Genomic DNA, 43,920 nt, shown 5'->3' on the forward strand with positions numbered 1-43,920 from the left:
AATTGAGAGCCACCCTGTTGGTGCAGCGCTGCCTTTTTGACTTCGGATATCTCCCAAGAAACATGAACCGATGTAGAAGTATGCGGTGTGAGCAAAATACTGCTCTCTTCTTCTACATCTATCAAATCAAGAGCTGTTTCGGCCGCAATTGGCACATTGTCAACCGTAGTATCAGTTTTTCTTTGGGCATCTGATCCAGAAATAGTAGTCCAGCCTGCAATTCCTACGCCTGCTAAAGCCGCAGCACCTGCCAAATCTGTGGAGTCAGTTTCAGCAATACCTTTTTCAACAATAGGCTCTGCTTGAGATTCTTCCTCTGGCAAATTGACAGTGGGTTCAGCAGCGTCCGCTATCACATTGAATACATCTTCTTCTGATAATTCTGGCAAATCGAGCAGGAAGGATGTTTGTGCCGTTGATGGTTCTACATTGGCTGTCACTTCCTCAGATTCTGGTGAGGGCAATTCATCTACTGAGTCTGTATCTTCAGTTGAGGTAATACTCTCTAGCCAGTTCAATTCTGCCTGAAGTTGTTCATCTATTTGATCTTCATTAATTTCTGTGTCCCAATATCCAAAATCAGATGTTACTTCTGGCACATCTGGTAATTCTAGAAGTGGTGCTGTCTCTTCAGATAAAGGCAGTTCCACATCAGATACCTCTTCTGGAATATTAAGCAGATGAGGATATGAAGTATTTACTACAGCTGCTGGAGCTTCTATGTCCCATTCAATTTCATCAGAATCCCAGGTAATTTCCTCAGAATCAGACTCAGGATTGTTAATCTCAGTATAATTACCCTGGCTTCCTGTCTCATCGATTGCATCTGCTTCTGTTTCTTTGTTGTTAAAGGCAGACCAGCTAGCCGCCCCGAGACCAGTTGCTAGAGCCGCACCATTAGTTAAAGCTGCTGCTCCCAAGTTGTTATTTTCTGAGCCATTAACTACGCCTGATGTTGTGTCTTCAGAGGAATTAGAGGTGCCATTAGTTCCCTCTCGTACTAAATTTGATGTCCCTTGAGTAGCATTCTGGGTCAGGTCAGATTCTGTTTGAGCATAGATGTTGAAAGGAATGCGCTCAGGGCTTTCTTGCTCTTGCAAGTGCGGCACTGGCTGCTCCTCAAGCATAGCTTTGTTAATGGAGGGAGATGTGCTGGCGTTGAGGACTGCCATTTCTCCATCTTCTGTGCTGGGTGGACGAGGATCTGATTCTGGTAAGTTGTCTATTTTCTCAGTAGACAATGGGCGTTTTCCCAAAACCCACCATAGGAACGCTCCAGCTACAGGAGTAAATAACAAAGGTAGGAGCAACCAAAATGGTGTTTCTCTATTGATAATTGGACTGGGTTGTGCAGTAGCAGGAGCCACAAATGGCTGTTCGGCAAATGCAGAAGTAGTTGTACTAGGGGAAGCCGTAGCAGCAGGTGTCGTCTGGACACCAGAGGAAGCCGTGACAGGTTGTAATACGTTGGTTGCGATCGCCTCTGCTTCGGCAGTTCTACCTTGTTCTATAGCCTTCTGTCCTGGGGGCGCAAGGGTAAAGCCAAGAAAATCTACTGTGCTTAAACTCGGATTTTTTTTGTAAACGTAAACTAAAGGTTGCGAAAAAGGATATTTCTGATCATCTGGTAAGGCTTGATGTAATTGCAGAACTCGCACACCTTTCAATTTTGATACGTCATTAGCTAATACATAGCTGATGCCGTCTTTGCCCAGTTGTTTAATGATTTCTGCGGTATTATCCTCAGTTAGTTGGGTAGCATTGGGGCCTGTAGCAAATTCAGCAGTCTTGAAGGCTGGATAAGTCCGAAAAGTATTGCGAGTTTCACTCGTGTTAGGGTGATCGATTAACCGAATCTTCCCTGGAGGGCCTCCTACTTGTGACCAATTTGTAATTTGTCCCCGGAAAATCCGGGCGAATTGCTTACTAGTCAAGTTTCCTTTGAAAGGATTATCTGCACCAACCACGATCGCAATCTTCTCACGGCGTAAGCGAACTTGCTCTAGTCCTTGGGCTTTTTCTGCTGGCGTCAACCCACGCCCCATTGCTGCTATGTCGATTTTGCCATCCAGCAATTCTTTCAGTGCCGTATCAGTGCCGTTAGCAGCAACTTCAACTTTTGCGCCAGAAAACTGTTTTTCAAAATTTTCTTTCAGGCTTTGGTTGATTGCACCTAAGCTACTTGAACCATCAATCCCCACTGTCGCCCCATTCTGCACTGTTTGCGGCAGTGTAAAAGAGGGGGCTTCAGGTTTAGATTGTGCCAGAATAGGTTCTGACACCAGTAAACTTGCTGCCATAGGGGTGGTAGCTAAGGTAAGCCATAATACCAGTCTGACTATCGAAATATCTTTTTTTTCTTGTTGCCACATATGCCTCTTATTAAAGTAAAAAATAGAAAGCCTGCCAGCCTTAATCATTATCTTTTTATGGATTATGCAGGAGACGCGCTAATTATACATCCCTGTTATATTTCTTATCAGTTATTGTAAATATTTGTGTCACTATATACCTAGTCTGACTTTAACTCTTTTTACTTTGCTGGACAAAATTTACTTAACTAAATTTTGTGCTCGTATGTTATTTTGTATACATTAATTATGTATTACTGAATGATAGTCATGCTTGAAAAATTAGCTAAATAAATAATAAAGATAGTATATAGCGGTTCCCGCATGAGTAAGGTACAGAAAAAATAATTAATCACCAATGAACACACATACTTATAAAGACTTGGCATTGCCGTGTCCCTACGCAGTATCCATTGAAACGAGATATCGCTATAAATAGATTAAATATGTTGTTTGGTATCAAATTCAATAGTTATTAGTTAAGATAATTGGGCTTAAGTACCCTACTATATCAGCAAACAATTAACTGATAACTGTTTTAAACTACCCTACTATACGCTTGATAACTATTGACTGTTCACTAGTTTAAGCTTTACTTAACTTTAATTAAATAGTGTAATAATTATACAATTTAGGTCTTTTTAAGATGTTTAAATTGCCAGAGATGAGTCAACAGAATCTACACAAAAAAGCAGCTTTGGCAGATTCGGCTCGCCTAGTATTAGAAATCATCGCAGTCTTGGTATTAATCTGTCTCAAGGATTTGTTGTTTGATATCATGGCAAGAAATGATATTGACGCTCTACCTTTAGCAAGACAGTTCGCCGATCATAGCTGGGTTCCAGGAGATTGGTCTGTTAACCAACCACCTGTTTATCGAGTGTTGTTCCAAACTTTATTTGGCTGGATCATAGGAAAATTGGGTTTTCTGGCTAGTTCGATAATAGGACGGTTATTTTGCTACAGCTTGATAGCTTGGGGACTAGTACTCATAGGTCGAAAACTAGGATTGAATTTGTTATTGCTGATGTTGGCGGTTGCAATGTTCCTTTCAGGAAATCAAGGTGTTGCTGCTGAGGAAAGGATCATAGGAGCGCTAGAAACAAAAATATTTGCTTATGCTATGGTCTTGTTGGCCATAGGGTTCATGCTAAGGAAACGTTATCGCCTGACGGCTTTTCTGTTAGGGCTAGGAACTTCATTCCATGTTTTGGTAGGCGGTTATACAAGTCTGTTTGTACTAGGGTGGGTGATTTTAAGACGAAAAACCCGTTTTCCTAGTATGCGAGAATTGGGGTTTATTGTTCCGTTATACCTGATAACAAGTGTATTTGGTCTAAAAGCGATAATCGAAGAGTTGTCCAGTCCAACCCCTACAAGCCCCATATCGATTTCTTATATATATGTCTTTCTCAGGATGCCCCACCATTTGAACCCCTTATCATGGCCTGCACATTGGTGGATAACTCCTATATTTTTTCTTGTAATGCTTGTGAGCAGTGCTGGCGTCCTTTGGTTCAATCGTCCAACTAAAGAGCTATCTCAACAGTTTGAACAGTACGAAGCTCGTATAGGACTATTTGAGTTCACGCTGATCAGTCTAATCCCCTATGTACTAGGAGTAGTCATTGCTCCATTCGACTCTCAAGGAAGGTTGCTACAATATTACCTTTTCCGCGTAGGTGACGTAATGTTGCACCTCAACGCCTGCTTTTTGTTTGTCTGTGCTTTGGATCAAATCTTCACAATTAGAAAACAACAAAAAGTATTGTTATTTCTATGTAGTCTGGTGCTGAGTATAAGCATTGTCAAAGGATTCCATAACTTTCAGAAAGATTTTCAGTCCACACTTAATTTCCCTAACGAAGTGCAGGAGGTAGATCCGCAGTGGAAAGATATGGCTGCTTGGGTGCGAAAAAATACCCAAAAAAATGCCATATTCATATCTCCACCGGTTGAATTTGCTAACTTCATCTGGCTGACAGAGCGTCCAACCATTGCTAAATATAAGCTCATGGCTCAGACTAAAACTGGGACATTAGAATGGTTTTCACGTATGCGCGACTTGAGTGGTAACTTTAACGGGGTTGATCCATTAACTAAATTTAATGAAAAACTACTTACAGACGGCTACAATAATTTGACAACTGACCAGGCTAAGGCACTAATCATAAAATATCACGCTTCGTATTTAGTAACTCGCATTCAACATCAGCTAGATCTGCCAGTTGCTTACCGTAATAAATCTTATGTTCTTTATCAAAAACAGCAAGATTAGAGCTACTAAAAATTGATAATTTATACTATGAATTACTTTGATTGAGATAACAATGACAATCTGGTTTATCAATTAATGATTCCACCAAGGCATTCAGAGCAGTAGCAGCTAAAGCGCCACCTCCCAAAGTGCCTGCAACTGTAATAAAAGGTATTTGTTGTTGCATCAGTTGTCGCTTGGCTGCGGGAGCATGGCTAAAGCCAATAGGCATTCCAATTACTAATGCAGGCTGAATTTTCTGGTTGGCGCAGGTGTAACCTGTCGTAGACATCGCCTCACAAACTTCTACAAGTACTGAGGGAGCATAACCAACTACCAGGATACAACCCTTACTTACTTGCTGCAATTTTTCTCGCCATTCTCGATGTTGCCAAAAAGCAACTTCTGCCTCCGTGGCGGTGGTAATATGGGGATTATCAATCAAGGTTTCAATGTGGCATCCCAAGTGAAACAATCGAGTTTGATCTAAAGCAGCAGCAACCGTTTGGGTATCGACAACAATTTGACACCTTGAAGATAAAGCTTTTCGACTAGCTGCGATCGCACCTGGACTCAATTTAATAAAGGACACTAAACTCACATCGCCACAAGCTAAAACCAACTGAGAAATTAAGTGCTGCTCAATTTCCGAACGGTGAGATAAATCAGGTAGTAAGCGTTGTAGTGATTCTGAAAAAGCTTCCGAGTGCGTATGAATTTCTGCATCCAAACCACTCCAGAGATTTTCCAATCCCCCCAATCCAGCTTGAGTTTCGACATCAAGTAACTTGAGTTGCGCCAAAACTTCCGCCTGCATAATTTGACAATGGCGATCGCGCCCCAATAATCCTTCTAATGCTGATGCAGTTTGTCGCAGTTGAGAAATTTGTTGCATCACTGCCCGATATTGCTGCTGGAGTTGTCCCATCAAGTTAACAGTTGTGTCAACTTCTGGTTCCACCTCCAAAATATTGCGGATATGATTTAGCTGAAACCCTTGCTGCTTGAGTGCTACAATCCGTTGCAAGCGAAGGACATCTTTTTTGGTGTAGAGACGGTAATTGCTAGGCGATCGCACTGGTTGCGGTAACAGTCCCAATTGATGATAATGCCTTACCATGCGCGGAGTTAAACCGCCGCCTACTGCATCAGTGAGTTCTTTAATAGTTAAACAACCAGCGTTCATGATTTACTCCAATAATGGCAAAATTCTTTGTAATTCTTCACAAGCCGCCTGAAGAGATGGCGGTGCATTTTCATCTAAACTCCCTTGAGAACACTGGTTTGCTAATTGTTCAACACCGGGTTTACAAATTGCCTCACTTTTAGGGAATTTTGGATATTTGGATTTTTCTCCTTCTTCTTCAACAACTTCTCCTGTTTGTAAATAATGTATCCAAGTTTCAATATTTCTTTTGGGCACGAAGATTGCTATTTTCTCATCAGGGTGACGAAGTTCCTGTGAATTTTCTATCAGTGCATTATCTAATTCTTTCAGTGTTGCCTTTACTGTCGCAGTATCTGCATCAATCAACACTACTAGCATTCCTGAACGATAGTTTTTTCTCCGGTATTCTTTAACCTCTGCTGCATAATGCTTTATAACAAACTGCTCTCCTGCACCTTTACCTTTTGGAGAAGTCCTAATTGTGATGTTTTTTGGATTTATATTAAAGCCTCGCTTTTTCAAAAAATGATATGCAAAAACTTGCTGTTGTAGATCCTCACACAAAATTACTATCTGTACTCTATTCTGGGTCATACAGCCAGCCCCGTGCAATCAGTTCTGAAATTGGTAATCCTGAATTTTCAGCTTCTTGATTACTAATTGGTTTTACTCGTACAGGTGCATTACTTTGACGCTCAAACCAATAACCTATAGGTGAAGCTAAAAGATAATTAATTAATACAGGATGATGCGAAATTAGTAAGGCTTGTATTTTTCCGTCAATACAGAAATCATAAAGTTGAATTAGCCAAGGTTGAATTTCCGGCAGAGCTAAAAAACTTTCTGGCTCATCAATGCAAAGTGTATAATCTTCAGATTCAGTACAATAGAGAATGGTGTACAGGGCAATTACCACTTTTTGACCATCGGATAATTCACTAAAACGATAATCAATAATTTTTGTTCTATCTTTTTCTGTCGAAAATCTTAATTTTAGAGTTCTATAATTTTCACTGAACTGTTCAAATTTAAAACTTAAAAAACCATCTAATATATCTTTTAAAACGTTGATAAGTTCAGCAACTTTACCCTGATCTTGGGAAATGTAGCGATACCAAGAAACAAAATTTTCCATTCTCGAAGTTAGATGAATTTCTTCCTTTTCACTACCATCAAGCATAAGACTAGGAATAATTTGTACAATAATGAATCGCTGCATACGTTTTGTGAACCAGTCCAACTTTCTACTGTCACTATTTACCGTAAATAACCATAGGAAAGATCCTAATGGTGAAGGGAATGTAGCTTTTGCAACCTCTTCATAATCATCTCTAAAAAGTTTAACTTCGCCCCCCTCAGACTTCAGTAAAGCTTGGTTATTAAACCAGAGACGCTCATATTCAACATGACTTTTATCTTGATTATGTTTAATAGCAAATTCATATTTATAACTACCACCATTTCCAGCAATTTCTAGCTCAAAACGCTGAATTTGTAAAGTCTGCCAGCGAGTACAGTCAGCAGATTTAAAAATTCCTTCTACTTTTTCGTCACCACTTATAAAAATTTGAATTTTTCGTAAAACTTCAAAAACAGTTGATTTACCTGCTCCATTACCACCAAGAAACAGGTTAATCGAGTCAAAATTCATCTCGAAATTTACCAAGCCACGAAAGTTATCAATATATATTCGCTTTAGCATAGATATTTTCCTATTAGTGCAATTTTAAAGGTAACAGTTAAATCGTTCCATTTAGCCACATCCCGCTTTTGAAAAATGCTTCAAGAACACAGATAAAGATTTAACTTTGCGTACCTCTGCGCTTCCCTCAGTGCCCCTGGAGCGTTTCAAAATCATTATAAACCTTGACATTAACATTAATGTCAAGGTTTAGCCTAAGAGAGTCCCTGTTAATTCACCTCTCATGCTCTACCCCCAACGTTTGGGCCAATTCACCAGAGAACACGCAGATACCGTAGCAGCCCTTTTGTGTGGCTTACTGTTATTTCTCGGATGGTTTGCCTTACATCTCGGCGCTTTAGGATTAGCATTCCTGCTGCTACCTGCTGCTTATTTAATTGGTGGTTACGAAAGTGCGCGGGAAGGATTGACTACTCTCTTCAAAGAAAAAGAACTCGATGTAGATTTGCTGATGATTGTGGCGGCGATTGGTGCTGCTAGTCTCGGCTTATGGCGAAGAGAATATCATTTAATTATTGATGGGGCAATTTTGATTCTCATCTTTGCCATCAGTGGCGCACTAGAAGGCTATGCCATGCAGCGAACTGATCGCAGTATCAGGAGTTTGATGAGTTTGACACCAGATACAGCATGGGTTTTGCTTCAGGGAAAGGAAGAGGAAATTTCTATCACTCAGCTAAAAGTCGGTGATGAAATTGTTGTCAAACCCGGAGAGCTAATTCCTACTGATGGGATAATTTTATCTGGTTACAGCACCCTCAATCAAGCTGCAATTACAGGTGAGTCTTTACCTGTAGAGAAAACAGTGGGCGAAGAAGTATTTGCCGGCACCCTCAACGGCTATGGTGCATTGCAGATTAAGGTACACAAACCAGCCCAAAGTAGTTTGATTGTGCGTGTGATTCGCTTGGTAGAACAGGCAAAGACTCAAGCACCTCCTTCGCAAGAGTTTATCGAGCGCTTTGAGAAAGGATATGCCAAAGTCATTGTAGTAGCCGGGATATTACTGGCAATTTTGCCGCCATTTCTCTGGGGTTGGGATTGGGAAACGACGATTTATCGCGCTCTTACTTTCCTAGTGGTGGCTTCTCCCTGTGCGCTGATGGCTGCAATTATGCCCACGCTGCTTTCGGGAATCGCCAATGGTGCAAGACAAGGGATTTTGTTTAAAAATGGGGCGCAGTTGGAGAAAATTGGCAAAGTCCGGGCGATCGCATTTGATAAAACTGGTACTCTAACAACAGGACAGGTGCAGGTATTTCAGGTAATTTCAGTTAGTGAATACACCCAACAAGATGTATTAAAAGCCGCCGCTAGTGTGGAATCTTATTCAGAACATCCCATTGGTAAGGCAATTGTGCAGGCGGCTGGTGATTTGGATTCGGTTGGTGCAATCCAAGTGCAAGCCGTACCTGGACAAGGGATTGTGGGAATTGCTCAAGAACAACAGGTAATTGTGGGGAATGCCGTTTTTGTGCAAAAGTATGTAAAAAATTTACCTGAAAAATTGCAAGAAATAGCTCAATCTTTAGAGCAACAAGGTAAAACTGTGGTTTGGGTAGCGAAGAACCCCACCCCGTTCTTCGAGAGGGGAGGCGAGGTGATGGGTGTAATTGCGATCGCAGATGAAGTAAGATCGCAAGCAGCCGCAACCATTACCCGGTTAAAGAAACTGGGAGTTGAACAAATTGTCATGTTAACTGGGGATAATCAGGAAACTGCTCATAGTGTCGCCAAAGCAGTAGGAATTGATCGGGTATATGCTCAACTTTTACCAGAAGATAAGCTGGATATTATCCGCCGTCTACAGCAAGAATATCAAACAGTTGCAATGGTGGGTGATGGAATTAATGATGCACCAGCTCTAGCGCAAGCATCTGTAGGTATAGCGATGGGAGTATCTGGTAGTGATGTGGCATTGGAAACCGCAGATATAGTACTGATGGCAGACAGGTTAGAAAAAATTGCTGTAGCGATGCATTTGGGCAGGCGATCGCAAGCCATAGTAAAACAGAATATATTCGTAGCGTTGGGTTTCATTATGTTGCTTTTGGTGAGCAACTTTCTAGGAAATATTAACCTACCTATCGGCGTCATTGGGCATGAAGGCTCTACAGTGTTAGTTACCCTCAGTGGTCTAAGATTATTGAAATAAAGTACTTTTCTCTGTGTCCTCTGCGCCTCTGCGGTTGTTTTATTGGTCGAAAAATCTAAATAGTCCGTTAGTGTCCACCACAGTTGTCAAAGGGTCACCATTGCCAGTAGCAATAGTAGCGCGATTATCAAGGTCCTTTGAAGTTTTTGTCCTTGACGCAGTAACACCCCACACAAAAAAGGTGTCAGAGTCAAAGCCAAAAAACTCGAAATCGCAGAAATGTAGTTGGAAGTGACAGTGATTTGGGTAGGACTAATTTCTGGGAACCTGGCGATCGGTAGTGTTGCAATACTGATTAATCCTATTAAAAAGATAATAATGGCACAGACCGACGCAAAGATTGACTGCTTAATAAAGAAGTCAACAAACATACTTTAAAAAATTAGGCATTGGGCATAGGGCAAGTGGGCATAGGGCATGGGGCATTAGTTATTTTTTCTCCCCCTGCTTCCTCTGCCCCCCTACTCCCTCATCTCCCATCTTCAACTAAAGCTTCCGACTACCCACTTCTTCCGGTGCAGGGGTAATGGGAGCGCCATTAGTTAGGTTAAGAATACCGGAAACAACAATTTTGTCCCCAGCTTTTAATCCTTCGATAACTTGATAATTATTCCCCTCAATAACTCCCAATTTCACAGGTTTTTGTTGAGCTACGAGTTTAGGTGCTCCAGCTTTCTTTTCTGCTGGCGCTTCAGCTTGTTTTTCTGCTGGCGCTTCAGCTTTCTTTTCTGCTGGCGCTTCAGCTACAAACACAAAAGTCTCTCCACCCAGGCGAGATACTGCTGTAACTGGAATTAAAATTCCTGGACGTTGGTTCCAAATCACTTTGGTTTGGACTGACTGGCGATTGATCAGTTGACTTCTAGAATTACCAAAGTTGGCTTTTACCAAAACTGTTTGCGAATCTGAAGTGGCATTTGGAGAGATGAAATTCACCTTACCCCTTGCTGTGGGTTTGCCTTGGGCGTTGAGTATTTGCACTGGTAATCCCAAGCGCAGCTTTTTAGCATCTTCTTGTGGAACGTTAAAATTCAGTTCTAAAAAGTCGTTTCTAGTCAGTGTGGTGAGTTGATCTGCTTTTTCCACATAATCTCCTACCTTTGTTGGAATATCATCAACAATGCCAGTGAAAGGTGCAAGGACTTTTGTGTATTGTACTTGGACTTGGGCAGCTTGCACTTGGGCTGCTGCTTGACTTACTTGCGATCGCGCTTGGGCAATTTCTTCTGGGCGGGAACCATTTTCTAGTTGCCTTAAGTTTTGTTTCTGTTGTTCCAGGGCACCAGCTAGCTCATTGATACTAGAATTTCTGCTTTGGCGGAGTTGGTCTAGGCGTTTCTGAGCTACGACAAGGGCAGCTTCAGCACTTTGCTGTTCTTTGACATATCCTTCTAACGTATCTTGGGAAACAGCACCCTCTTTTCTCAATTGTGAGTATCGCTTGGCTCGTGACTGTGCTAGTTCTACATCAGATTTAGCTGACTGAATTTGAGCCTCAGCTTGAGCAATTTCTTCTGGTTGCGATCCCGATTGGGCGTCTCTAAATCGAGCTTGGGCTTGGGCTAACTGCGCTCTAGCTTGGGCAACTTCTTCTCGTCGCGTACCTGCTTGGAGTTCAGCAAGCTTTGCTTGGGCTTGTTCTAATCCGGCTTTTGCTTGTGATAATTGAGCTCGGACATCATCACTTTGCAAACTAATAATAACTTGCCCTTGTTGAACACGGTTGCCCTCTTGGATAAAAATCTGCGTTACTCGTCCTTCAACCTGTGGCTTGATGATTACCGAACGTGGAGCCTCTAAGAAGCCAATAAAGTCCGAACTATCCTGCACAGTTTCAGTTTGCACAGTTGCTAGCTTGACGGGAATTGCCATAGGTTGACCAGCAGCAGGCCCGCCCGGTGGTGCATTGCTAGCATTCCTAGTTTGCCACCAACGCCAACCAAAACCAACACCTGCGATTAATAGGACGATTCCCAACAGCAGGGGCCAACGCCGCTTTTGAGGTGGCTTAGGCGATCGCTCTGGCAATGGTTGCGACTCTTGACTAGAATCATTAACAGTAGGCTGTTCTGTTTCAATGGGTAGGGGAGAATCAGGGAACTCAGAATGGGACATATTTGGTTTCTCGTCTTGTGAATTTAGACTTGGGCAATCTACTCTTCGTTAAAAAAGCATTATTTGAATAGTTTTTTAACCCTTTTTTGATTTTGGTGACAAATGTATATTTGGATATTTGGGCGATCGCTCACGTTGTCTAGCACCTAAAATAAATGTTCTTTACCATGTTATGGTTATTTTGTAAATTACTTAACTCAAATCATTTTAAAAGTGTAATTTATAAAACTTTTTTTAGGTAGTAAAAACCCAGAACGTTAGCTGAAAGAGAAAACAGGATTCATCTTGTTGCAGAAGAATCAACTGAACCTCTTGCGTCCTGCAACGGCAAAGTGCTAATACCGCGCACAAATAAATTCACACAAGTTTCCACGTAGCATTCACGACTGTACTCTAGTGCGGTGGGGATATCGCTAAAACGCAGGATACCGTGAAGCAACATACCCGTGAAACTATCCACAGATGCTTTTAAATCTATATTTGAGGACACCGTGCCCTTCTCTTGATTCTTTTGCAAGTACACAACTAGCTGTTCGCGCAGCGATTTATCAGCCTCATATAAAATCAGACGAGCGGCTTGGGGATGTCGCTTCGCTTCCCCAATAAATGTCCGAATCAGGTCTTCATGCTCCTCTATCATCTGGTTGCAAAGCTTTGCATAATTCTTGAGGTCAATATATAGGTCTTGAGTCCAGTCGTCGTGATAGGCTAAAGCTTCTGCCTGTAAAGCGATCGCTTCGGTAATCACAGCAGCTAGTAGTTGCTCTTTGGTCTGGAAATGACGAAATAAAGTTACCTCATTGACCGCAGCAATACGAGCAATTTCTCGCGTTGTCGCTCCAGTTAAACCTGCTGTTGCAAACACCTGAGTTGCTGCTTTGATCAAGCGTGCATGAGTTTGTGCCGTCCTTGATGCTAAGTTTTTCATGAGCGTTTGCAAGTGCTTGCTTGCATTATAACCACATAAAAGATGAGATGAATATAAGTTACAGATGAGTTTATCGCTCTTAAGTAGTAGTGAATAGTGATCTTAGGGAAGAGAAAAGTATGGAGCAATGCCAACTCTTGGAGAGGCTTGTCTGCGACACGCTGCGCGTAGCTTGCTTCGATTTAGTACTACGGCTACGCCTACGCTGTTAATTCAGCTTTATTAAGCAAGGTTGCAAGTTTCATCGAGTTATCCTCATCAAGAACGACGTGCAATTTAACCAGTGTTTTCTAGATTCCTATTTTTGAGCAGTCTCAACTTCCTACATTTAGGTCACCCAATCGGTTGATTTTCAACTCACCCGAATGGGTGATTTAATTTTTCCTAATTACGGTTTTGTCTTCCCAGGCGCTTAATAATGTTCGCTAATTAAGAAAGCATCTCATTTTGGGAAAAAATCTTCAGTATCCAGCCATATCAACCATCTACAACTGATTTCTTGGAATTTAATTTCGGCAAGATACCTAGAGTTGACTTTCGGTTAGCAACAATATGAGAAAGTAGCCCTTCATATCGATTAAGTGCTTGCTCCAAGGAATAGTTTTCTTCGGCAAACTGTCTTCCTGCGTTACCTAGATTCGTCCCTAAAGTAGGATTAGTATATAAATCATGAACCGCAGCAGCCATTGCATCGGGTGATTCTGGCTCAACAATTATCCCACCACCACTAAGTTTGATTGCTTTTGCAGCAGTACCACTAGCAGGAACTGAACCCACAATTGGGCGACCACTCGCCAACAGTAGTGGTATTTTTGAAGGCATATTGAACGAAATCACATTGCGTTTTTGCACAATCAAGCCGACATCAGATGCTGCTAGCATTTCGGGTAGTTTTTCTCGCGGCTGCAACGGTAACAGCAAAACATTATCTGCTCCATTTAAAAGACAATATTTCTGCAACCTTTGCAATGCTATTGATTCGCCAACAATGACAAAGATAATCTCCTTAATATGACGCAAGCAAACTGCTGCTTCTATTACTGTTTCTAAACCTTGCGTTAGAGCAATGTTGCCCGAATAAAGTACTACAAATTTTCCATCAAGTTGATGGCTAGATATCCAGGTGTTGTTCTGTTTTGGTAAGGGGCAGATGAAATTTACATTCACCCAGTTGGGAATACAAACGATTTTATTAACAGGTACTCCCTTATTCACTAAATTCTCACGAAACCCATCGGCAATTACGCTAATAGTGTGTGCAGACCGATATGCAAATTTCTCTAAGGCTGTAAGAGTTCGGATCATCCACTTGTTTTTCAATAGACCGATACGTACCGCAGCTTCTGGTAGAATATCTTGCACGTTCAGAACTACTGGGCAGTCGTATAACCAGCCAAATATTGTTACTGGTAAAGTACCGAAAAGAGGTGGAACTGTTAAGATAATCACATTGGGGCGTCCACCTTTCAAGGCTTGGGGTAAGCTCGTGAAAACAAAGCTCAACTCTAATAATAGCCGATCTATAAGGTTAGGTTTAGACTTAATTCGCAAGTAACTTCGTTGAATGGTGACGCCATTTATTTGTTCAGTAACGTACCACTTACCCTGATACTCATCGTAAATTTCGCGCTGAGGATAGTTGGGCATTCCCGTAATCACCCGCACTTGGTGACCTCGCTTTACTAATCCTTCTGCTAATTCAGTCATTAACGGAGCAATACCAATCGGCTCTGGATGATAGTTATAGGAATAAATCAGAATGTGCATGAGCTATTTGTGAATTTTGTAAAGACAGTCGGATATAATCGGATTTATTCCTTAATAGTCAGTATATGCTGCTACTTTTATTATTTATTTCAATTTGTAAAATTGCTTCATTAACACTGCGTTAAACATTGTTGATGAACTTTTTAGTAGTTTTTAAAAAATAATTTTTATACTGCATAAAACACTTAAAAATTAAGATATTACCTTGTGTAAATACCTTAAGTTTTTAGAGGTCGTTTTAAAAATTCCGGAAGGTATAATTTTCTGATTCTGACTTGGATGAACTACTACGAAAACATCAGCTTTCAGTTATGTACTGAAATGCTTCACTGTGTTCAGGATGAGAATAAAATACCCTTTTAAAACATCCTCTTTAAGACATAGTTTTTAGTTTGTGGTTATTTATGACAATATTTGTCTTGGTTGTTTCTGAACTAATACCTAAATTTACAACTTGGGGGATTCTACCATCATATTCAAGGTCGTGCATATAACCCGCATTCCGCCCTTTAAACTGGCACATAGTGTTGATGATAATTAATCAGTTTTAATGATAGCCCTGCCACTTCACTGAACTAGTAGGGCTAGAATAGAGATTCAGTAAATTTGGCAAGCCTGACTAGAAAGCCTTAATTTCTAGTCAGGCTTGCTTTTTCTTCAAAGATGAACCTACACCCAAGGTAGCAAATGCCACTAAACTCAACATAGAAGCAGGTTCGGGGACTTTGGATACCTGAATAGAGCCAGAATTTTGAGCTAGTGTTATTGACGTTTGCTGTTTATCGACATCCTGATGTAAGAACAAAGAGTCGCCAACCGTTCCCTAGAAGAAGTATTCTCCAATTACACCCGTTCCTCCTGCTATATCAAGGGGGCCAAACAATGTCTGAGTGGAAGTATCAAAGTTGAAAGCGAAGAAATCAGATTGTGACACCCTACCACTAACGGTGTTATAAGTTCCCAAAGGATTATTAGATGGGTCTAAGAAGGAGACATTCAAGGATTGTAAAAAGTTAGTTGCTCCACTACCACTTTCTGAAATAATTGTAGGTGCTGTAGTTTCGTCGTAGCTAAATGAACCTATTGCTGAATAACCAGCATCACCTTGCCAGCTAAAGTTTAAATCAATAGCTTGGGCTGGATTGTTTGCAGCAGCGATGCCTGCGGCGGGCTACGCTTACGCAACACTAAAAGCAGCACTAGTTGCTGCGATCGCGGCAATTTTAATGAAAATGTTTTTCATTGGCTCAAGATTAACTTTTGACTTCCGCTTGGCGGTACTAATTACCTAAAAATCACGAGCGATCGCTTGAGAATAACTGATAAAGTTGAGCTACGCAAAGTTGAAAACAGTGTTATATGCCTGCGTTTCTATTAGAAGTTGGTACAGAAGAACTACCTGCAAGTTTTCTCAGTGATGCTTTAGTGCAATGGCAGGAGCGCATTCCCCAAAGCTTGGAAGCAAACAGCCTCAAGGGTGAAAGTGTCCAGGTGTACGGTACTCCCCGGCGTCTGGCGGTAGTGATTAAAGGTCTACCATCCCAGCAAGCAGACCGAGAAGAAGAAATTAAAGGGCCCCCCGCCCAAGCTGCCTTTAAAGATGGTCAGCCTACTGCTGCTGCTATCGGCTTTGCCAAAAAGCAAGGCGTGGAAATGGACGCGCTGTTTCTCCGCCCCACTGACAAAGGAGAATTTGTCTTTGTGCAAAAACGAATTCCGGGTCGTCCTGTGGCGGAAATTTTGACAGAACTTATTCCCCAGTGGATTTGGGGTTTAGAAGGTAAGCGGTTAATGCGTTGGGGAAATGGAGATGCGAGGTTTTCCCGACCAATTCGTTGGCTAGTGGCTTTGTTAGATGAGACGGTGCTACCTCTAGAATTAGTGAATGGTTCTAAAACGATTCAGAGCGATCGCATTTCTCAAGGTCATCGGGTCTTACATCCTGATCCTGTGACAATTGCCCAAGCTACTGATTATCTTACCGCCCTCAAGTCTGCTTATGTGACCGTTGACCCAGAAGAACGGGCAAATATTATCAAAGAGCAAGTAATAACAGTAGCAGAAAATTTAGGCGGGTATACGGTAATTTACCCCGATTTGTTAGAGGAAGTAACCAATCTTGTAGAATATCCTTCCGCAGTTGTCGGTAAATTTGAACCAGAATTTTTGGAATTACCAACTGAGGTAATTACTGAAGTTATGGTTACTCATCAGCGTTATTTTCCTGTATTCAAACCAGATAGTTCTCAGCAAGAATTATTGCCCAACTTCATCACTATTTCTAACGCTGATCCCAAAAAATCAGATATTGTTGCCGTCGGGAATGAAAGGGTAATTCGTGCCAGATTAGCTGATGGGAGATTTTTCTACGAAGCTGATTTAACTAAGCCTTTAGAAAACTTTTTACCACAGTTAGAAAAAGTAACTTTTCAAGAAGAATTGGGTTCGGTGCGTGCCAAGGTAGATAGAATAGTTAAGATTGCCGAGCAAATAAGCACCCAATTAGAATTAGCGGAAAATCAAAGCCAAAAAATCCAACGTGCTGCTTTATTATGTAAAGCAGATTTGGTTACTCAAATGGTGTATGAATTCCCAGAATTGCAAGGCATTATGGGAGAAAAATATGCCTTAGCCAGTGGTGAAGATGGAGAAGTAGCAAAGGCAATTTATCAACATTATTTGCCAACGGGAGCCGGTGATAATTTTCCCGAAACCCTCACAGGTCAAATTGTCGGTTTGGCAGATAGATTAGATACTTTAGTAAGTATCTTTGGTTTAGGTTTAATTCCCTCCGGTTCCTCTGATCCCTTCGCTTTGCGCCGTGCGGCTAATGCTGTAGTTAAAATTACTTGGTTTTATAATTTGCCGATAAATTTAGATGATTTATTAGCGCAAATATCCACAGACTTTGCAGCGAAATATCATAAGGATCAGGCATCATTAACCGCAGCGTTACAAGAGTTTTTCTTACAACGCATCCGCACCTTACTACAAGAAGAAAAGATTGATTACGACTTGGTAAATGCAGTTTTGGGAGAAAATGACCCAGAATACACAGAACGGGGGTTAAAAGATTTGTTGGATGTACGCGATCGCGCCTTATACTTACAACAAATCCGCAACGACAGTACCTTAGATAACATCTACGAAACCGTTAACCGTTCCACACGATTAGCCGCTCAAGGTGATTTGGATACAAAACAGTTAGAACCAACAACTGTAGTTCGTCAAGAATTATTCCAAAAGCCTTCTGAGACAGCTTTGTATAATGCCTTAATCGAATCAGTGCCGCTTTCTTCAGCAGCACAGCAGACACGAAATTATCAACTGTTAGTAGCAGCACTAGGAAAAATTGCTCCGACAGTTAGTAACTTCTTTGATGGCCCAGATAGCGTATTAGTTATGGACTCCGATCCAGAAGTCAAACGTAATCGATTGCACTTACTTGGATTAGTTCGCAATCATGCTCGTGTTTTAGCTGACTTTGGTGCGATCGTCAAAAATCTGTAGCGTAAGTCAACAAAAAGTTGTGTAATTTTTGCTAATAGACGCTACTATAGGGAGTGCTTAACCAGGGACACTCTGCTGCAATCTATGTCCAGAGCTACTGTAATTGGATTGGGAAAGTCCGGTGTTGCTGCGGCGAGATTGTTGAAACGGGAAGGTTGGGAGGTCGAGCTAAGTGATAGCAACACCTCCGAAACCCTCCTACAACAACAACAAGAACTCGCTGCCGAGCAAATAACTGTGAAACTAGGCCAATCCCTAGAATTGAATGGTGTTAATTTACCCCAATTAATAGTCGTTAGTCCTGGCGTACCTTGGGATATTCCCGTATTAATCAAGGCACGCCAATTAGGTATTGAAACCATTGGGGAAATGGAACTCGCTTGGCGAAATTTGCGATCGCTACCCTGGGTAGGAATTACTGGTACTAACGGCAAAACTACTACTACAGCTTTGATTGCTGCCATTTTTCAAGCAGCAGGCTTAAATGCACCCGCCTGCGGTAATATTGGCTACGCCGCTTGTGATGTTGCCCTATCTTGGAAGGGGAGAAGGGCAGGGAGCAGGGAGCTCTTAGCTGGGGGAACATTTGATAATTCCTCACTTTTAACTCCTCACTCTTCACTCCTAACTCCTAAGTCCTCACTCGATTGGGTGATTGCGGAAATTAGCAGCTATCAAGTAGAGTCTTCGAGTTCTCTTGCACCACGTATCGGTGTTTGGACGACTTTTACACCGGATCATCTTAGTCGCCATAAGACTTTAGAGAACTATTACAATATCAAAGCCAAGCTGTTGCGTCAGTCCGAATTGCAAGTGTTCAATGGCGATGATGGCTACTTGAGACAGCAAGGTTTAAGTGCTTGGCCTGATGCCTATTGGACAAGTGCCAAAGGAAAAGATTTCCTGATTAGCGAAAAAGGCTTTTACATCGAGGACGACTGGGTTATGGAAAAATTGACTGCAACCTCTGTACCAGAACCGATTGTGAAAGTATCTACTTTGCGGATGGTGGGAGAACATAACCAGCAAAATCTCTTGATGGCAGTAGCAACGGCACGATTAGCGGGAATTAATCGTGATGCGATCGCACTTGCAATTCGGGAATTCCCCGGTGTTGCTCATCGTTTGGAGCATATCTGCACTTGGGAAGGTATTGATTTCATTAACGACAGTAAAGCTACTAACTATGATGCTGCCGAAGTTGGTTTGGCATCCATTAACAGTCCAGCGATTTTAATTGCTGGTGGAGAAGCTAAAGTAGGTGATGATACTGGCTGGCTAGCACAAATTCAAACCAAAGCTGCTGCTGTGTTATTGATTGGCTCTGCTGCACCCACATTTGCCCAACGCCTCCAAGAGGTGGGGTATTATTCTTACCATATTGTGGAAACTATGGAAAGGGCAGTTCCTAGAGCGGCGGAATTAGCTAAGGAGTATGAAGCGCCTGTGGTGTTGCTATCTCCGGCTTGTGCGAGTTTCGACCAGTACCCGAATTTTGAGGTGCGGGGCGATCGTTTCCGTCAGTTGTGCCTTGCTTGGGTGGAAGCAGAGAAGGTTCAATACAATTCGATTCTTTCATCTCCTCTGCCTAATTAATTCGGTGTTGCTGATTAAATGTATGAATCTAAGTGTAGAGACGTTGTAATGCAACGTTTTTACAAAAGTTTTGAAATCACGCAAAATCATTTTCATAACTCAATTAAGAAACGCCATTAATTCACTGTGTGACTTGCAGCTACACGGTGAATTCATTATGTAAAATTATTAACAATTTTGGTATTTTATAGCAAATAACTGTATTATACACAGCTGATAATAATACTGTGCAGCCAGGAGAGATTTATGAAATTCAAAATGGTCACAGCTTGGCAATATGCAAAGAAAAATTTTGTTTTCCCAAGAAATATTATATTTTTTGGGTTGGTACTTTTGCTAATTTTAGGTTTTAGTACGATTGTAAACTTCACACCATTGGCTCAACCTGCCACAGCTCAAGTAGGCCCATTCTCAACCACTATTCCACGTTATGCCGTAACTGCCGAATTTGGTAGAGATAGAGCAGGTAGCGATTACACATCTTTTCCGACTTCAGCATTTGCTTCAGATTGCCAAAAGTTTTGTATTGATGATAGCAGGTGTAGTGCTTATACCTATGTTCGACCAGGAGTACAAGGTACTAATGCTGTTTGTTATTTAAAATCTGTAGCACCACCATTAACACCAAATAGCTGCTGTGTATCCGGTGTGAAATTGTAAGCTAAAAGTGCGGTGCGATCGCATCATTACATAGACTTCATATTCTAGAAGGATTGTTTAGAGCTAATTTAGTGGTTTCCTATAATTATGTTTTGCTGTAGTTTGCAACTTCAACCTCATGAGCGATGCTTGTAGGTTTAGGAATAGGTAAACCATCTTCTAGCATTCCTTCTAGATGAAATTCAATAGCTTCTGCAATCATCTGCTTGACTTCTTCTAAGGTTGCACCCACAGCTACACAACCGGGTAAATCAGAGATATAAGCGCCGTAACTAGTTTCTCCCTTTTCAATCACAACTGTATAACGCATTAGTCTTTCTCCAATTGAGCTTGTCTCCAGATATTTTTAAGAGTACCAATTGGCACATCTACATTTGGTTAACCAGACACTGTTACAGTACTGGATTTATCTGGATGTTTGAACTGTCAATGACTACCTTTAGTTCTGGCAAGATACCAACCATCAGCTTTTAGTCGTTTCATAACTTCGCGTACTTTCATGCTAACGCTTATCTGTATAGGTGAAATTTATATACAAATAGAGTGTCTTATTGAGAAAGAAAAGTAAACGACATTGTGTCGTAATTTGTGTCTGTGATTTTGTCGTGAGTTTCAGCATTGCTAAGTAGAGGGACAAAACATTTCTCATAAATCGAGTGGCTCAAAATGAAATGCTAAAGTTAATAATCAAGCTTTTCCAGAGCTACATTCTCTCTCTCCCAGATAAAATTTATATATGAACGCTACACAAGAAAAACTAAAAATTCAGCTTGAGCAGGCAATAGTTGCGGCTTTTGGGGCTGATTTTGCTGGAATAGATCCAATTTTGGTTTCTGCTAGCAATCCTAAATTTGGTGATTATCAGGCGAATGTGGCTTTATCCCTGAGTAAAAAGTTAGCAAAGCAACCAAGAGCGATCGCAGGTGCGATCGCCCTGAAACTAGATGTATCCGAAATCTGCGAACCGCCAGAAATCGCTGGCCCAGGATTTATCAATCTGAAACTGAAAACGGCCTACCTGGAAGCACAACTGAACGAGATTCAAGCTGATCCCCGATTGGGAGTTCCAGCCGCGAAAACACCCAAGCGGGAAATTGTAGATTTTTCCAGTCCGAATATTGCTAAAGAAATGCACGTCGGACACTTGCGTTCTACAATTATTGGTGATTCCATCGCCCGGATTTTAGAATTTCAAGGACACGATGTTTTGCGGTTAAATCATGTGGGTGATTGGGGTACGCAATTTGGCATGTTAATTGCCTATCTGCGGGAAGTTTACCCAGACGCACTTACCACCGCTAATGCTTTAGATATTGGTGATTTAGTCTCTTTTTACCGCAAAGCCAAACAACGCTTTGATACAGATGCAGCTTTTCAAGAAACAGCACGGCAAGAAGTCGTAAGATTACAAGCAGGTGCAGAGGATACACTTCACGCTTGGAAACTGCTGTGCGAACAATCACGCCAGGAGTTTCAAGTAATTTATGAGTTGCTGGATATCAAGTTAACTGAACGGGGCGAATCTTTCTACAACCCATTACTACCAAAAGTTGTGGAAGATTTAGATAAATCTGGATTACTGGTAGAAAACCAGGGCGCAAAATGCGTTTTTCTGGAAGGGTTTACAAATAGAGAAGGTGAACCTTTACCCTTAATTGTGCAGAAATCAGATGGTGGCTATAACTACGCCACAACAGATTTAGCATCCCTCCGCTACCGGATTCAGCAGGATCAAGCAAAGCGGATAATTTATGTAACAGATGCTGGACAAGGAAACCACTTTGCCCAATTTTTCCAAGTAGCACGCAAAGCTGGATGGATTCCCGATGATGTGGAATTAGTGCATGTGCCCTTTGGGTTGGTGTTAGGAGAAGATGGGAAGAAATTCAAAACTCGTTCTGGGGATACTGTGCGGTTACGGGATTTATTAGATGAAGCGATCGCTCGTGCCCATGCTGACCTAAAAACTAGGTTACAAGAAGAAGAACGCCAAGAAACTGAAGAATTTATTAATGAAGTTGCTAGAGTAGTTGGGATCAGTGCAGTTAAATATGCAGACTTAAGCCAAAACCGCACCAGTAACTACATTTTCAGCTATGACAAAATGCTGGATTTCAAAGGTAATACTGCGCCATATATGCTGTATGCTTATGCGCGGATTCAGGGAATTAGCCGCAAGGGTGATATTAACTTTAAAGAGTTGGGAAACAATGCTGTTTTGTTGGAGCATGAAACAGAATTAGCTCTAGCAAAATATTTACTTCAATTGGATGAAGTTATTAGTAGTGTAGAGCAAGATTTGCTGCCCAATCGTTTATGTGAGTATTTGTATGAACTGAGTAAAAAGTTTAATCAGTTTTATGACCGTAATCAGGGAGTTCAGGTTTTGGAGGCTGAGGAACCGCAGCGAACATCTCGCTTAATTCTGTGTGATTTGACTGCTAGAACTCTGAAGTTGGGATTAGAGTTGTTGGGAATTCAGGTATTGGAGAGGATGTAATTTTTGTAACGCAAAAATACGCTGAGGTAGCGCATAGGCGCTTCGCCTTTCCGCAGGGTAGGTACGCTGAGTAAGAGTTAAGCTGATTTTTTCTTTGCGTACTTTGCGGTTTTTTAATCATAATTGCTGGACTTGGAGGCGATCGCAAATGGTACGGACACCATCTAAAAACACAACTTTAGCAGAGTTTCTAATGCTACCAGAAACGAAGCCCGCTAGTGAATACATCGATGGTCAAATTATTCAAAAACCTATGCCACAGGGAAAGCACAGTATAATTCAAGGTGAAATGGTTAGCACTGTCAACTTAACGGTCAAGCCCAAGCGAATTGCTCGTGCTTTTCCAGAATTGCGATGTACTTTTGGTGGAAGGTCAATAGTGCCAGATGTTTCTGTGTTTACTTGGCAAAGAATTCCTCGTGATGAAAATGGCCAAGTTGCTAACGTCTTCAAAGCATCTCCCGATTGGACTGTCGAGATTCTATCACCTGACCAAAGACAAATGAAAGTTACAAAAAATATTCTGCATTACCTGAATTATGAAACACAAATGGGTTGGCTGATTGACCCAGAAGAACAAACGGTATTTGTATACATCCGCAATCAACAACCAGTTATGTTGGATGAACTAGAAGCTTTACTCCCTGTCCCAGATTTTGCAAGTGAGTTGAGGCTGACAGTAGGAGATTTATTTGGTTGGCTGTTGGAATAAACCAAATCCTGACGAATTGAATAAGGAAATACACCAAGTGCAACAGGTTTTATGGGTAGGAATCGGTTGTAAACGGGGAACCTCATGGCAGTTGATTGATCAAGCAATTGAGCAAATATTTCGAGAAAATCAACTTTTTCAAAGTGCGATCGCAGGGATTGCTACCATTGATACTAAAGCCTCAGAAGTTGGTTTAGTAGAACTTTGTAACCTACGCAATTTGCCTCTAAAAACTTTTTCTGCCCAAATCCTTCGCTCTGTCTGTGTTCCCAACCCTGCCACAATTACCGACCACAAAGTAGGTACACCTAGCGTAGCAGAGGCAGCTGCTATTCTTGCAGCTACTCAAACCCCATTGTTGACTGCTTCCCCTTTTACCAGCATAGAAGCATTGGGAGTGAGATTCCTAATTCCTAAACAGATTTTCCAGCTAGAAGGGCAACCAGGAGCGGTAACGCTAGCTGTTGCCCAAGCCTCAAATATTATTAGTCATTAGCTAAAGTAACACTAACTGTTGCCCAAGCCTTAAATATGAATATTACAAAACTTAACTAATTTTTCTAGTCAACAACTCTCAAAAAATAGTTAATTACGCTAGAAACGATAGCTAGCACAATGGAACCTAACAAAGCAGGTAAAAAGCCCTGAATCTCAAAACCAGAACCAGGAGTCAAGGCACTTGCTAACCAAAGGGTTAAAGCGTTGATTACCAATGTAAATAAACCAAAGGTGAGCAAGGTAATTGGAAAGGTCAAAATCTGTAAAATTGGTCTAACAAATGCATTAACCAGACCAATAACAAGGGCAGCAATTAAGGCAGTCAGAAAATTCTTGATAAAGAATCCCGGAACGATATTAGCAGTCAGAAATAACGCCACCGCAGTACCGAGCCAAGTTAATAAAAAGTGTTGCATAAGTTTTTTTTAGAGGAATTAGCAGTAAGTTTAATTAATTTCACTATTGCCAGTTGTGATCTGTAACACTACCAGGTGTCCTTCTGCTTGACTTTTAAAGTTGCCATCATTTTTTGTCAGCCCAAAAGCAATGTAATTTTTCAGTGCTGGCATAGAGAGATACTTTTAATTGGTATATCTTTATCGTATTGCAGGATGTACACGAATTAAATTCATCAAAAATGAATAGAGCAGCAAAACTTCTACAGAGGTTTCTCTAGCGAGAGAAACCTTTGTATCTAAAAGAGGGTATTTACCACTAGCAAGTTCCAAAGTCATTAAGGGAACGCCAAAATTGCACTATAGTGGATGGCAACTTTGGTATCAGCCTAACGCTGTTGGGGCTAACGCCGCGAAAGAACCTCCCAGGTAGAGCCACCAACTACACCGTCAGCTTCTAAACCATAGCGCTTTTGTGCAGCTTTCACAGCTGCTTCGGTTGTCTCGCCAAAGTCTCCATCGGCATCGCCTTTTAAGAAACCAAGCTTTTTCAGTTGTTGTTGCAACTTGACAACTTCAGAACCACGTAATCCTAAACGCAAAATTGGCAATCCTTCTGAGGTGTATTGGATACCAGGGGTTCGCTTAGTAGTTGTGTTTGGCCCAGTTCGAGTAGTTTGGCCAGTCTGTGTAGTTGACTGAGTTCGAGTAGTTGATGTAGTCCGATTCGGCGTTTTTTGTGTGCTTGAAGTTGTAGTTTTTCTTGGGGTAGCAGGTCTTGGCTCAGGGCTGGTTGCAACTCGTGTTACAGCTTTTTTTGGGGTAGTAGGTCTAGGTTCGGGGCTAGTCGGAACTTGTGTTACAGCTTGTCTTGGAGGATTGGAATTTGCAACGTTGGTGAGGTTGCTAGCCTGGGTTGGAACAGGAAAATTCGTAGCTGAGTTAAATCTTGGCTGGGATGAAGGGATGGTTGATGCTGCTACTGGTTGATTCGGGAAAAGTCGTTGCCAAGTGCTGGCATCAACAATGCCATCTGGATTCAAACCAGCAGCTTGTTTAAACCGGGCAACGGCACTGGCTGTATTCTCACTATATGTACCATCTACGGCACCAGAATAAAAACCCAAAAGTTTTAAAGCTGCCTGAAGTTCAGATACGCGTTCGCCTTGGCTACCAACTTTGAGGATAGGGCGGTTAATGCTATCTCCAGGATTTACTTGAGCAATTTTTTGTGGCGCTGCTATTGATACTACAGCCGTTGAGGCAATAAGCAGAGGCGTAGTGGAGAACAAGAGTATTTCAATGGCTAATAAAGATTTAGACCTCTTTGGCCACCAACCCTTTGGCCGTTTTTCCATCCTACAGCGATTTACAGTTGGATCTAGTAATTTTAAGTAACTCAAAATACTTGCTGTCAGGCTGCTTTGCATGGAATTCACTCCCAGAATATTCTCATGCTAATAGTACAGCCGCTTGGTCTAAAAAACAGCTGCTGCATTTTACGATTCTACATTCTCAGTTATGCGATCGCTCGATTAATTGCTTCTTCTTGACCAACTAAAGACAAGTAAGGCTCTTTTAAATATTTACAAGCTGAAGCAATAGCATCCTTGGCACTTACCGCCGCAATCAATTCTTGGAACTTGGTGTCAAAATCAATTCCTAAGCCCAAAATTTCATACCAACCATATATTTGAGCAATTTGCCCGTTCGTTTGTTTACCTAACGCGTACTGCCCCAGAATCTTGTTTTTAGCAGCTTGGAGTGCGCTTTGGGATACTTCGGTGGTACATAACAAATCTACTTCTGTACGCAGTCCTTCTAGGGCAATGCTAGTATTTTCTGGTGCTGTACCCATGTAAACTACAAACGAGGCTGGAAATAGCCTTGTGGAGTAAAAGGCGGATACTTCGTAAGCTAAACCCCGTTTTTCCCGCAATTCGACAAACAAGCGACTAGAAAGCCCATTTCCCAAGTAGGTACACAGCAACTTCAGGGCGGCGTAGTCAACAGAACTCACTGATGTTCCTAAATAACCAAGCATCACGATTGATTGTTGTGTCTGTACTGGCTTAACCCTTACCTGCGGTTCCACCTTAATCTCAGGTAAATTCAGTATTGGCGGTGCTTGGGCTGGCGCTTGCCAATCAGCAAACACTTCTTCTACCAACGCAGCTGCATCTGTGGGTGTGACTCTACCAGCAATACTAATTACTACATTATCTGGACGGAAATAAGTCTGGTGATATTCCACTAAATCCGCACGAGTTAAGCTACTCATGGTGGTTTCATCTCCCAGCACTGACATGGAATATGGATGATTTTGGTACATTACCTGCCGCATTTGTTCAAAGGCGACATTAAACGGTTGCTCTTTTTGGGAACGAATATCCTGGAGTGCTAAACGCCGTTCTAGTTCCACTTGAGTTTCAGGAAAAGTAGGCGATCGCAAAATCCGCCCTGCTAATGTTAAAATTTCTCCAAAATCGGATGTTACCGTCTTGAAAGATAGCAAAAAATAATCAGTGCCAGCATCTGCACTCAAACTCGCTCCTACAGATTCGACAATTTCAGCAATTTCCAAACTAGAAAGACCATCGCATCCCTTTGTCATCACTGCTGAGAGCAAATGTGCCAACCCTGCTTGCTCCCGGTTTTCGTTACAACTACCAGCACGCACAAAAATTCGCGCCGCAATAATATCCGCAGCAGGATTTTCTGCCACCAGCACTACAATGCCATTGTTCAATACAGTACGATGGATAGGCGATTTTTGCAGCAAGGTTGTCATTTGTCCTTTGTCATTTGTCATTTGTCATTTGTCCTTTGTCAAAAACTAATGCCCCATGCCCAATGCCCAATAACTAACAGGGCTTAAGTACAGTAACCGCGTAATTCTCTGGGGAGAGATACTGTTTAGCTAATTTTTGCAGTTCTTTGGCATCAAAAGACTGAATCTGTTGAGGATATGTCACAGCTAATTCAGCTTGGGCGATGGTATTGTAATACCCATAAAGCCCTGTAAGCTGATTTGGCGTTTCTGTAGAAAATGCATACTCGTTAGATAGCAGCCTGCGTGTACGAGCAAGTTCCTGTTCACTAATTCCTGTAGTCTGCAAATCATCCAAATGAGCGCAAATTAAGGACTCAACTTCCTCCAAATTTTCTGGTTCCAACCAGGCAGTAATTGTAAATAAACTCGATTCCCGTTGTAGAGAAAAACTACTGCAAATTCCTTGTACTAATTGCAAATCTTCTCGTAAATCACGCACTAAACGCGAAGTCCGTCCTTCTGCCAATAACACTGACAACAAATCTAAACCAAAGCCAGCGCGGATTTCTTCTACTCCAGGAACCAGCCACGCCATCAATAATCGCGCTTGTTCTATGCGTGGTAAATACAGTTCTTGACGATGAATACCCGTTATTACTGGCTTTGTCACTTTCTCAAACTGCGGACAATTAGAGCGTTCAGCAAAATCAGCAAATGAACTATTTACCATTTCCCAAGCTGGTTGCTGGGCTATACCTCCTGCAATTACCACCGTCATGTTCTCAGGCTGATAGTAAGTGCGGTGAAAACAGCGCATTGCTTCTGGCGATTGCTGCATCAGTTCTTGCTCAGTACCCAGCACCGAACGTCCGTAAGGGTGATACGGATAGATGCTTTGAATCAGCGCTTGAAAGCCTATCCAGTCAGAATCGTCCTGACAAGAGCGAATTTCCTCTAGCACCACGTCCCGTTCGCGGCTAAATTCATCTTCTGGAATTGCCGCATTGAGCAGTAGCTCTCCTAAGTAGGGCAGAGTATCTTTTAAATATGGGGCAGCTGTGGTGAGAGAATAATGAGCATAATCATAGCTTGTGGCCGCATTACTCACGCCTCCCCGATTCTCAACTTTAGAATCGAACATTCCAGGGGGTAGCGTCGCCGTACCTTTAAAAATCATGTGTTCTAAAAAGTGCGCCATGCCAAACCACGGTTCTGGCTCTAGGCTTGCTCCAGCACGTACCCAAACATCCGCCACAACTACAGGGGTAGTGGGAATCTCTTGATGAATAAAAGTTAAACCACTGTCTAATCGGAAGACCGAGGCTGGAAATACTGTATTAGTTAGTTGCTGTGACAATTTTCTGTAGCTTTAACCACAATTTCAGATAATTTTGTCATCTTAACTCTGAACGATACCTAATTTAGAATCAAGTTATACAGATTTTGTTTTTATCTCCAGATATTAGTAATTTCTAATTAAATTTATTTGATTAATACAGCCAAAATGCTGAATCTGCGTTGTTTCAGGTTTTTAGTTTAGATTTACTTATTTGTCACATAAGTAATACTGATTTAAATAATTGGTGTTGCATATTTGCGAGATGATTTAGCAACTTCCAAAATTCTTTCCCTGTTCTGCAATACCAAATAATTAAAGCTCCTAAGTTCTAACTGACTTTAGGAGCTAATAATTTTAAGTTCACCGCGACGCCGTTTTACCTAAGTTTATGACCTGGGTTTATCCAGGTGGGAACCTAAATTCCTCGTTTAAAGTTTCCGGGTACATGCCCGGTCTACTGCCACGAGAACAGTTGACTCCCTTGTCATTAAAGGCATAGATCAAAAAACTTGATGGCAGTCACCAACGTCGTAGTGCAACTTCACTCATTATAGCTTTCAAAAAGATGTTGTGTGTTCAACATCGAAAGTTTCTGAAAAATTTACCTGGGATACCAGATAGATTCTATGCTGTGGGCGATGGCGATCGCTTGCTCTCGATTCTGATTATCTAGCAAAACGGTAACATGTCCCAACTTCCGCCCAGGACGTGATTCTGTCTTCTCATACCAGTGAACGTGCGCGTGGGGAATTTCTGCTATTTGTTGACGCTGGCTTTGGTAATCGCTATGAGAATTTTCATACCCCAATAGGTTCACCATCACAGCACCAGCGCATTGCAAAGCCGGATTTCCTAAAGGTAAACCACAAACAGCTCTCAAGTGCTGCTCAAACTGCGAAGTTTCACAGGCGTCAATAGAAAAATGCCCAGAATTGTGGGTACGGGGTGCAATTTCATTTACTAGGATTTTGCCATTAGTACCCAGAAATAGCTCAATTCCAAAAATGCCCACTACTTCTAGGCTATTTAATAGAGTATGTGCGATCGCTTGAATTTCTGCTACTTGATTAGGCGTAATTTCAGCAGGCGCAATTACCCGCTGACACACTTGTAGTTCTTGTTGAGTTTCTACCACAGGATAAGTTACAATTTCTCCCTCCACAGAACGAGCTGCAATTATTGCTAGTTCTCTTTCAAAAGGGATAAATTCTTCTAACAAGAAAAGTGATTTATTTAAAGTTGTTGTGGCTTCATCACTTAGCTTTTGCTCTAAAGTAGTAAAATCCTGAATTATAAAAGTACCTTGACCATCATAACCGTGGCGGCGGGATTTGAGGACTGCTGGAAAACCTAGATATTCTATTTTGGATTTGAGATTTTCTAGCTCGTCAAGGGCAAAAAAATGGGGAACAGGTAAGCCCAAGTTGCGTAAATAGCAACGCTGATGATATTTATCTAAAAGAGGAGCTAAAGCTTCTAACCTGGGACGAAAAGAAACGCCTTGGTGTGCTAAAACAGATAAAGCATCTAAGTTAACAAATTCGTTTTCAAAGGTGATGACATCGCATTTTTGAGCTAATATTTCCGTAGCAGTTGCATCATCAACTGGGGCGAAAACAGTTTCTTTCGCAATTGACACGGCCGGGTCGTGTTCACTAGGAGTTTGTACTACTAATTCTACTCCTAGCTTCTGTGCTGCATCCGCCATCATCCAGGCAAGTTGTCCGCCACCAATTACACCAACACGTTTCATTGACATCCTAGAGAATCACGAGTTTGCACGCCTGTTTTGGAATTCACACCACTGGCTTTACCGCACAGTTCTTTGATTTGCGCTCTATCCAAAATTGCATCTGTAAAATCTGCCCCGTCTATATTCACATCATTAAATATGGCGCGGAGCAAAAGAGCTTCTTTGAAAACTGCATCGCTCAAATCTGCCTTAGTCAAGTTTACCTGATCAATCATTGCATTAGTTAAATCTGCTCCGTGGAGATTTGCATTTGTCATCACCGAAGCACTCATGACTGCTCCCCGCAAGTCAGCATTAGAAAAGTTAGCCAGTTCCATATTGGCGTTAGAAAACTCCGCAGCTTGTAAACTTTCACCAGAAAAATCACGTCTTGATAACTCTGCATTGCTAAATGAAAGCGGATGAGTCCAATCTACTGCCAGTGCCGGATCAGGCACACACCATATAATAATTCCTAGAAGGAACGCCAACCCTTGCCGCCATAACATATCGAGAGCTAATTTGGTGTCTAATCGCTGCATTTAATTACCGCATTTGAATATTAGCAAGACTGGATCATCCTAATTAAGACTCCCAGCCTTACTACTGGACTTGGTGAACATGTATTTCCCTAGCTTAATATTTTGTAACGCAAAAAGGGTGGATGCCTAGCCTGTGGTAGACATCGCTTCTCACCCTTAGCTAGAGAGCGGCAATATTAGGAGCGGCGTTGGCGGAGCGTTCGCACTCAATATATAGCGTTTCCTAAGCAGCTTAGATACACTCAAACCTTTTTTACCAAAGTGAGTAACTTTGAAAACCTACCTTACCAAATCGGGAACCACTATATTTACACATCACGCGCTTTGAAAAAATTATAGATAGCAAGGGCGATCGCTAAAAGCAACACTGCATGAATTAAATTTCCGGCAATATGAAGTGCCAGTCCTAATCCCCAAAAAGCAATCAATACAACAACAATACCCCAAAGTATACTCAACATATATTTGATTTGAATCAAGTAAGTTTTTATTTCTTTAGATATTTTACTCTAAGCTTCACTTTGATTCTACTTACCCTCAGAGAGGTCTAGAAAATTAAATCATCTTTCTTGAGAAAGAAAATTAATTAAAAGTTTATCTTTTATCCTTACCCGCAATTCTATTTACCCTGTGACTGAGCCTACGCTCGTTGATTTGTTTACAATTCTTCATTTATAGATTTGAATTTCAGGATATAAAGAGTTTTCTTAAGCAGTAATACTCATGCGCTTATTTACAATTCTTGAATTTCAATGTTTCAAGTAAAGTTTATTGTCTTTTAAATTCAACAGCCCCCATCAACTGTTAGTCTTTTAATTAATGAAAGTAAGGTTTGAGCGTAATTATATGCGTCTCAACTGCTTAACAAAGCTTAAAAGTTGGATAATCAGCGTTAATTTTATAGCGATTAGTTAGTTGTTCAGGAATCTCCAAGAGTTTACATTCACCAAGTAGACAACTTCCACAAACCGAACTCCGAAACCCGATGATGAATCATTACTCACTTCAATGGATTGAGGCATGGTGCCAAGAAAATGGCTGGACAGATTTATTTGTAGAGCGACGTAATAACTTCTGGGCTTTCCCGCCGGGTGGGGTAATGCCGGAACCAATTCCAGTTCACGTTCTCAGAATGATTAAAGCCGAGAAGGGATTGACTTTTGAAGAACGATTGTGGTCGATGTCCGCAGTAATTGGCACAATCCTAGCTGTTCTCTTTACCTTTTGGTTGCAGTCGCCGATGCCATTAGTTTTTGCTTTCGCTTTTAACGCCGTTACGGTAGCTCAATTTGAACTTGAAGATGCCTAAATTCTTAATTTTGGGCTTTGCTATTAAAAACTGCTCTTGTCTACTTTCAGCAAGAGCAGTTTTTAATTTCAGAAAAAGAGACGAAATCACTACAGTTTCAGCTAAAGATTATTAGTTATTGATTAATGAATGCTGTTTCTTGGCAGAGCAAATATTGTAATACATTAGCATTTGACAGAGACTTCAGTTACATTGCTGCGAAACTTCACCATCGCTTCACTAGCGCCAAAATGTGCTGCAATCTGAGGTAACAACATGTTTCGTTGTGTCGCCCATAATAAAGTACGTTTGGGAATTTGAAGGCATCCCCCTAGATAAGTTGCTTCATCTTCGTTGTTTTGTTTACGTTTTGGTAGTCCAGTTACCGAATCAAAGCCAACAGCCTTATGATTGAACAACACATGAGCTATTTCATGCATCAGATTTGATTCATACCGTGCAGGTGCATGACGCGGGTTGTATACAATCCATAGTGGGTTATAGCGTATAATCCCTGCTGACCACCCATCGCTAGCAAGTAATACTGCTACTTGTTCTGGCTCTAAATTCGGAACCTGATCGGGTGTAAAAAGTCTTGCTCCTAACTTGGTTGCTAGAATGTCTGCGGGTAACGGTTCAAACGATCGCACTCGAAGTAAGCTTCGTTGTTCGGTGGCGATCGCCTCACAGCGTTGTCTAAATTCAGCCGATAGTTTTTCAATTAATGACATAGTTTTATGAGTCTTGCTTCAATTCACCATCATTTTGAGAAAGGTCACGATAGGCTGCTTTGACTAACGATGCTAGAGCATTGGCGATCGCTGGATCAAGATTTTTGTCAGCGCGTAGTTGAATAGCGATCACATCAAGCGTATCCAGTTGATCCTCCTCTGAGGTTCTAAACAACTCTACAGGTGGCACTTATAGCCAGTAGATATAACGCACTAGTATCTAGCTAAACTTTCAAAATCATCATAATCATTAGACTTACGTGCTGGCTTAAGATACATTGCACATTCTCTGACAACATCATCTAAATTAACATTATTTTGTTGACACCACTCTTTTATACAGGCATAGCTAAGTTCTTCAATTTCATCAGCATTGACGAGTGCAAGTTCAGTATTTTCCTCACATTGAAGTAAATTAAGTAATTGATTACGCGATTTATTCTGCAAGTTTTTTGACTTAGGATCATAAAGAGTCCATTTGTATTCATCCTTGTATTTAAATAAAACGTAAATTAAAATTGTTCGACCTGAATAAATTTTTGCACTAATAATATCGTCACGAATATTACGGGCGTAGTCGCGGTTATTATACAGCTTAGATGCATGGTAATAAAATGGTGATACATTGTCATCAACTAAAGCCTCTACATCAAGTACACCCGATTGAATTGTGACTTTGGATGTATTATTGAAAAAACTAACTTCTTCTTTCTCATTTATAGATAGAACAGGAAGCTCCATAATCTCTTGAGATTGACTGTGGCGATTTGTCAGATTACTGTAACGTTTTGCAATACCTAAATCTCGTAAAGCATCACCTTCTAGCGGTGGAACAAAAGTGTAAAGCTCCACAGTACGTGGTTCAATCCAGGGTCTTAGAACACGCCCTGCTCTTTGCGTAGGCTCAATTGCTGTCCAAGCTAGATCGTAATTGATAACTACAGGTGCATCTTGTAGGTTAATGCCAACACCATGAGCATCAGTTGAAATAAAAACTTCGTAAGTCTCTTCGTACTTTCCTTCAGCTCAGTTTGCAACTGGAGCAAACTTTTTAATTGCCTGAAAAATATCTCGATCGCTCATAGGTACGTATTGGCCTTTTCCTTCCTTAATTGTGTGCTTAATTGTGCCAAAGACTCGCAGATGGGGAAGTAAGGCATTAATAGCTTTCACTAGATAAACCACTGTTGCACGACGCTCACAAAAAATGATAACTTTTTTATTGCTAAAATGAACTTCTTGAAGAATGTTACATAGAGATGCAAGCTTCTGATCATCAGTGAACTGCATTTGATTTAATCGATTTAGAAGTGGCTCTAGTATTTCACGGCGCTGAGATTGAGACATTTCAAACTCAAATTCATAAGACAAGTTTCGCTTGCCTGAGGTGTTAATAACTTTTTTGATAATTTTACGAAGTGCCCACGGTGAACTCGCCCAGGCAACTTCTGCTTGCGTTTCTATAAACTTGCGTGATTCTGGAGGATCTTTAACAGTAAAGCAACCATCCCTAAAAACTTGAGAAATTTCACTTTCCATGAATAAATGGAAATTAACTCGATATAACTTTACAAGCGGAATATATCGCTTTTACTGTCCAAACTCAATTAATATGCCAGTCTCTAGCTTCTGTCCATACTGTTGTGCAACATAAGGTGTAGTTAATTGAGACACAACAGGCAAGTTAATAAATCCTTTTATACTATCTGTATGCCAATTGAAATTTTTCTTGTTTTGTTTATCCGAAAAAGCTTCAATTTCCACAGTGTGAGGTAGAAGCAGAATTTGGTGATTGAGATTCCTAATATCTTTAGAATAAGGTGAACCCGTAAGAAGTAAGACTTTACAGCCACTTTTTTTAATTCGTGAAATCAATCTTTGAAATGAGCGTCTTCTTGGGCCTTCTGCACTATCATGGCAATTTCTGAATAAATGGCATTCATCAATAATAATGAGCCATTGCTTATTTATTTTTTCTTCTATTTCGATAAAGTGTTCAAGATTACGATCATGGCTTGGATCTTCTTTATCTAAAGCTTGATAGCCGATATAGGTCTGAGGGATACCCGCATCCATAAATTCAGACTTCCATTGCCTTTTTACTAATTTGGGGCCAATAATCAATACATGTATAATTTTATCTGCTTTAAAAAGTTTCAAGGCGAGGTGAGTAGCAACAACGGTCTTTCCAAGTCCTGTTGAAGCAACCAACATGACTCCGCTGTGCTCGCTTATTTTCTGTAAAGCTTCAGCAATCATTGCTCTTTGATAATTTGTTGGCGGAGTATACTTATTATCAATTTCTAGATCCTCAAAAGCAAGTAAGGTTTTGAGGTAAATATCCCACGGAGAAGCAAGTTTCAACCAATCTTCTAGAGCTTTAAGTAGCCTCTGAGTTAAATCTACTGCTTCAGCGAAATATCCATCAAATTTCTTGACAAGTTTTACAATTTCCTTCTTCCGACTCAGTAGATTACCAGCTTCAACCTGTTGCATTAAGCCATGTTTCGTTAAATTGGCTGAGGTAATGATGACAACCTTACAGTCAACAAAGTAAAGTTTTGCATGATGTTTCCTAGCGCGTGCATCAACAATCCGAAATTGACCCGTCCGAATTTTATCAACTAAATCTGCTACAGCTTGACGGCGATTACCTGGTGATGATCCTGTTGCTAAATCTTTCTTGATTTCTTGGATTAGAAGGTACTGTGCGTGTCTTTCGTCTTGTCTTTGAGTTCGTTCGTTAATTCCAACCAACAGATCAACATACTTTCCTTTTACAACATTCCGAATCTGATCCCAGCCGTTTACAGTAAAATAGCCAGATGCAATACGTATTTTTGATTGGCACTTTGAGAGGTAGTATTGGATTTGTTCATAGATTGTCTTGGAATCAAACCAGGATCTTGGCGGAGAATCAGTCATAACTCAGTGCTAATACGTTTGAACTATAGATAATAATACATCTGAACTAAATTTTGTCAAAAATGTAACTTTTCGCTGCTTATTGACAACTTTAGTAGTCAATGTGGTTCTAATTTGCTGACTATCTCTGAAACTTTCTACTTTTCAGATTTGCTAGTTTTCACGTTGGTAATGCCCATGCTGTTTTGATGCCAGAACAGGAGGCGAGAGATGCGATCGCTCAAAGTCATTTCAAATTTCTTCCCCAATTCAAGCAAAAGAACAAACCCCTCCGTATTTCTGGTAGCCCCGAATACTAAAAAATGGGCTTGTTTCAGGAAATAGCGCGATCGCTCGTTGGTAGTAACGGTACAGGTCATTTAGGACAAGAACTCAGGGAATTAAAACATCTTGGCGAAAATGATTTAAGTAACCATTGGAAGGATCGCGATCGCCTTCTTTTACTAGTCAACTCATACGACCAAGCTCGTTGGGCAGCAAACGAAATTCGCAATTGCTGGTCAAGTATGCAGGACTTTGTTTATCACCTAGTTCCTGACAATATAGAGACATACACGGAAGATAACTTTGATGAGCTAGCGAAATTTGTCAAACCACCTGATAAGGTTGCGCTCAATCGTGCAGATGTTGAAACTTTTGGGCAAACTAAGGGAAAGATTCTTGTTGCTCCGATGAATGCGGTCGGGCGTAATTTTAATATTTTGAATGCCAACGGTAAAGCTGCATTTGGTGCTATTTACTTTCTGACTCGCCCATATCCACATCCACATGATACACAAGCGATCGCCCAAGAAATGAACCGTCGCGCTTTAGACTAGGCAGATAAGGCAGACTTTCTAGGATGGCAACAAGGCAGGGTAAATTTAGCCTATATACTCAGTATTTTAAGTGTAAAAATTGTATTTAAATATATTTACTCTTATAAACTTGTGATGAGCATTTCCTGGATGCTACCTTCTACAAGGTGACACAGGATTTGGAGCAGTTTTTTTAATCATGAAGGGTAGACACAAAGTAGCTTATAGCTTGACATCGCTGATCAGTTTCAATTTAATATCTAGCTTAGTTGCATTTAATGGAGCGATGGCTGCGCCAACGTCTTCTCTACGAGACGCTACGCGAACGACGAACGCAGCGCCAACGTCAAAGGCGATCGCCACAGTACCGAGAACCCCAGATAAAACTGTCAATTGCGAGATTTTAGTTGTGGGTGGTGGACTATCCGGTGTCGCCACAGCTTACGAGGGGTTACTCGCAGGACGAACGGTTTGCCTTACGGAAATTACTGACTGGCTGGGAGGACAAATTTCTTCTCAAGGGACATCTGCGTTAGACGAACGCCCAACTCAGCGTGCCCTTAAATTCTATTCTCGCGGCTACCTAGAATTGCGAAACCGCATTGGGCGCAAATACGGTAAACTTAACCCCGGTGACTGTTGGGTAAGTGAATCTTGCTTTCTTCCCCACGATGCTCACAACATTTTAGTCCAGATGCTCAAAGATGCCGAAAAGCTTGGCAAAGGGAAGTTGCAATGGTTTCCCAACACGGTAATTAAGGATTTGGAAATTGCTGCTGATGGCAAAATAATTAATGGTGCGATCGCAATCCAACATCAACCACCAAAAGGCGCACCACCGCTCAATACCTTTACTTTATCTCAAAGTATTGAAGATTCTTATAGCTACGAAAACTCATCTCGATTTACCAAAACTATTATCCGTTTCCTCCCCAAGGCAGATAAAGGGGATGCTCCTAAATGGTATGTCGTAGACGCGAGCGAAACTGGAGAAATTATCGCCCTTGCTGATGTCCCCTACCGATTGGGTATTGATGCCCGTTCTTACCTAGAACCTTCGGCTTCTGACACCAACAACGACCCTTATTGCCCTCAAGGATTTACCTACACCTTTGCAATGGAGGCGACTAAGGAACCGCAACCGCAGACAATGCCCGCATTTTATTCACAATACGCCCCATATTTCAGCTATGAATTAACACGACTGGCTAACTTTGACTTAGTTTTCACCTATCGTCGCATTTTGAGTCCAAACAAAGGAAAACCAGAAAAATTCGGTGGTGTAAGTTTTACTGCTCCTACACCAGGGGACATCTCCATGCAAAACTGGACTTGGGGTAACGACTACCGCCCTGGAACAGCCCAAGATAACCTGATTTACAGTCGCCAACAGTTAGAAAGTACTGGGCAGTTAAACCCAGGTGGTTGGATGGGGGGACTGCGAACAGAAACCCTCCGTAAAGCTGAGGAAAATGCCCTCTCTTTCTATTATTGGTTGGTAGCTGGGACTACAGATTCCAAGTTGGGGGAGGGTGTAAAGCAGCTGCAAGGCAATAACCGCTTTGTTTCCGGGCTAAATTCTCCGATGGGGACAGTACATGGCTTATCGAAATATCCCTATATGCGCGAAGCACGGCGCATCATTGGCCGCCCCAGTTGGGGACAACCTGATGGTTTCGGTATTTGGGAAATTGATATTTCTCGCCGAGATTACAACGATCAGTATTACTCCCAGACTCTGCCAGCAGATATGTATCGGAGGCTACGAGCAGCACTTGCAGGTTTGGAAGCAGTATCAGTAATTGAAGGTAAAGTATCACCCGAAAAAGCAATGCGACGGACTCGTTCTACCATCTTCCCCGATGCTGTGGGTATTGGTCACTATGCTATAGATTTCCATCCTTGTATGGTAAATAGTCCCCCAGAAGCCCCTGGTAATACAGAACGTCCAGGTGAAAGGCGTGGTGCAGGTCAAGCTTATCCCTTCCAAATTGCTCTGAGGGCAATGATTCCCCAGAAAATTGATAATTTGCTGGTAGGTGGCAAAAGTATTGCTAGTAGTCATATTGCTGCTGCTGCCTATCGAGTCCATTCCTTTGAATGGTCTTCTGGCGCAGCTGCGGGAACTGTTGCTAGTTTTGCCCTGAAAAATGCGATCGCACCCTACCAACTAGTCGATGACTTACCCAAACAAGAGCCACAACTGGAAGCACTCAAACGGCTTTTGCAACAAAATGGCAACCCGACAGCCTTTCCCGATACATCCATTTTTAACGAAAACTGGGATAATTGGCGATAGATAGTCATTGGTCATTGGTCATTGGTCATTTGTTAAGGACAACGGACAACGGACAAATGACGAATGACAACTGGCAATGGACTAAACTAGTTGTTTGTAGTGTAGTTTTGTAAAATTATCTTGCTTAATTGTTCTATGGTTATGACACTTTCAGCAGATGTTTACGGGATGGCCACAGCACCAACTAAAGCTCCTGAACGGTCTAATCAAGTTACCCGTAAGACTTATCCGAATTACAAAGTGATTGTATTAAACGATGATTTTAATACATTCCAACATGTGAGTGAATGTTTGATGAAATATATTCCAGGGATGACTGGCGATCGCGCATGGGATCTAACTAATCAGGTACACTATGAAGGTCAAGCGATCGTCTGGGTCGGGCCCCAAGAACCTGCGGAACTTTATCACCAGCAGCTGCACCGAGCAGGTTTGACAATGGCACCTCTAGAAGCAGCTTAATTATCATGGGCAAACCCACCGCAGATTCCCTCCGAGCGGCTTCGCAAAAAGCTGGCAGACTGGTTTGGAATCACTCGACCCACCTTGATGGTCTCATCCCCATTTTAGAACGTCTTTGTCAGCAGGACAACATCCAAACTGTGACGCCGGGAGTGATTGGGCGGGCAAAAGGCCATTGCCCGAAAATGCAACTGCGCGTTTCAGTACCGATTCGCGGCGGCTATAAAGTAATTGCACGGCAGGGGAAGACGGTACAAGAGGTCTTTATTTTAACCCCTTTGGCGCAGTCAGAATTGGAAACGGCATTAGCGATCGCTATGAAATCTTAATCATGCCAATTTCCAATTCCCCATGCCTTATAACTATTCTTCAACACGGTGTACTGCAAATTTGTGTAGTGGCAGACTAACAATGCAAGAAAAAGTTAAGAAATATGACAGAGCCGTAGTTATTCTCAAAGTCATGAGTATAGATTCCCAGTCGGGTAAAACTATTTTTTCTATACCAAAGGCTACACAGTAAACTAGCCAGTAAGTAAAGCTCATTCTAAATAAAATCCGCTCTGTTTCTTCTACATCATTTTTTTGCTGCTTACTGTCCCACAGTAACACCAACCCAACAATGCAAGCTACAAAGGAAACAGCAACTACAAATTCGTGACAAAATATATTTAACGAATGCATTTGTGTTTGTCCCCACATTTTTCTGTTGAGGATCAGTCTAAAGGAATATTCCTTATAGAAATACAAATTATTTACAAACCTCAATAGAGTCATGCAGTTTCTGTAAATAAATGCAACATAAATTGTTGTTTTGCAAATATAAATATTTTTTATAAAAATTAAATATTTCTGTTAAGTAGGTGTTTCGGAATTAGAGATTACTAATTGGTTTAGATTTTTGACAAATAAAAAACTCGCGTATTTTTTACTATGCTTTGGGAAACTTAAAACCCAAACGGTAAAGTACTGGTTGATATCATCCAGCACTTAGCAATGTCTAAGACAGGCGTAGCTGCGGCACACGTTATAGTTCGCTAATTGCTGGATAAATCGAGCGTGTTTAATAACCTCAGAAATTTTAACAATTTTCTCCTGATGTTTCGCAAGCAGCAATACTTACCCAACGGCTAGAACCATCTTCCCAATGTTCTTTTTTCCAAATGGGGGCATTATGTTTGAGGGTATCAATAGCATACTGGCAAGCTTCAAACGCCTCACTCCGATGAGGACAACCTACTGCGACTAAAACGCTAATCTCTCCAACTTGCAAACGTCCAGTGCGATGATGAATCACTACCCGATTTACATCAGGCGTAGATAAGCGAATATCAGCAGCAATTTGATAAAATATCCGCAATGCCATAGGTTCATAAGCTTGATACTCTAGAGCAACTACAGGTTTACCATCAGTTTGATTGCGAACTACGCCACTCATCATAACCACAGCACCGTTGGCTGGATCGTTAGACAACGCATAGATTTCTTCAAGAGACAATGGTGCAAAGCTAATGGCAAAACTATCTTCAGCTCTTGGTTTAACAGCAGAGGTCAGTGTAGTTGTCATAACTGCGATCATATATATTAGGTGGTCTTGTTCTATTGTCCCTGAACAAAACACTGCTGGTGTATGTTTAGTTGCTCTTGCTATAGCAGTTCTTGTTTACGTGAGGTACACACTCCCTTGACTCAAATTCAAAAGTCAAAAATTAAAAATCAAAAAAAAGACTTTTCCGAACACGAACAGCGTCTCCAATAGTTGGGGCTGACTTCCACCTGGCGCTACTAGTTATATATATTACTGCCTACTTAATCTTAATGGAAGTAATTTTATCTGTTAACAAAAAATTGTAGGGTGTAAACCTTCTAAAATTTACTTAAAATTACTAAAACTCTTGTTCATCCCTCTTAAGACATACTAGTATAATTAAGATCATCAAGCTACATGCTTGCTCATTTATTGAAATAATCTGATAGTGACTTCATTGAGCTATCAAGTGCAGTGACATAAATCCCCTACAGAAAGCGCTGTAAATCGCGTTTTTTAGTAACACGAGGGCAAGTTGTCATTCAACAATAGTTAGGAACGATTTAATGAAATCTTTAGTGTGTAACAATGAAGCCGCAAGGCTTGAGGCTCTGCGTCAGTACCAGATTCTCGACACTCCACCAGAAGAAGCATTCGACGATCTAGCATTCTTAGCCGCACAGATTTGTAACACACCGATCGCCTTGATTAATCTAATTGACGCTAACCGTCAGTGGTTCAAAGCCAGGGTGGGGTTAGATGTACAGGAAATGCCACGAGATACTGGGTTCGGATCGATTTGTATGGAAAGTGGCGAAGTTTTAATTATTCCCGATACCTTAGCTGATGAACGATTTGCTACGAATCCTATAGTTACTTCTGCTGGACTTTGCATAAGATTTTATGCAGGTGTGCCTTTGTTAGCACCAGGGGGAGAAGCGATCGGGACTGTGTGTATAGGCGATCGCGTACCACGCCAAATCAGTCCCAAACAGGTGGAAGCACTGCAAGCTTTTAGCCGTCTGGTAGTTAGACAACTAGAAATCCGGCGGGAATTCGCTCAACTGGCAAGTATTAAACAGGAGTACAAGCAGGCACAAGAAACATTGCTGGATATTGTCACTGATGCAATTGTCGTACAAGATTTGGACAACAAAATTTTATTATGGAACAAAAATTCTGAGGAACTTTACGGCTGGAAGTCAGAAGAAACTATCGGTAAGCAGTCAGATGAACTTTTTTCCACTGAACCTTGGCCGCAAAACCTAGAAATTTATCAGGCTGTATTAAAAGATGGATCTTGGCAAGGTGAGTTACAGAAAACCAGCAAATCTGGCAAAAAACTCATTGTTGAAAGTCGCTGGACGCTGATAAATGGCGAACATTCTCAAGCCAAATCAATTCTTGTTATTGATACTGATATTACCCAGAAAAAACAACTAGAAAAACAATTTTTACGTGCTCAACGTGTGGAAAGTATAGGCACTCTTACTAGTGGTATTGCTCACGATTTAAATAATGTGTTATCACCAATTTTGATGTCAGTGCATCTGCTCAAATTTAAAAGCTGCGATCAACAGATTAATCAGATGCTGTCAATAATAGAAAGTAATGCCAAACGCGGTGCTGATTTGGTAAAGCAAGTGCTGTCATTTCCTAGGGGAATTGAAGGCAATGTCCAAGGACAAGCCGCTACACGCCCATGCACGGTGCTTCAAGTTAAACACCTGATTTTAGAAATACAGCAAATTATCTTACAAACATTTCCGAAATCAATCACGGTGTACACAGAAATTCAGGAGGACTTGTTATCTATTTGTGCCAATAGTACCCAACTGCATCAAGTATTAATTAATTTGTGTCTCAATGCACGCGATGCCATGCCTACAGGCGGAACTTTAACAATATCTGCCGAGAATATTTGGATTGATGAAACTTATGTCAGTATGCATATAGAAGCTACAGTTGGTGCTTATATTGTTCTAACAGTTACTGATACCGGATTGGGAATTAATAGTGAAATATTAGATAGAATTTTTGAACCATTTTTTACAACAAAAGAGTTGGGTCAAGGTACAGGACTTGGGTTATCAACAGTAATGATAATTATTAAAGAACACGGTGGTTTTATCACTGTATCAAGTTTTGTAGGCAAGGGAACAAAGTTTAAGGTGTACTTACCAGCAGTTAATCAAGTTCCAATACCGTTGTTAGAAGATACGGAAATCCCAACTGGATCTGGAGAATGTATTTTGATTGTAGATGATGAAACTTCCATTCAAGAAATTACTAAAACATCACTCGAAAATTATAATTACAGGGCAATTACTGCCGGTGATGGCATCGAAGCATTAGCAATTTATGTCCAGGATAAAGATAAAATTAGTGCCGTAATTATCGATATGATGATGTCTAAGATGGATGGAGCAACTACCATTCGGACATTGCAAAATATCAATCCGTTATTGCCGATTATTGTTGTCAGTGGACTTGTAACAAGTGAACAAGTGCCAATCGACAAAACAGATGAACATACAGCCTTTTTACCCAAACCCTACACGACGCAAGAATTATTGAAAACCTTACATGCAGTTATTAGTCAATAGTATAATCTACATGATCTAGACGATCGTAGTCATATCTACCTTTAATCTCTTGATTGAAAAAGCTGCCAATTGAGTCAGAGGAATGTAAATCTTCCCAAGTATCTTCGTCTACGCCTAAGTACTGATAAACACCACCATTTTGAAACTCAACTTGCAAAATGTGTTCGTCGCGATCATAGCCTACAGCGATCGCCATTGATGAGCTAACTGGTAACATAGCAATTGGTTCTTCTTCAAAGGGTAGTGCAGGCGTTTCAGCGATAACCTCGTTCAGTTCTTGCAATCCTTCATAAGCTTGTATCGGTGCCGGAATTTCCAAAAACTCTAGTTCGTCGCCTCGATCTAGCAACAACTGCAAATATCCATCAGAGTGAGCGATCGCTATTAAACTGCTCAAGTCTACCTTAGATAGCTTCATTTATTTTGTACTCTCTTGTTGGCGTAGTCAAAAGTATTAAACTTTTATACAACACGTAAGTATTTTTATAGTACAAAAATACTATAAAAATATTTTGCTGTCAAGTTTTTTCTCCCAAGAGAGAATTTACTGATGCCAATTGTATTACTCTAAGTAATTTTGCACAC

41 protein-coding genes, 1 other RNA gene and 1 pseudogene are annotated in these 43,920 nt (G+C 41.2%); 15 read left to right on the forward strand and 28 right to left on the reverse strand.

The window, feature by feature from the left end; all coding sequences use genetic code 11:
• Positions 1 to 2,372 (reverse strand): substrate-binding domain-containing protein (locus ACFE90_RS07690; protein WP_375499227.1); only part of this gene is annotated, 2,372 nt, incomplete at its 3' end.
• A gap of 643 nt (positions 2,373 to 3,015) precedes the next feature.
• On the opposite strand from ACFE90_RS07690, the gene ACFE90_RS07695 reads away from it, so the two are divergent.
• Positions 3,016 to 4,629, forward strand: coding sequence for a DUF6798 domain-containing protein (locus ACFE90_RS07695; protein WP_375499229.1), 1,614 nt, complete (start codon positions 3,016 to 3,018; stop codon positions 4,627 to 4,629).
• Positions 4,630 to 4,654: 25 nt separating this feature from the next.
• Here the strand turns inward: ACFE90_RS07695 and ACFE90_RS07700 are convergent, their stop codons facing one another.
• The 3 genes from ACFE90_RS07700 to ACFE90_RS07710 are packed head-to-tail and all read right to left on the reverse strand — an operon-like array spanning position 4,655 to position 7,478.
• Positions 4,655 to 5,794, reverse strand: a complete 1,140-nt coding sequence (locus tag ACFE90_RS07700; protein ID WP_375499231.1) for a precorrin-8X methylmutase — start codon at positions 5,792 to 5,794, stop codon at positions 4,655 to 4,657.
• Positions 5,795 to 5,797: 3 nt separating this feature from the next.
• On the reverse strand, positions 5,798 to 6,370 hold the full coding sequence (locus ACFE90_RS07705; RefSeq protein ID WP_375499233.1) for a hypothetical protein: 573 nt from the start codon (positions 6,368 to 6,370) through the stop codon (positions 5,798 to 5,800).
• Positions 6,357 to 7,478 (reverse strand): AAA family ATPase, encoded by a 1,122-nt coding sequence (locus ACFE90_RS07710; protein WP_375499235.1) that lies wholly within the window; start codon positions 7,476 to 7,478, stop codon positions 6,357 to 6,359. The genes ACFE90_RS07705 and ACFE90_RS07710 overlap by 14 nt, the downstream gene beginning before the upstream one ends.
• 223 nt (positions 7,479 to 7,701) lie before the next feature.
• On the opposite strand from ACFE90_RS07710, the gene ACFE90_RS07715 reads away from it, so the two are divergent.
• Positions 7,702 to 9,633, forward strand: a complete 1,932-nt coding sequence (locus ACFE90_RS07715) for a heavy metal translocating P-type ATPase (RefSeq protein ID WP_375499237.1) — start codon at positions 7,702 to 7,704, stop codon at positions 9,631 to 9,633.
• Between the two features lie 86 nt (positions 9,634 to 9,719).
• On the opposite strand, the gene ACFE90_RS07720 is transcribed toward ACFE90_RS07715, so the two are convergent.
• The 5 genes from ACFE90_RS07720 to ACFE90_RS07740 form a co-directional block, all read right to left on the reverse strand.
• The gene (locus ACFE90_RS07720; RefSeq protein ID WP_375499239.1) at positions 9,720 to 10,004 is read right to left on the reverse strand and encodes an efflux RND transporter permease subunit; all 285 of its coding nucleotides are present in this window, start codon (positions 10,002 to 10,004) and stop codon (positions 9,720 to 9,722) included.
• 115 nt (positions 10,005 to 10,119) lie between these two features.
• Entirely contained in the window at positions 10,120 to 11,748 is a 1,629-nt protein-coding gene (locus tag ACFE90_RS07725) for an efflux RND transporter periplasmic adaptor subunit (RefSeq protein ID WP_375499241.1), read from the reverse strand.
• A 280-nt stretch (positions 11,749 to 12,028) separates the two neighbouring features.
• Positions 12,029 to 12,676, reverse strand: coding sequence for a TetR/AcrR family transcriptional regulator (locus tag ACFE90_RS07730; RefSeq protein ID WP_375499243.1), 648 nt, complete (start codon positions 12,674 to 12,676; stop codon positions 12,029 to 12,031).
• A 477-nt stretch (positions 12,677 to 13,153) separates the two neighbouring features.
• The gene (locus tag ACFE90_RS07735; RefSeq protein ID WP_375499245.1) at positions 13,154 to 14,443 is read right to left on the reverse strand and encodes a glycosyltransferase family 4 protein; all 1,290 of its coding nucleotides are present in this window, start codon (positions 14,441 to 14,443) and stop codon (positions 13,154 to 13,156) included.
• Positions 14,444 to 15,083: 640 nt separating this feature from the next.
• Positions 15,084 to 15,248, reverse strand: coding sequence for a PEP-CTERM sorting domain-containing protein (locus ACFE90_RS07740; protein ID WP_375499247.1), 165 nt, complete (start codon positions 15,246 to 15,248; stop codon positions 15,084 to 15,086).
• A gap of 352 nt (positions 15,249 to 15,600) precedes the next feature.
• On the opposite strand from ACFE90_RS07740, the gene ACFE90_RS07745 reads away from it, so the two are divergent.
• The 4 genes from ACFE90_RS07745 to ACFE90_RS07760 all read left to right on the forward strand — a co-directional run bounded on the left by ACFE90_RS07745 (position 15,601) and on the right by ACFE90_RS07760 (position 20,209).
• A complete protein-coding gene (locus tag ACFE90_RS07745; protein ID WP_375499249.1) occupies positions 15,601 to 15,735 on the forward strand; it encodes a hypothetical protein in 135 nt (44 codons plus the stop codon).
• 67 nt (positions 15,736 to 15,802) lie between these two features.
• Positions 15,803 to 17,953 carry a glycine--tRNA ligase subunit beta gene (glyS, locus tag ACFE90_RS07750; protein ID WP_375499251.1) on the forward strand — a complete coding sequence of 717 codons (2,151 nt, stop codon included), beginning with the start codon at positions 15,803 to 15,805 and terminating at the stop codon, positions 17,951 to 17,953.
• Between the two features lie 84 nt (positions 17,954 to 18,037).
• Positions 18,038 to 19,549, forward strand: a complete 1,512-nt coding sequence (gene murD / locus ACFE90_RS07755) for a UDP-N-acetylmuramoyl-L-alanine--D-glutamate ligase (RefSeq protein ID WP_375499253.1) — start codon at positions 18,038 to 18,040, stop codon at positions 19,547 to 19,549.
• A gap of 246 nt (positions 19,550 to 19,795) precedes the next feature.
• Positions 19,796 to 20,209, forward strand: coding sequence for a PAN domain-containing protein (locus ACFE90_RS07760; protein ID WP_375499255.1), 414 nt, complete (start codon positions 19,796 to 19,798; stop codon positions 20,207 to 20,209).
• An 85-nt stretch (positions 20,210 to 20,294) separates the two neighbouring features.
• Here ACFE90_RS07760 and ACFE90_RS07765 read toward each other — a convergent pair whose 3' ends face one another.
• A complete protein-coding gene (locus tag ACFE90_RS07765; RefSeq protein ID WP_375499257.1) occupies positions 20,295 to 20,519 on the reverse strand; it encodes a type II toxin-antitoxin system HicB family antitoxin in 225 nt (74 codons plus the stop codon).
• 426 nt (positions 20,520 to 20,945) lie between these two features.
• Between ACFE90_RS07765 and argS the strand changes: the two genes are divergently transcribed.
• From argS to ACFE90_RS07780, 3 genes are all read left to right on the forward strand, one after another.
• Positions 20,946 to 22,709: an arginine--tRNA ligase gene (gene argS / locus ACFE90_RS07770; RefSeq protein WP_375499259.1), complete on the forward strand. Its 1,764-nt coding sequence runs from the start codon at positions 20,946 to 20,948 to the stop codon at positions 22,707 to 22,709.
• A 148-nt stretch (positions 22,710 to 22,857) separates the two neighbouring features.
• On the forward strand, positions 22,858 to 23,421 hold the full coding sequence (locus tag ACFE90_RS07775) for a Uma2 family endonuclease (RefSeq protein WP_375499261.1): 564 nt from the start codon (positions 22,858 to 22,860) through the stop codon (positions 23,419 to 23,421).
• A gap of 37 nt (positions 23,422 to 23,458) precedes the next feature.
• The gene (locus tag ACFE90_RS07780) at positions 23,459 to 23,917 is read left to right on the forward strand and encodes a cobalamin biosynthesis protein (RefSeq protein WP_375499263.1); all 459 of its coding nucleotides are present in this window, start codon (positions 23,459 to 23,461) and stop codon (positions 23,915 to 23,917) included.
• Between the two features lie 64 nt (positions 23,918 to 23,981).
• Here ACFE90_RS07780 and ACFE90_RS07785 read toward each other — a convergent pair whose 3' ends face one another.
• The 9 genes from ACFE90_RS07785 to ACFE90_RS07825 all read right to left on the reverse strand — a co-directional run bounded on the left by ACFE90_RS07785 (position 23,982) and on the right by ACFE90_RS07825 (position 31,161).
• Entirely contained in the window at positions 23,982 to 24,335 is a 354-nt protein-coding gene (locus tag ACFE90_RS07785; RefSeq protein WP_375499265.1) for a phage holin family protein, read from the reverse strand.
• Between the two features lie 30 nt (positions 24,336 to 24,365).
• Positions 24,366 to 24,488, reverse strand: a complete 123-nt coding sequence (locus tag ACFE90_RS07790; protein ID WP_375499267.1) for a hypothetical protein — start codon at positions 24,486 to 24,488, stop codon at positions 24,366 to 24,368.
• A gap of 230 nt (positions 24,489 to 24,718) precedes the next feature.
• Positions 24,719 to 25,744 (reverse strand): peptidoglycan-binding protein, encoded by a 1,026-nt coding sequence (locus ACFE90_RS07795; RefSeq protein WP_375499269.1) that lies wholly within the window; start codon positions 25,742 to 25,744, stop codon positions 24,719 to 24,721.
• 89 nt (positions 25,745 to 25,833) lie between these two features.
• Entirely contained in the window at positions 25,834 to 27,105 is a 1,272-nt protein-coding gene (locus ACFE90_RS07800) for a M16 family metallopeptidase (RefSeq protein ID WP_375499299.1), read from the reverse strand.
• A 73-nt stretch (positions 27,106 to 27,178) separates the two neighbouring features.
• Entirely contained in the window at positions 27,179 to 28,444 is a 1,266-nt protein-coding gene (locus ACFE90_RS07805) for a M16 family metallopeptidase (protein ID WP_375499271.1), read from the reverse strand.
• A gap of 338 nt (positions 28,445 to 28,782) precedes the next feature.
• Positions 28,783 to 28,966: non-coding RNA, 6S RNA (ssrS, locus tag ACFE90_RS07810), on the reverse strand.
• A 61-nt stretch (positions 28,967 to 29,027) separates the two neighbouring features.
• Complete coding sequence (locus tag ACFE90_RS07815) at positions 29,028 to 30,179, reverse strand: 5-(carboxyamino)imidazole ribonucleotide synthase (protein WP_375499273.1); 1,152 nt, start codon at positions 30,177 to 30,179, stop codon at positions 29,028 to 29,030.
• Positions 30,176 to 30,667: a pentapeptide repeat-containing protein gene (locus ACFE90_RS07820; RefSeq protein ID WP_375499301.1), complete on the reverse strand. Its 492-nt coding sequence runs from the start codon at positions 30,665 to 30,667 to the stop codon at positions 30,176 to 30,178. The genes ACFE90_RS07815 and ACFE90_RS07820 overlap by 4 nt, the downstream gene beginning before the upstream one ends.
• Before the next feature lie 341 nt (positions 30,668 to 31,008).
• Positions 31,009 to 31,161 (reverse strand): lmo0937 family membrane protein, encoded by a 153-nt coding sequence (locus ACFE90_RS07825; protein WP_335126369.1) that lies wholly within the window; start codon positions 31,159 to 31,161, stop codon positions 31,009 to 31,011.
• A 524-nt stretch (positions 31,162 to 31,685) separates the two neighbouring features.
• Between ACFE90_RS07825 and ACFE90_RS07830 the strand changes: the two genes are divergently transcribed.
• Positions 31,686 to 32,009: a hypothetical protein gene (locus tag ACFE90_RS07830; protein WP_375499275.1), complete on the forward strand. Its 324-nt coding sequence runs from the start codon at positions 31,686 to 31,688 to the stop codon at positions 32,007 to 32,009.
• Positions 32,010 to 32,173: 164 nt separating this feature from the next.
• On the opposite strand, the gene ACFE90_RS07835 is transcribed toward ACFE90_RS07830, so the two are convergent.
• The 6 genes and pseudogenes from ACFE90_RS07835 to ACFE90_RS07860 form a co-directional block, all read right to left on the reverse strand.
• The gene (locus ACFE90_RS07835; protein ID WP_375499277.1) at positions 32,174 to 32,719 is read right to left on the reverse strand and encodes an ImmA/IrrE family metallo-endopeptidase; all 546 of its coding nucleotides are present in this window, start codon (positions 32,717 to 32,719) and stop codon (positions 32,174 to 32,176) included.
• A 4-nt stretch (positions 32,720 to 32,723) separates the two neighbouring features.
• The gene (locus ACFE90_RS07840) at positions 32,724 to 32,909 is read right to left on the reverse strand and encodes a hypothetical protein (RefSeq protein WP_375499279.1); all 186 of its coding nucleotides are present in this window, start codon (positions 32,907 to 32,909) and stop codon (positions 32,724 to 32,726) included.
• A gap of 23 nt (positions 32,910 to 32,932) precedes the next feature.
• Complete coding sequence (locus ACFE90_RS07845) at positions 32,933 to 33,571, reverse strand: hypothetical protein (RefSeq protein WP_375499281.1); 639 nt, start codon at positions 33,569 to 33,571, stop codon at positions 32,933 to 32,935.
• Between the two features lie 33 nt (positions 33,572 to 33,604).
• Positions 33,605 to 33,715, reverse strand: a pseudogene (locus ACFE90_RS07850) (helicase-related protein); the annotation flags it as partial.
• A gap of 30 nt (positions 33,716 to 33,745) precedes the next feature.
• Positions 33,746 to 34,258, reverse strand: a complete 513-nt coding sequence (locus tag ACFE90_RS07855) for a hypothetical protein (protein ID WP_375499283.1) — start codon at positions 34,256 to 34,258, stop codon at positions 33,746 to 33,748.
• A gap of 51 nt (positions 34,259 to 34,309) precedes the next feature.
• Positions 34,310 to 35,644 (reverse strand): DEAD/DEAH box helicase family protein, encoded by a 1,335-nt coding sequence (locus ACFE90_RS07860; RefSeq protein ID WP_375499285.1) that lies wholly within the window; start codon positions 35,642 to 35,644, stop codon positions 34,310 to 34,312.
• Between the two features lie 302 nt (positions 35,645 to 35,946).
• Between ACFE90_RS07860 and ACFE90_RS07865 the strand changes: the two genes are divergently transcribed.
• The 4 genes from ACFE90_RS07865 to ACFE90_RS07880 all read left to right on the forward strand — a co-directional run bounded on the left by ACFE90_RS07865 (position 35,947) and on the right by ACFE90_RS07880 (position 39,531).
• Positions 35,947 to 36,462, forward strand: a complete 516-nt coding sequence (locus ACFE90_RS07865) for a hypothetical protein (protein ID WP_375499287.1) — start codon at positions 35,947 to 35,949, stop codon at positions 36,460 to 36,462.
• Positions 36,463 to 36,640: 178 nt separating this feature from the next.
• The gene (locus ACFE90_RS07870) at positions 36,641 to 38,740 is read left to right on the forward strand and encodes an FAD-dependent oxidoreductase (protein ID WP_375499289.1); all 2,100 of its coding nucleotides are present in this window, start codon (positions 36,641 to 36,643) and stop codon (positions 38,738 to 38,740) included.
• 135 nt (positions 38,741 to 38,875) lie between these two features.
• On the forward strand, positions 38,876 to 39,202 hold the full coding sequence (gene clpS, locus ACFE90_RS07875; protein ID WP_306423312.1) for an ATP-dependent Clp protease adapter ClpS: 327 nt from the start codon (positions 38,876 to 38,878) through the stop codon (positions 39,200 to 39,202).
• A gap of 5 nt (positions 39,203 to 39,207) precedes the next feature.
• Complete coding sequence (locus ACFE90_RS07880; RefSeq protein WP_375499291.1) at positions 39,208 to 39,531, forward strand: DUF2103 domain-containing protein; 324 nt, start codon at positions 39,208 to 39,210, stop codon at positions 39,529 to 39,531.
• Positions 39,532 to 39,564: 33 nt separating this feature from the next.
• Here ACFE90_RS07880 and ACFE90_RS07885 read toward each other — a convergent pair whose 3' ends face one another.
• Together ACFE90_RS07885 and ACFE90_RS07890 are read right to left on the reverse strand one after the other, a co-directional pair.
• Positions 39,565 to 39,885, reverse strand: a complete 321-nt coding sequence (locus tag ACFE90_RS07885) for a hypothetical protein (RefSeq protein ID WP_375499293.1) — start codon at positions 39,883 to 39,885, stop codon at positions 39,565 to 39,567.
• A gap of 397 nt (positions 39,886 to 40,282) precedes the next feature.
• Positions 40,283 to 40,768 carry a molybdenum cofactor biosynthesis protein MoaE gene (locus tag ACFE90_RS07890; protein ID WP_229554558.1) on the reverse strand — a complete coding sequence of 162 codons (486 nt, stop codon included), beginning with the start codon at positions 40,766 to 40,768 and terminating at the stop codon, positions 40,283 to 40,285.
• 527 nt (positions 40,769 to 41,295) lie between these two features.
• Here ACFE90_RS07890 and ACFE90_RS07895 point away from each other — a divergent pair.
• Positions 41,296 to 43,335, forward strand: coding sequence for an ATP-binding protein (locus ACFE90_RS07895; RefSeq protein ID WP_375499295.1), 2,040 nt, complete (start codon positions 41,296 to 41,298; stop codon positions 43,333 to 43,335).
• On the opposite strand, the gene ACFE90_RS07900 is transcribed toward ACFE90_RS07895, so the two are convergent.
• The gene (locus ACFE90_RS07900) at positions 43,325 to 43,753 is read right to left on the reverse strand and encodes a KTSC domain-containing protein (RefSeq protein ID WP_375499297.1); all 429 of its coding nucleotides are present in this window, start codon (positions 43,751 to 43,753) and stop codon (positions 43,325 to 43,327) included. The two genes, ACFE90_RS07895 and ACFE90_RS07900, sit on opposite strands and share 11 nt — an antisense overlap.
• Positions 43,754 to 43,920: the final 167 nt, after the last annotated feature.

Source organism: uncultured Nostoc sp., assembly GCF_964245445.1.
Classification (GTDB): Bacteria; Cyanobacteriota; Cyanobacteriia; order Cyanobacteriales; family Nostocaceae; genus Nostoc.

Bases quoted from the DNA above. Each gene is read 5' to 3' on its own strand.
- argS (WP_375499259.1), top strand. From the start codon at position 20,946: ATGAACGCTACACAAGAAAAACTAAAAATTCAGCTTGAGCAGGCAATA.
- ACFE90_RS07885 (WP_375499293.1), bottom strand. From the start codon at position 39,885: ATGCATTCGTTAAATATATTTTGTCACGAATTTGTAGTTGCTGTTTCC.
- ACFE90_RS07745 (WP_375499249.1), top strand. From the start codon at position 15,601: ATGCCTGCGGCGGGCTACGCTTACGCAACACTAAAAGCAGCACTAGTT.
- ACFE90_RS07800 (WP_375499299.1), bottom strand. From the start codon at position 27,105: ATGACAACCTTGCTGCAAAAATCGCCTATCCATCGTACTGTATTGAAC.
- ACFE90_RS07860 (WP_375499285.1), bottom strand. From the start codon at position 35,644: ATGACTGATTCTCCGCCAAGATCCTGGTTTGATTCCAAGACAATCTAT.
- ACFE90_RS07725 (WP_375499241.1), bottom strand. From the start codon at position 11,748: ATGTCCCATTCTGAGTTCCCTGATTCTCCCCTACCCATTGAAACAGAA.
- ACFE90_RS07760 (WP_375499255.1), top strand. From the start codon at position 19,796: ATGAAATTCAAAATGGTCACAGCTTGGCAATATGCAAAGAAAAATTTT.
- ACFE90_RS07765 (WP_375499257.1), bottom strand. From the start codon at position 20,519: ATGCGTTATACAGTTGTGATTGAAAAGGGAGAAACTAGTTACGGCGCT.
- ACFE90_RS07900 (WP_375499297.1), bottom strand. From the start codon at position 43,753: ATGAAGCTATCTAAGGTAGACTTGAGCAGTTTAATAGCGATCGCTCAC.
- ACFE90_RS07730 (WP_375499243.1), bottom strand. From the start codon at position 12,676: ATGAAAAACTTAGCATCAAGGACGGCACAAACTCATGCACGCTTGATC.
- ACFE90_RS07815 (WP_375499273.1), bottom strand. From the start codon at position 30,179: ATGAAACGTGTTGGTGTAATTGGTGGCGGACAACTTGCCTGGATGATG.
- ACFE90_RS07830 (WP_375499275.1), top strand. From the start codon at position 31,686: ATGATGAATCATTACTCACTTCAATGGATTGAGGCATGGTGCCAAGAA.
- murD (WP_375499253.1), top strand. From the start codon at position 18,038: ATGTCCAGAGCTACTGTAATTGGATTGGGAAAGTCCGGTGTTGCTGCG.
- ACFE90_RS07700 (WP_375499231.1), bottom strand. From the start codon at position 5,794: ATGAACGCTGGTTGTTTAACTATTAAAGAACTCACTGATGCAGTAGGC.
- ACFE90_RS07775 (WP_375499261.1), top strand. From the start codon at position 22,858: ATGGTACGGACACCATCTAAAAACACAACTTTAGCAGAGTTTCTAATG.
- ACFE90_RS07715 (WP_375499237.1), top strand. From the start codon at position 7,702: ATGCTCTACCCCCAACGTTTGGGCCAATTCACCAGAGAACACGCAGAT.
- ACFE90_RS07825 (WP_335126369.1), bottom strand. From the start codon at position 31,161: ATGTTGAGTATACTTTGGGGTATTGTTGTTGTATTGATTGCTTTTTGG.
- ACFE90_RS07735 (WP_375499245.1), bottom strand. From the start codon at position 14,443: ATGCACATTCTGATTTATTCCTATAACTATCATCCAGAGCCGATTGGT.
- ACFE90_RS07865 (WP_375499287.1), top strand. From the start codon at position 35,947: ATGGGCTTGTTTCAGGAAATAGCGCGATCGCTCGTTGGTAGTAACGGT.
- ACFE90_RS07870 (WP_375499289.1), top strand. From the start codon at position 36,641: ATGAAGGGTAGACACAAAGTAGCTTATAGCTTGACATCGCTGATCAGT.
- ACFE90_RS07820 (WP_375499301.1), bottom strand. From the start codon at position 30,667: ATGTTATGGCGGCAAGGGTTGGCGTTCCTTCTAGGAATTATTATATGG.
- ACFE90_RS07710 (WP_375499235.1), bottom strand. From the start codon at position 7,478: ATGCTAAAGCGAATATATATTGATAACTTTCGTGGCTTGGTAAATTTC.
- ACFE90_RS07795 (WP_375499269.1), bottom strand. From the start codon at position 25,744: ATGCAAAGCAGCCTGACAGCAAGTATTTTGAGTTACTTAAAATTACTA.
- clpS (WP_306423312.1), top strand. From the start codon at position 38,876: ATGGTTATGACACTTTCAGCAGATGTTTACGGGATGGCCACAGCACCA.
- ACFE90_RS07790 (WP_375499267.1), bottom strand. From the start codon at position 24,488: ATGCCAGCACTGAAAAATTACATTGCTTTTGGGCTGACAAAAAATGAT.
- ACFE90_RS07895 (WP_375499295.1), top strand. From the start codon at position 41,296: ATGAAATCTTTAGTGTGTAACAATGAAGCCGCAAGGCTTGAGGCTCTG.
- ACFE90_RS07695 (WP_375499229.1), top strand. From the start codon at position 3,016: ATGAGTCAACAGAATCTACACAAAAAAGCAGCTTTGGCAGATTCGGCT.
- ACFE90_RS07855 (WP_375499283.1), bottom strand. From the start codon at position 34,258: ATGGAAAGTGAAATTTCTCAAGTTTTTAGGGATGGTTGCTTTACTGTT.
- ACFE90_RS07835 (WP_375499277.1), bottom strand. From the start codon at position 32,719: ATGTCATTAATTGAAAAACTATCGGCTGAATTTAGACAACGCTGTGAG.
- ACFE90_RS07880 (WP_375499291.1), top strand. From the start codon at position 39,208: ATGGGCAAACCCACCGCAGATTCCCTCCGAGCGGCTTCGCAAAAAGCT.
- ACFE90_RS07890 (WP_229554558.1), bottom strand. From the start codon at position 40,768: ATGACAACTACACTGACCTCTGCTGTTAAACCAAGAGCTGAAGATAGT.
- glyS (WP_375499251.1), top strand. From the start codon at position 15,803: ATGCCTGCGTTTCTATTAGAAGTTGGTACAGAAGAACTACCTGCAAGT.
- ACFE90_RS07705 (WP_375499233.1), bottom strand. From the start codon at position 6,370: ATGACCCAGAATAGAGTACAGATAGTAATTTTGTGTGAGGATCTACAA.
- ACFE90_RS07720 (WP_375499239.1), bottom strand. From the start codon at position 10,004: ATGTTTGTTGACTTCTTTATTAAGCAGTCAATCTTTGCGTCGGTCTGT.
- ACFE90_RS07785 (WP_375499265.1), bottom strand. From the start codon at position 24,335: ATGCAACACTTTTTATTAACTTGGCTCGGTACTGCGGTGGCGTTATTT.